The sequence below is a fragment of the Delftia sp. WSY_7 genome (assembly GCF_043104845.1).
GTDB classification, from domain to species: domain Bacteria; phylum Pseudomonadota; class Gammaproteobacteria; order Burkholderiales; family Burkholderiaceae_C; genus Comamonas; species Comamonas tsuruhatensis.
This window is the reverse complement of sequence record NZ_JBICLB010000014.1, coordinates 1-54,404: the sequence shown is the minus strand read 5'-3', so window position 1 is coordinate 54,404 and position 54,404 is coordinate 1. Positions and strand designations below refer to the sequence as shown.

Annotated in this window: 56 protein-coding genes and 4 tRNA genes (1 of these 60 running past the window's edge); 38 read left to right on the top strand and 22 right to left on the bottom strand. The window is 65.9% G+C overall.

What is annotated here, in order from left to right:
• Together ehuD and ACF8ME_RS06510 are read right to left on the bottom strand one after the other, a co-directional pair.
• Positions 1-99, bottom strand: partial view of an ectoine/hydroxyectoine ABC transporter permease subunit EhuD gene (gene ehuD, locus ACF8ME_RS06515; RefSeq protein ID WP_016451664.1) — the 5' end (the start) only. It extends 567 nt beyond the left edge of the window; 99 of the gene's 666 nt are visible here — the first part of the coding sequence; the start codon lies at positions 97-99; its stop codon lies off the left edge, out of view.
• A gap of 88 nt (positions 100-187) precedes the next feature.
• Positions 188-961: an ABC transporter substrate-binding protein gene (locus ACF8ME_RS06510; protein ID WP_016451665.1), complete on the bottom strand. Its 774-nt coding sequence runs from the start codon at positions 959-961 to the stop codon at positions 188-190.
• A 236-nt stretch (positions 962-1,197) separates the two neighbouring features.
• Here ACF8ME_RS06510 and ACF8ME_RS06505 point away from each other — a divergent pair, with 236 nt between their 5' ends.
• Complete coding sequence (locus tag ACF8ME_RS06505) at positions 1,198-1,977, top strand: IclR family transcriptional regulator (protein ID WP_016447164.1); 780 nt, start codon at positions 1,198-1,200, stop codon at positions 1,975-1,977.
• 99 nt (positions 1,978-2,076) lie between these two features.
• On the opposite strand, the gene ACF8ME_RS06500 is transcribed toward ACF8ME_RS06505, so the two are convergent.
• The 4 genes from ACF8ME_RS06500 to ACF8ME_RS06485 all read right to left on the bottom strand — a co-directional run bounded on the left by ACF8ME_RS06500 (position 2,077) and on the right by ACF8ME_RS06485 (position 6,332).
• Entirely contained in the window at positions 2,077-2,850 is a 774-nt protein-coding gene (locus ACF8ME_RS06500; RefSeq protein WP_047216997.1) for a sulfurtransferase, read from the bottom strand.
• 66 nt (positions 2,851-2,916) lie between these two features.
• On the bottom strand, positions 2,917-3,786 hold the full coding sequence (locus tag ACF8ME_RS06495; RefSeq protein WP_016447162.1) for a MinD/ParA family protein: 870 nt from the start codon (positions 3,784-3,786) through the stop codon (positions 2,917-2,919).
• Positions 3,773-4,555: a GGDEF domain-containing protein gene (locus tag ACF8ME_RS06490; protein ID WP_017403908.1), complete on the bottom strand. Its 783-nt coding sequence runs from the start codon at positions 4,553-4,555 to the stop codon at positions 3,773-3,775. The genes ACF8ME_RS06495 and ACF8ME_RS06490 overlap by 14 nt, the downstream gene beginning before the upstream one ends.
• A gap of 31 nt (positions 4,556-4,586) precedes the next feature.
• Entirely contained in the window at positions 4,587-6,332 is a 1,746-nt protein-coding gene (locus tag ACF8ME_RS06485) for a SulP family inorganic anion transporter (protein WP_392415754.1), read from the bottom strand.
• Between the two features lie 150 nt (positions 6,333-6,482).
• Between ACF8ME_RS06485 and ACF8ME_RS06480 the strand changes: the two genes are divergently transcribed.
• The 5 genes from ACF8ME_RS06480 (at position 6,483) to ACF8ME_RS06460 (ending at position 11,309) form a co-directional block, all read left to right on the top strand.
• The gene (locus tag ACF8ME_RS06480) at positions 6,483-6,953 is read left to right on the top strand and encodes a BON domain-containing protein (protein ID WP_016447159.1); all 471 of its coding nucleotides are present in this window, start codon (positions 6,483-6,485) and stop codon (positions 6,951-6,953) included.
• A gap of 100 nt (positions 6,954-7,053) precedes the next feature.
• The gene (locus ACF8ME_RS06475) at positions 7,054-8,283 is read left to right on the top strand and encodes a PLP-dependent transferase (protein WP_046239850.1); all 1,230 of its coding nucleotides are present in this window, start codon (positions 7,054-7,056) and stop codon (positions 8,281-8,283) included.
• Positions 8,284-8,381: 98 nt separating this feature from the next.
• Positions 8,382-10,133, top strand: a complete 1,752-nt coding sequence (locus ACF8ME_RS06470) for an alkaline phosphatase (protein ID WP_047327362.1) — start codon at positions 8,382-8,384, stop codon at positions 10,131-10,133.
• 116 nt (positions 10,134-10,249) lie between these two features.
• Positions 10,250-11,059, top strand: coding sequence for a DUF2189 domain-containing protein (locus tag ACF8ME_RS06465; protein WP_392415752.1), 810 nt, complete (start codon positions 10,250-10,252; stop codon positions 11,057-11,059).
• Positions 11,060-11,123: 64 nt separating this feature from the next.
• The gene (locus ACF8ME_RS06460; protein ID WP_016447155.1) at positions 11,124-11,309 is read left to right on the top strand and encodes a hypothetical protein; all 186 of its coding nucleotides are present in this window, start codon (positions 11,124-11,126) and stop codon (positions 11,307-11,309) included.
• Positions 11,310-11,328: 19 nt separating this feature from the next.
• Here ACF8ME_RS06460 and ACF8ME_RS06455 read toward each other — a convergent pair whose 3' ends face one another.
• The gene (locus ACF8ME_RS06455) at positions 11,329-11,994 is read right to left on the bottom strand and encodes an arylesterase (protein WP_349335684.1); all 666 of its coding nucleotides are present in this window, start codon (positions 11,992-11,994) and stop codon (positions 11,329-11,331) included.
• A gap of 16 nt (positions 11,995-12,010) precedes the next feature.
• Between ACF8ME_RS06455 and ACF8ME_RS06450 the strand changes: the two genes are divergently transcribed.
• Positions 12,011-12,721 (top strand): ABC transporter ATP-binding protein, encoded by a 711-nt coding sequence (locus tag ACF8ME_RS06450; protein ID WP_017403911.1) that lies wholly within the window; start codon positions 12,011-12,013, stop codon positions 12,719-12,721.
• Positions 12,722-12,723: 2 nt separating this feature from the next.
• On the opposite strand, the gene sstT is transcribed toward ACF8ME_RS06450, so the two are convergent.
• A complete protein-coding gene (gene sstT, locus ACF8ME_RS06445) occupies positions 12,724-13,947 on the bottom strand; it encodes a serine/threonine transporter SstT (protein WP_392407425.1) in 1,224 nt (407 codons plus the stop codon).
• Positions 13,948-14,162: 215 nt separating this feature from the next.
• Between sstT and rlmB the strand changes: the two genes are divergently transcribed.
• A complete protein-coding gene (rlmB, locus tag ACF8ME_RS06440) occupies positions 14,163-14,954 on the top strand; it encodes a 23S rRNA (guanosine(2251)-2'-O)-methyltransferase RlmB (protein WP_392412562.1) in 792 nt (263 codons plus the stop codon).
• On the opposite strand, the gene ACF8ME_RS06435 is transcribed toward rlmB, so the two are convergent.
• From ACF8ME_RS06435 to ACF8ME_RS06415, 5 genes are all read right to left on the bottom strand, one after another.
• A complete protein-coding gene (locus ACF8ME_RS06435; RefSeq protein WP_047217000.1) occupies positions 14,951-15,328 on the bottom strand; it encodes a DUF1428 domain-containing protein in 378 nt (125 codons plus the stop codon). The genes rlmB and ACF8ME_RS06435 overlap by 4 nt on opposite strands.
• Before the next feature lie 25 nt (positions 15,329-15,353).
• Positions 15,354-15,830, bottom strand: a complete 477-nt coding sequence (locus tag ACF8ME_RS06430) for an SRPBCC family protein (RefSeq protein WP_017403914.1) — start codon at positions 15,828-15,830, stop codon at positions 15,354-15,356.
• 8 nt (positions 15,831-15,838) lie between these two features.
• The gene (locus ACF8ME_RS06425; protein WP_047217001.1) at positions 15,839-16,222 is read right to left on the bottom strand and encodes a VOC family protein; all 384 of its coding nucleotides are present in this window, start codon (positions 16,220-16,222) and stop codon (positions 15,839-15,841) included.
• A gap of 47 nt (positions 16,223-16,269) precedes the next feature.
• Positions 16,270-16,692: a VOC family protein gene (locus tag ACF8ME_RS06420; protein ID WP_034365141.1), complete on the bottom strand. Its 423-nt coding sequence runs from the start codon at positions 16,690-16,692 to the stop codon at positions 16,270-16,272.
• 81 nt (positions 16,693-16,773) lie between these two features.
• Positions 16,774-17,277, bottom strand: coding sequence for a VOC family protein (locus tag ACF8ME_RS06415; protein WP_392415751.1), 504 nt, complete (start codon positions 17,275-17,277; stop codon positions 16,774-16,776).
• 222 nt (positions 17,278-17,499) lie between these two features.
• On the opposite strand from ACF8ME_RS06415, the gene ACF8ME_RS06410 reads away from it, so the two are divergent.
• Positions 17,500-18,138, top strand: coding sequence for a TetR/AcrR family transcriptional regulator (locus ACF8ME_RS06410; RefSeq protein WP_016447146.1), 639 nt, complete (start codon positions 17,500-17,502; stop codon positions 18,136-18,138).
• A 57-nt stretch (positions 18,139-18,195) separates the two neighbouring features.
• The gene (locus tag ACF8ME_RS06405) at positions 18,196-18,975 is read left to right on the top strand and encodes an NAD-dependent deacylase (RefSeq protein WP_026062008.1); all 780 of its coding nucleotides are present in this window, start codon (positions 18,196-18,198) and stop codon (positions 18,973-18,975) included.
• 112 nt (positions 18,976-19,087) lie between these two features.
• Here ACF8ME_RS06405 and ACF8ME_RS06400 read toward each other — a convergent pair whose 3' ends face one another.
• Positions 19,088-19,696 carry a chromate transporter gene (locus tag ACF8ME_RS06400; RefSeq protein ID WP_392415750.1) on the bottom strand — a complete coding sequence of 203 codons (609 nt, stop codon included), beginning with the start codon at positions 19,694-19,696 and terminating at the stop codon, positions 19,088-19,090.
• The gene (locus ACF8ME_RS06395; protein ID WP_017403921.1) at positions 19,693-20,304 is read right to left on the bottom strand and encodes a chromate transporter; all 612 of its coding nucleotides are present in this window, start codon (positions 20,302-20,304) and stop codon (positions 19,693-19,695) included. Before ACF8ME_RS06395 ends, ACF8ME_RS06400 begins: the two co-directional genes overlap by 4 nt.
• A 284-nt stretch (positions 20,305-20,588) precedes the next feature.
• On the opposite strand from ACF8ME_RS06395, the gene ACF8ME_RS06390 reads away from it, so the two are divergent.
• Positions 20,589-22,409: an ABC transporter ATP-binding protein/permease gene (locus ACF8ME_RS06390; protein WP_392415749.1), complete on the top strand. Its 1,821-nt coding sequence runs from the start codon at positions 20,589-20,591 to the stop codon at positions 22,407-22,409.
• Between the two features lie 28 nt (positions 22,410-22,437).
• Here ACF8ME_RS06390 and ACF8ME_RS06385 read toward each other — a convergent pair whose 3' ends face one another.
• Positions 22,438-23,862: a dihydrolipoyl dehydrogenase gene (locus ACF8ME_RS06385; protein ID WP_392415748.1), complete on the bottom strand. Its 1,425-nt coding sequence runs from the start codon at positions 23,860-23,862 to the stop codon at positions 22,438-22,440.
• Between the two features lie 216 nt (positions 23,863-24,078).
• Complete coding sequence (locus ACF8ME_RS06380) at positions 24,079-24,573, bottom strand: hypothetical protein (protein ID WP_392415747.1); 495 nt, start codon at positions 24,571-24,573, stop codon at positions 24,079-24,081.
• A 294-nt stretch (positions 24,574-24,867) separates the two neighbouring features.
• Between ACF8ME_RS06380 and ACF8ME_RS06375 the strand changes: the two genes are divergently transcribed.
• Complete coding sequence (locus ACF8ME_RS06375; RefSeq protein WP_392415746.1) at positions 24,868-26,082, top strand: HAF repeat-containing protein; 1,215 nt, start codon at positions 24,868-24,870, stop codon at positions 26,080-26,082.
• 38 nt (positions 26,083-26,120) lie between these two features.
• Positions 26,121-26,318, top strand: coding sequence for a hypothetical protein (locus tag ACF8ME_RS06370; protein ID WP_133073094.1), 198 nt, complete (start codon positions 26,121-26,123; stop codon positions 26,316-26,318).
• A 135-nt stretch (positions 26,319-26,453) separates the two neighbouring features.
• On the opposite strand, the gene ACF8ME_RS06365 is transcribed toward ACF8ME_RS06370, so the two are convergent.
• Complete coding sequence (locus tag ACF8ME_RS06365; RefSeq protein ID WP_392415745.1) at positions 26,454-27,356, bottom strand: LysR family transcriptional regulator; 903 nt, start codon at positions 27,354-27,356, stop codon at positions 26,454-26,456.
• A 134-nt stretch (positions 27,357-27,490) separates the two neighbouring features.
• On the opposite strand from ACF8ME_RS06365, the gene ACF8ME_RS06360 reads away from it, so the two are divergent.
• Both ACF8ME_RS06360 and ACF8ME_RS06355 read left to right on the top strand, forming a co-directional pair.
• A complete protein-coding gene (locus ACF8ME_RS06360) occupies positions 27,491-28,474 on the top strand; it encodes a tripartite tricarboxylate transporter substrate binding protein (protein WP_392415744.1) in 984 nt (327 codons plus the stop codon).
• Positions 28,475-28,484: 10 nt separating this feature from the next.
• Positions 28,485-29,663: a M20 aminoacylase family protein gene (locus ACF8ME_RS06355; protein WP_392415742.1), complete on the top strand. Its 1,179-nt coding sequence runs from the start codon at positions 28,485-28,487 to the stop codon at positions 29,661-29,663.
• A 21-nt stretch (positions 29,664-29,684) separates the two neighbouring features.
• On the opposite strand, the gene ACF8ME_RS06350 is transcribed toward ACF8ME_RS06355, so the two are convergent.
• Positions 29,685-30,284 (bottom strand): IMPACT family protein, encoded by a 600-nt coding sequence (locus ACF8ME_RS06350; RefSeq protein WP_392415740.1) that lies wholly within the window; start codon positions 30,282-30,284, stop codon positions 29,685-29,687.
• 196 nt (positions 30,285-30,480) lie between these two features.
• On the opposite strand from ACF8ME_RS06350, the gene ACF8ME_RS06345 reads away from it, so the two are divergent.
• The 6 genes from ACF8ME_RS06345 (at position 30,481) to ACF8ME_RS06320 (ending at position 37,407) form a co-directional block, all read left to right on the top strand.
• Entirely contained in the window at positions 30,481-30,651 is a 171-nt protein-coding gene (locus tag ACF8ME_RS06345; RefSeq protein ID WP_016447134.1) for a hypothetical protein, read from the top strand.
• A gap of 181 nt (positions 30,652-30,832) precedes the next feature.
• Positions 30,833-31,699, top strand: coding sequence for a helix-turn-helix transcriptional regulator (locus ACF8ME_RS06340; protein WP_047472808.1), 867 nt, complete (start codon positions 30,833-30,835; stop codon positions 31,697-31,699).
• Between the two features lie 108 nt (positions 31,700-31,807).
• Positions 31,808-33,544 (top strand): FAD-dependent monooxygenase, encoded by a 1,737-nt coding sequence (locus ACF8ME_RS06335; protein WP_392415739.1) that lies wholly within the window; start codon positions 31,808-31,810, stop codon positions 33,542-33,544.
• Positions 33,541-33,735, top strand: coding sequence for a DUF2783 domain-containing protein (locus ACF8ME_RS06330; RefSeq protein ID WP_392415738.1), 195 nt, complete (start codon positions 33,541-33,543; stop codon positions 33,733-33,735). The genes ACF8ME_RS06335 and ACF8ME_RS06330 overlap by 4 nt, the downstream gene beginning before the upstream one ends.
• 117 nt (positions 33,736-33,852) lie before the next feature.
• A complete protein-coding gene (locus tag ACF8ME_RS06325) occupies positions 33,853-34,845 on the top strand; it encodes an AraC family transcriptional regulator (RefSeq protein WP_392415736.1) in 993 nt (330 codons plus the stop codon).
• A 75-nt stretch (positions 34,846-34,920) separates the two neighbouring features.
• Positions 34,921-37,407 carry a YgiQ family radical SAM protein gene (locus ACF8ME_RS06320; RefSeq protein WP_016451686.1) on the top strand — a complete coding sequence of 829 codons (2,487 nt, stop codon included), beginning with the start codon at positions 34,921-34,923 and terminating at the stop codon, positions 37,405-37,407.
• 6 nt (positions 37,408-37,413) lie between these two features.
• Here ACF8ME_RS06320 and ACF8ME_RS06315 read toward each other — a convergent pair whose 3' ends face one another.
• The 3 genes from ACF8ME_RS06315 to ACF8ME_RS06305 form a co-directional block, all read right to left on the bottom strand.
• Entirely contained in the window at positions 37,414-39,876 is a 2,463-nt protein-coding gene (locus tag ACF8ME_RS06315) for an EAL domain-containing protein (protein ID WP_017403936.1), read from the bottom strand.
• A gap of 331 nt (positions 39,877-40,207) precedes the next feature.
• Positions 40,208-41,161 carry a CoA transferase gene (locus tag ACF8ME_RS06310; protein WP_392415734.1) on the bottom strand — a complete coding sequence of 318 codons (954 nt, stop codon included), beginning with the start codon at positions 41,159-41,161 and terminating at the stop codon, positions 40,208-40,210.
• Positions 41,162-41,353: 192 nt separating this feature from the next.
• Positions 41,354-42,550 (bottom strand): amino acid aminotransferase, encoded by a 1,197-nt coding sequence (locus tag ACF8ME_RS06305; RefSeq protein WP_016447126.1) that lies wholly within the window; start codon positions 42,548-42,550, stop codon positions 41,354-41,356.
• A 128-nt stretch (positions 42,551-42,678) separates the two neighbouring features.
• Between ACF8ME_RS06305 and uvrB the strand changes: the two genes are divergently transcribed.
• The 17 genes from uvrB to ACF8ME_RS06220 all read left to right on the top strand — a co-directional run bounded on the left by uvrB (position 42,679) and on the right by ACF8ME_RS06220 (position 54,364).
• Positions 42,679-44,766 (top strand): excinuclease ABC subunit UvrB, encoded by a 2,088-nt coding sequence (uvrB, locus tag ACF8ME_RS06300; protein ID WP_016447125.1) that lies wholly within the window; start codon positions 42,679-42,681, stop codon positions 44,764-44,766.
• Between the two features lie 225 nt (positions 44,767-44,991).
• A complete protein-coding gene (gene iscR, locus ACF8ME_RS06295) occupies positions 44,992-45,528 on the top strand; it encodes a Fe-S cluster assembly transcriptional regulator IscR (RefSeq protein WP_012205825.1) in 537 nt (178 codons plus the stop codon).
• 134 nt (positions 45,529-45,662) lie between these two features.
• Positions 45,663-46,883 carry an IscS subfamily cysteine desulfurase gene (locus ACF8ME_RS06290; protein ID WP_017403940.1) on the top strand — a complete coding sequence of 407 codons (1,221 nt, stop codon included), beginning with the start codon at positions 45,663-45,665 and terminating at the stop codon, positions 46,881-46,883.
• Positions 46,884-46,926: 43 nt separating this feature from the next.
• Positions 46,927-47,325, top strand: coding sequence for a Fe-S cluster assembly scaffold IscU (gene iscU, locus ACF8ME_RS06285; protein ID WP_016447123.1), 399 nt, complete (start codon positions 46,927-46,929; stop codon positions 47,323-47,325).
• Position 47,326: 1 nt separating this feature from the next.
• Positions 47,327-47,650, top strand: coding sequence for an iron-sulfur cluster assembly protein IscA (gene iscA / locus ACF8ME_RS06280; RefSeq protein WP_016447122.1), 324 nt, complete (start codon positions 47,327-47,329; stop codon positions 47,648-47,650).
• A 116-nt stretch (positions 47,651-47,766) separates the two neighbouring features.
• Positions 47,767-48,285 carry a Fe-S protein assembly co-chaperone HscB gene (gene hscB / locus ACF8ME_RS06275; protein WP_016447121.1) on the top strand — a complete coding sequence of 173 codons (519 nt, stop codon included), beginning with the start codon at positions 47,767-47,769 and terminating at the stop codon, positions 48,283-48,285.
• An 84-nt stretch (positions 48,286-48,369) separates the two neighbouring features.
• Positions 48,370-50,238, top strand: a complete 1,869-nt coding sequence (gene hscA, locus ACF8ME_RS06270) for a Fe-S protein assembly chaperone HscA (RefSeq protein WP_392415732.1) — start codon at positions 48,370-48,372, stop codon at positions 50,236-50,238.
• 25 nt (positions 50,239-50,263) lie between these two features.
• The gene (gene fdx, locus ACF8ME_RS06265; protein WP_013802212.1) at positions 50,264-50,602 is read left to right on the top strand and encodes an ISC system 2Fe-2S type ferredoxin; all 339 of its coding nucleotides are present in this window, start codon (positions 50,264-50,266) and stop codon (positions 50,600-50,602) included.
• Between the two features lie 11 nt (positions 50,603-50,613).
• On the top strand, positions 50,614-51,330 hold the full coding sequence (dnaQ, locus tag ACF8ME_RS06260) for a DNA polymerase III subunit epsilon (protein ID WP_016447119.1): 717 nt from the start codon (positions 50,614-50,616) through the stop codon (positions 51,328-51,330).
• Between the two features lie 42 nt (positions 51,331-51,372).
• A tRNA-Val gene (locus ACF8ME_RS06255) sits at positions 51,373-51,447 on the top strand.
• A 37-nt stretch (positions 51,448-51,484) separates the two neighbouring features.
• Positions 51,485-51,559 (top strand) — tRNA-Val (locus ACF8ME_RS06250).
• A gap of 40 nt (positions 51,560-51,599) precedes the next feature.
• Positions 51,600-51,674, top strand: a tRNA-Val gene (locus ACF8ME_RS06245).
• Positions 51,675-51,714: 40 nt separating this feature from the next.
• A tRNA-Val gene (locus ACF8ME_RS06240) sits at positions 51,715-51,789 on the top strand.
• A 159-nt stretch (positions 51,790-51,948) separates the two neighbouring features.
• Complete coding sequence (locus ACF8ME_RS06235; protein WP_392415730.1) at positions 51,949-53,049, top strand: NAD(P)/FAD-dependent oxidoreductase; 1,101 nt, start codon at positions 51,949-51,951, stop codon at positions 53,047-53,049.
• 201 nt (positions 53,050-53,250) lie between these two features.
• Positions 53,251-53,562: a DUF883 domain-containing protein gene (locus tag ACF8ME_RS06230; protein WP_016447117.1), complete on the top strand. Its 312-nt coding sequence runs from the start codon at positions 53,251-53,253 to the stop codon at positions 53,560-53,562.
• 8 nt (positions 53,563-53,570) lie between these two features.
• On the top strand, positions 53,571-53,990 hold the full coding sequence (locus ACF8ME_RS06225; protein ID WP_016447116.1) for a phage holin family protein: 420 nt from the start codon (positions 53,571-53,573) through the stop codon (positions 53,988-53,990).
• Between the two features lie 2 nt (positions 53,991-53,992).
• Positions 53,993-54,364, top strand: coding sequence for a hypothetical protein (locus ACF8ME_RS06220; RefSeq protein ID WP_016447115.1), 372 nt, complete (start codon positions 53,993-53,995; stop codon positions 54,362-54,364).
• The last annotated feature ends 40 nt before the right edge of the window (positions 54,365-54,404 follow it).

Below are 54,404 nucleotides of genomic sequence, written 5' to 3'. Positions count from 1 at the left end.
GGACAACAGGAACGACAGCGCGGTGACCTGCACCGTGACCACCGCTCCTTGCAGCAGGATGGGCAGGAACTCTCGCGCGTGCTGCACAAATGCTTGCATGGCGTACTTTCCTCGAAGGTGTCATTGCCGTGCATTGCGCGGCAAAGGGGGCTGATGCGCGAGGCGATCCGACGGGCGTCCGATGTCCTCAGATGCCCCACTTCTTGACGATCTGGGCCAGGGTGCCGTCTGCCTTGATGGTTGCGATGGCCTTGTTCAGGCGGGCCAGGGTTTCGGTGTCACCCTTGCGCACCACCAGGCACACATCCCCCACGTTGGAGGGCTTGTAGCTTTCGGCCAGCTTCACGCCCTGGAAGCTGTGCTGGCGTATCTGGTAGGCAATGATGGGCTGGTCACCCAGCCCTGCCTTGATGCGGCCAAGCGCCAGGTCGCGCGTCATGTCGGCTACCGAGTCGTAGCTGCGCACTTCCCTGAAGATGCCCTTTTTCTGCAGCAGGTCGTAGAACACCGTGCCCACCTGGGCACCGACGACCTCGCCCTTGAGATCGTCCAGTGACACATAAGCCTTGGCATCGTCGGCCTTGACGATCAGGCCCTCGCCGTAGGAGTAGACCGCATCGCTGAAATCGACCACCTGCTGGCGTGCGGCGGTCTTGAGCATGGCCGCCGAGATGATGTCGATCTTGCTGGATGTGAGCGAGGGGATCAGCGCCGCAAAGCTGGTCTGCTGCACATGGGCCTGGAAGCCTCCGGCCTTGGCCACGGCCTGCATGGTGTCGACCATCATGCCCTGGATGCTGTTGCTCTTGACGTCCAGAAAAGTGAACGGAATGCCTGTGGGCGTGGCGCCCACGTTGTAGCTGGCCGGGGCGCTGCCGCCTTGCGCCGCAGCCAGCGCGACGGCGCCGGCGGCACACAGGCCCAAGGCGAGGTGGAGGACGCGGTGGACAAAACCTGGCATTGCCTGACTCCTTGGCGTGAACGACGGAAGGAAAGAGCAGGGACAGGTCACCTTGGGGGCTGCCCCTCGCCTGCAGCGGAGAATTCTCGGAACCGTGCCAATGATCAATGTGGATGAATCTTCAAGAAATAAGAGAAAACCACTAAGTAATTCAAAGAAATCGATATGCGATTCTTTTGATGTGGATGCCTATACTTGCCGCCATGCAAGCACCGTCTCAACCCGCTTCGTCACCGATGGATGACGACACCAACCCCCTGTTCAACCAGTCGCTGGAGAAGGGCCTGGCCGTGCTCTGCGCCTTCAGCGCGCAGCACCGGAGCATGACGCTGGCCGATGTGGCCGCCGCTGCGGGCATCAACAAAAGCTCGGCGCAACGCATGGTGTTCACGCTGGAGCAACTGGGCTACGTCCGCAAGCATCCGCAAACCCGGCGCTACCAGCTCGCGCCGCGCGTCATGCGCGTGGGCTACAACTACCTGGCGGCCAACCCGGTGATCGACCTGGCCAATCCGTATCTTTCGGAACTGACCAAGATCACGACCGAGACCACCTGCCTGACCGAGCCCGACGGGCTGGAGATGGTCTACGTGGCACGCTTCATCAGCGCCCAGTTTGTGCCGGTGCACATGCCCATTGGAAGCCGCATCCCCATGTACTGCACTGCCTCGGGGCGTGCCTGGCTGAGCGCACTGCCCGATGAAGAAGCCCTGGCCCTGCTGCGCCAGAGCGAGCGAACCGCGCACACACGTTTCACCATCACGGACGAGGCCGCCATCCTCGATGAGCTGGCCCAGGCGCGTCAGCGCGGCTATGCCGTCAACCGGGAGGAACTCTTTCTGGGCGACATGACGCTGGGCGCGCCCGTCATCGGCAGCCATGGCCGTCCCGTGGCCGCCGTGCACATCGTCGCGCCGACCAGCCGATGGACGGTGGAGGAGGCGCAGGCCCGCCTGGGCCCAGGGCTGCTGGCCTGCGCCCGCTCGCTCAGCAACTCGGTGCGTGCTCTGGGTTGAACGGCAGCCGATGCTGCAGCCGGTACGGCCGCATTGGTGGTGCACGCCGCAAGCGTGGCGTGCATGCCCCTGGCTTCAGGTCAGGGCTGGGGGATCGGCCTATGCAGACGGAGTCTCCTGGGCCTGCGGATGCTCCAGCTGGGGTGCGGCCGACAGGTCCGCACCCACGGCGCGGCGCTCGTCGAAGACGAAGCAGCCGCCGTCATAGAAGGCGCCGTCGGTCTCCTCGAAGTACTTGAGGATGCCGCCCTCGAGCTGATAGACATGGTCCAGGCCTTCGTCCTGCATCAGGATGGCGGCCTTCTCGCAGCGTATGCCGCCCGTGCAGTAGCTGACCACGGTCTTGCCGGCCAGTTCGGCCTTGTGGGCGCGCAGCGCGGGCGGGAATTCGGTGAACTTGGTGATGCGCCAGTCGATGGTGCCCTTGAAGGCGCCGGCATCGACCTCGAAGTCGTTGCGCGTATCCAGCGTCACCACCTCGCGGCCCTCGTCATCGTGGCCCTGCTGCAGCCAGCGGCGCAGCGTGGCGGGGCTGACAGAAGGCGCGCGGCCCTCTGCCGGGCGGATGGTGGGGTGGTCCATGCGGATGATCTCGCGCTTGACCTTGACCAGCATCTTGCGGAAAGGCACGGTGTCGGACCAGCTTTCCTTGGGGGCCAGGTCGGCAAAGCGCTCATCGCTGCGCAACTGATCGACGAAGCTGTGCACCGCCTGGGCGGGGCCTGCCAGGAAGAAGTTGATGCCTTCCTCGGCCAGCAGGATGGTGCCCTTGAGCGCAAGGGCCTGGGCGCGTTCGGCCAGGGTGTCGCGCAGCGCCGCTGCGTCGGGCAGCGGCGTGAACTTGTAGCAGGAAATATTGAGGATATCGGGCACAGGCAGGCAGGCGGGGGGCGGCAAGGGCCGCAGGTTGGATCGGGTCGCCGGCGAGGGGCGGCCCGATCAGCCGCCCGACACCAGCAGGGCCTTGATTTTATTGGCCAGCTGGGCCACGGCCAGCGAAGCCGGTGCACCGGGCATGGATTGCAGCAGCAACTGGCGTCGCATCACGGCCTCGCGCACGGCCGGGTCGGAGGGAATGTCGCCCAGGTGCGTGAGCCGCAATGGCTCGCCGGAGGCCGTGCTGACAAAGCGGTTGAGCACCTGCTGGAGCTGACCCGTGATGGCGCGGCCATCGCCGGGACGCGCGGCCTGGTTGATGGCCAGGCGGATCTGCTGGCGCTTTTGCTGGATGGCCAGCACCTTGATGGCCGCATAGGCATCGGTCAGCGAGGTGGGCTCGGGCGTGGCGATGACCAGCACTTCGGTGGCCATGGACACCGAGAACAGCACCACGTCGGAGATGCCCGCGCCCGTGTCCAGCAGCACGATGTCGTAGCGAGGAGCCAGCGTCTCGATGGTGTGCGTGAACTGCTGGCGGATCTCGGGCGTGAGCCGCGAGTACTCGATCATCCCCGAGCCGGCCAGCAGCACCGAGTAGCCGCCGGGGGCGGGCAGGATGGCTTCCTCCAGCGTGGAACGGCCGGTGAACACATCGTGCAGCGTGACCTTGGGGTAGAGGTTGAGCACCACGTCCAGGTTGGCCAGGCCCAGGTCGGCATCGAGCACCAGGACCTTGAGGCCATGGCGTGTCAGCGCTGCGGCCAGGTTGGCCGAAACGAAGGTCTTGCCCACGCCGCCCTTGCCGCTGGTCACGGCGATGATGTGTCCGCGCGGCTTGGCGCGCACGGCATCGCTCATCGAAACGGCAGCGGGCAGGGAGGGGTGGGGAATGGCGTTGTCGCTTACCACCGGGCTATCAGCGGAGTCCATCTTCGGGGTCCACATCGGTTGCAATATCTGGATTCAGCCCATTGTCAAACGGGGAGGGGGCATACAAAGGTCCGAAAAGCAGGCTTTTTTCCTCCGCGCTTACCGTACTGTCTGGTTGTTCTTCAATGTGCACGCGGTTGCGGCCGGCAGACTTGGCCAGGTACAACTGTTTGTCGGCACGCTCGGTCCACAAGGTCGTGGTGCTGCGTATCCACTGCAGCGCATAGGCGCCGCCGATGCTGATGGTGATCTGCAGTGTCAACGTGGGTGAGATGACCACCGGCATGCGCTCGATGGCGCTGCGTATGCGCTCGGCCACGGACAGGCCGAACGTCGCAGGGCAGGCCGGCAGCACGATGGCGAACTCCTCGCCTCCGTAGCGGGCCAGCGTGTCCATGGGGCGCACGCAACTGGTCAGGGTTCGGGCCACCGACTGCAGAACCCGGTCGCCGACGATATGGCCGTGCTGGTCGTTGATCTGCTTGAAATGGTCGATGTCCAGCATCAGCATCAGCGCCGCTTCGCCCGAGCGCGCCACGCGGTCGATCTCGCGCTCGGCAATGGTGCGGAAATGGCGGCGGTTGGCCAGTCCCGTGAGCGGGTCGCGCAGCGACAGCGAACACAGTTCGTCGATCAGCGCCTGCAGGTATCGCGTCGGCGAATCCGTGGGCAAATGGACCGCCCCGCCAGCGTGGGTAACCAGCGCGTGGGCTGTGGCCAGGCGCAGGTCGCGCAGGTATACGGATTGGTGGGAGGCGGGGGCAGTCACAGAGGGCTGAATCAAAAGCCGGTGAAGTGTATCAGTGTGTAGGCTCAATTGTCGCCGCGCCGGCGTCGACTTTTGCACCATCGCTGGTAACAGATGTTGATCCCGGCCGAGATATGAAGGGCGGCAGGGCCAGCGCGGCGAGGAATTCCGCATCGGTGCGGTACAGCCGCAGGTGCGGCCCGCGGTGCAGGGCGCCGGCGCGCAGCAGCACCTGCTCGGCCGGCAACTTCAGGCCCACCACGTGCAGCACGCCGCTGCGCTTGGCCACCAGCAGTTGCAGGCGCACGAAGGTCTCCACGCCCGTCACGTCGATGCGGTTGATGGGCTGGGCCAGCAGGCACAGGTGGTGCGTCTCGGGGCGCAGCGCCCATTCGTCGCCGATGCGTCGCTCCAGGGCCGAGGCCGAGCCGAAGTCCAGCTCGGCATCCATGCGCAGGGCCAGCAGGCCTGGCGCCAGCGGAGGCAACTGCCAGAGGTTGCGGTCGCGCAGGCTGCCATCAGGATGCTGGCCCACCTCGATGATGCGCGGGTGCAGGCGCTGGTAGAGGAAGTAGCCCAGGCTCAGCACGATGCCCGCGAACACGCCCCAGTACATGCGCGGCGCCGTGACGATGGTCAGCAGCAGCGTGGCCAGGGCAATGCTGCCCTCCACGCGCGACACCTTGAACAGCTGCAGCAGCACACGCGGCTTGACGAGGTTGACCACGGCCGTGATCACGATGGCCGCCAGCGCCGCCTTGGGCACGTGGTACAGCGCCGGGATGAACCACATCACCACGATGACCACCAGCAGGATGGAGAACACGTTGGACCATCCCGTCTTGGCGCCGGCCAGCAGGTTCACGGCCGAGCGCGAGAACGAGGCGCTGGTGGCAAAGCTGCCGAACAGGCCCGCACTGATCTTGGACAGGCCCTGGGCGACCAGGTCCTGGTTCTCGTTCCAGCGCGTGCCGGCCTGCTGGTGCTCCACCTGGGCGCTGGAGGCCGTCTCCAGAAAGCTCACCAGCGAGATCACCAGCACCGGCATCACCAGGGCGCCGAACTCGTCCCAGCTCAGCAGCTCCGGCAGCTGGAAGCTGGGCAGGCCCGCGGGCAGATGGCCGACCACGGCGCCGCCGTCGTCGGCAAAGTCCGTGGCCCAACTGATCACGCCGGTCAGCGCGATGATGAAGATGGCCGAGGGAAAGGCCGCACGCCAGCGCTTGGCGAGCACGAGCAAGGCAATGCTGGCCATGCCGTAGACGATGGACTGCCAGTCGAAAAGCTGCAGCGACGGCGTGTTCCAGACGGCACCCCAGGTCGAGCGCAGGCCCAGCAGCGTGGGCAGCTGCGAGGCCAGGATCAGCAGCGCCGCAGCCTGCGTGAAGCCGGTGAGCACGGGCGAGGTCACCAGGTTGAGCAGCCAGCCGGCGCGCATCAGCCCCAGCGACCACTGCACCAGGCCCGACAGAATCGCCATCCATGCGGCCAGCGCCACCCAGTGCGCGGAGCCGGGCTCGGCCAGGCCCGTGAGCGAGGCGCCGATCAGCAGCGCGCTCAGGGCGGTGGGTCCCACGCCCAGACGGGGCGAGCCGCTGAACAGCACGGCCACCAGGGCCGGAACGATGGATGCGTAAATGCCCGTGATCAGCGGCATGCCCGCAAGGGCGGCATAGGCCACGCCCTGGGGCAGAAGCATCAGACCAACGGTGAGACCTGCCCAGAACTCCCCGCGCAGCACGGCTGCCGAAGGTTTGGGCCATGCCAGGAAGGGAAACCAGCGCGCCAGGGAATGCATGGCCGCTATTGTCATGCTAACTGGATGGTGCCGGGATGTTCGGGCTTGTCCTACAGGCGCTTGCGTCGGCGTCGTATGGGTTTGTCCCAGGGCCCTCAATAAAGTCGAGGCCTGTGTTGACCGCCTCACAACTATTCAAGGAGTAACCGCATGACTTTCATCACCCAACGCTGCTGCCAGATCCTCGCCGTGTCTGCCCTGGCCTTCGGCCTTGCCGCCTGCGGCAAGACCGAAGACACTGCGGGCCAGAAGCTCGACTCTGCGGTTCAGCAGTCCCAGCAGGCCGCGCAGAGCGCCGGCCAGAAGATCGACAACGCCATGAGCAGCGCCGGCACCAAGATCGAGGAAGGTGCTGCCAAGGCCGAAGCGGCCACCAACAACGCCATGAGCCAGGCAGGCGCCGCACTCGACGACGCCGGCATCACCGCCCAGATCAAGGCCGACCTGATCAAGGAGCCCGATATCTCCGCCCTCAAGATCGACGTGGACACCAAGGCAGGCGCCGTGACGCTGACCGGCTCGGTCCCCAGCGAAGCACTCAAGATGCGCGCAGGCGACATTGCCAAGTCCGTCAAGGGCGTGAACAACGTCAGCAACATGCTGGAGATCAAGGCCAGCTGATCGCAGCCACCGGCTTTGCTCCCCCAATGAAAACCAGGCGCTTCGTCCGCCTGGTTTTTTTATGCCTGAACGCCGTGGCCCAGCGCATAAGATGCGCTGCATGAGCACACCCGACCTGCAGATCAGCACCCATCTCATCCACCATCCCTACCAGCCGCCCGAAGGCTTTGTTGCGCCGCAGCCGCCCGTGCACAAGGCCTCGACGGTGATCTTCGAGAACGTGGCGGCCATGCGCCGGCGCCAGTGGCTGGACAAGAGCAGCTATACCTACGGCCTGCACGGCACGCCCACCACCTTCTTGCTGGAAGAGCGCCTGAGCGCGCTGGAAGGCGGCCTGCAGTGCCTGCTGGTACCCAGCGGCCTGGCTGCGATTGCGACCACCTCCCTGGCCCTGCTGCGCACCGGCGACGAGATGCTGCTGCCCGACAACGCCTACGGTCCCAACAAGACCCTGAGCGAGGGCGAGCTGGCCCATTTCGGCGTGCGCCACCAGTGCTATGACGCCATGGATGTTGCCGACCTCGAAGCCAAAATCACGCCCAAGACGCGTTTGGTCTGGCTGGAGGCGCCGGGCTCGGTGACCATGGAGTTCCCTGACCTCATCGCCATGGTGCGCCTGTGCCGCGAGCGGGGCATCACCACCGTGCTGGACAACACCTGGGGCGCGGGCCTGGCCTTCAACCCCTTCGATCTGCTGGCCGATGGAACGCACAGCCTGGGCGTGGATGCCACCGTGCATGCGCTGACCAAGTACCCCAGCGGCGGTGGCGACGTGCTCATGGGCAGCATCATCACGCGCGACCAGGCGCTGCACATGCGCATCAAGCTGGCGCACATGCGCCTGGGCCTGGGCGTGGGCGGCAACGACACCGAGGCCGTGCTGCGCTCCCTGCCCAGCATCGCGCTGCGCTACCACGCCCAGGACCGCGCCGCGCGCGAGCTGGCGCGCTGGCTGCAGCAGCAGCCGGCCGTGGCCCAGGTGCTGCACCCGGCGCTGGAAGGCGCTCCGGGCCACGAGAACTGGAAGGCGCTGTGTGGCGCAGCCGCAGGCGGCGAGGGCGTGGCCGCCGGCCTGTTCAGCGTGGTCATCGATCCGCGCCACGGCCAGCAGGCCGTGGACCGCTTCTGCGACAGCCTGCGCCTGTTCAAGATCGGCTACAGCTGGGGCGGTCCCATCAGCCTGGTCGTGCCCTATGAGCTGTCGTCCATGCGCAGCTGCCCCACGCCCCAGCTGCGCAGCGGCACCGTGGTGCGCTTTGCCATCGGCCTGGAGGCGGTGCAGGACCTGCGTGCCGACCTGGAGCAGGCCCTGGCCGCCGCGTTTGCATAGTTGAGCGCCAGGCGCCGGTGACATCTGCCTGTCACCTGCGCCGCCGATGCTCGCTGGCTTCATACCACCCCACGGAGGCCTTCGGGCCCCGGTCCAGCATGAAGCACAAAGAGAGCATCACCAACATCCTGCAGCAGGCGAAAGCCGGCTCCCGCGAATCCGGCCTCGTGGCCAGCCGCCGCCATTTCGTGCGCGGCATGGGCGCCTCGGCCCTGGCGCTGCCACTGGCTGGCTGCGGCGGGTCGGATGGCGACAGCCGCATTCCCGTCGAGTTCCGCCACGGCGTGGCCAGCGGCGACCCGTTGAGTGACCGCGTCATCCTCTGGACCCGCGTGACGCCGCCGCAGGGCCATTCCAGCGACATCGAGGTGGAGTGGGAAGTGGCATCGGACGCCGACTTCAAGACCCTCGTGACTTCGGGCAAGGCCATGGCGCGCGCCACCCAGGACTTCACCTTCAAGGCCGATGCCACGGGCCTCAGGCCCGCCACGCGCTACCACTACCGCTTTCGCTGCCAGGGCATGACCAGCGCCACGGGCCGCACGCGAACCCTGCCCGTGGGCGCCGTGCAGCAGGTCAAGCTGGCCGTGTTTTCCTGCGCCAACTACCCGGCCGGCTACTTCAATGTCTACGCGCATGCGGCGCGCCAGGGCGACCTGGACGCCACCGTGCATCTGGGCGACTACATCTACGAATATGCGCGCGGCGGCTATGCCAACGGCAAGGCCGAAGCCATGCAGCGCCAGAGCCTGCCGGCCAACGAAATCGTCAGCCTGGCCGACTACCGCCAGCGCCATGCCCAGTACAAGAGCGATGCCGACCTGCAGGCCCTGCATGCGGCAGCGCCCATGATTGCGGTCTGGGACGACCACGAAGTCTCCAATGACACCTGGATGCACGGCGCCGAGAACCACCAGCCGGCCACCGAAGGCGACTTCGAGCTGCGCAAGGTGGCCGCGCTCAAGGCCTATCACGAGTGGATGCCCACGCGCAACGCACAGCCCGAGATCATCTACCGCAGCTTCGCCTTCGGCGACCTGCTGGCGCTGCACATGCTGGACACGCGCGTCATCGGCCGTGACGAACAGCTCGACTACGCCGACTATTTCACGGCACAGGGGCTGGACGCGGCGCGCTTTTCCTCCGACATGGCCAATCCCGCACGCCAGCTCATGGGCGCCACGCAGACCCAGTGGCTTGGCCAGCAGATGGCGGCCTCGCAGGCCACCTGGCAGGTGCTGGGCCAGCAGGTGCTGATGGGGCGCATGGAGCTGCCGGCGCCCTTGCTGATGGACATCCTCAGCCCCGGCAGCGGTGTCTCGCTGCCGGCCTACGCGGCGCTGCTGGCCAAGGCCCAGGCCAACCCGGCCAGCCTGACGGCGGCGGAAAAGGCCATCCTGGCCCAGCCCAGCATTCCCTACAACCTCGATGCCTGGGACGGCTACGCCGTGGCTCGCGAGACCGTGCTGGCCACGGCGCGCAGCCTGGGCAAGAACCTGGTCGTGCTGGCCGGTGACACCCACAACGCCTGGGCCAGCGAGCTGCGCGACCGCAGCGGGCAGGGCGTGGGCGTGGAGTTCGCCACCTCGTCCGTCAGCTCGCCCGGCTTCGAGGACTACCTGCCCGGCCAGGATCCGGCCCAGTTGCGTGGCGCGCTGCTGCAGTTCATCAACACGCTCAAGTACTGCGATACCTCCCGCCGCGGCTACATGATCGTCACGGCAACCCCCCAGGCCTGCCAGGCCGAATGGATCTATGTGGATACGGTGTTCAGCCGCCAGTACCAGACCGTGCGGGACGCGGCCTGGAAGGTGCTGCCCGGCCAGCCGGGCAAGCTGGTGCAGGCCTGAGGGCGGACCGGGGTGCGGGCCTGCGCGGTCTGGGCGGGGGCCCTCGGTAGTTTCCGCCATGGCAGCGCGGCCATGGCTGCGCTAACTTGGGGCTCGCTGATCCAGGAGGTCCAGGCATGCAGGCATCCCCCGCTCCCGAGAAAGCTTCCGACCACCCGGCTGGCGCGCTGCAGGTGCAACCGCTGCGCATGGCCGATCCCTGGCGCTGGCTGGCGCTGGGCTGGCGCGATCTGCGGCGGGCGCCGGGCGTTGCGCTGTTCTATGGCCTTTGCTTCTGGGCCATGGCCCTGCTCATCGGCTGGGTGTTCCGTGCCAGCCCTGAATACAGCATGGCCATGGCCAGCGGCTGTCTGCTCATCGGCCCCTTCCTGGCCATGGGCCTGTACGACACCAGCCGCAGGCTGGAGCGGGGCTTGCCGACCCAACTGAGCAGCTCGCTGACCTGCTGGGACACGCAGATGGGCAGCATGGGCATGCTGGTCATGGTGCTGCTGGTGCTGGAGATGCTCTGGGCGCGCGCCTCCATGGTGGTGTTTGCCGTGTTCTTCGATACCGGCATGCCCACCACGGCCGGCATGCTGCAGGCCGTGACACGGCCGGAGAATTGGGAGTTCCTGGCGATCTACGTGCTGGTCGGCGGCGCCTTCGCGGCCCTGGTGTTCGCCAGCATGGTGGTGGCGCTGCCGGCCATGCTGGACCGGGGCAGCGATGCGCTGACGGCCTGCATCACCAGCATGCGCGTGGTCGGCCTCAACCTGGCCGTCATGCTGCAATGGGCCGCGATCATCACCGTGCTGGTGGCTGCTGCGCTGTGGTGGCACGGCGTGGGCCTGCTGCTGGTGGGGCCTTTGCTGGGCTGCGCCAGTTGGCATGCTTACCGCTGCAGCGTGGGTGAATCTGCCGACCCTGCGTCCCCCCTATCCTGAGGTTTTACGGCCGGGCCCCGTCTTGCGGCTACAGTGGGGCTTGCAACAACAGAGGAGTCCACCTGTGGCGACACCCAACTACGCCTATGAAAAACGCCAGCGCGAACTGGCCAAGAAGCAGAAGAAGCTTGAAAAGGAGAAGGCCAAGGCCGAAAGAAAACCCGACGACCATGAGGGCGGCGGTATGGCGGGTGAAGACCAGGCATCCCCCGCAGCGGCGCATTCCGGCGAGGAAGGCCGCAGCAGCTGACAGCCTGGCTGCCCTGTGCTCAGGGCAGCAGTTTGCTGAGCTGTGGCCAGACGTTGTCCAGCATGCGCGGCTGGGCCTTGGCCGTGGGGTGGATGCGGTCAGCCTGGAACCACTGGGCCGAGTCGGCCGCATCGCCTATACCGGCCAGCAGGAAGGGCACGAGCGGTACCTTCTGCTCCTGCGCCACCTTGGAGAACAATTGCTCGAACTGTCGCGTATAGCCGCTGCCGTAGTTGGGAGGCACCTGCATGCCCACCAGCAGCACCTTGGCCCCGGCATCACGGGCCGCGCGTACCATGGCGTCCAGATTGCCCTGCGTGCTTTGCAGCGGCAGGCCGCGCAGCGCATCGTTGCCTCCCAATTCGATCACCACCACCGACGGCTTGTGCTGCTTGAGCAGGGCCGGCAGGCGCGAGCGGCCGCCCGAGGTGGTCTCGCCGCTCACGCTGGCGTTGACCAGCGGCACATTTTTCTGGCTCTCCTGCAGGCGCTTTTGCAGCAGCGCCACCCAGCCCGTTCCGCGGGCCAGACCGTACTCGGCACTCAGCGAATCGCCCAGTACCAGCAACGGGCCGGCGTCTGCAGCCTGGGCGGGCATGGCCGTCCAAGTACCCAGCAGACCGAAGGCCAAGCCGGCCGAGATAAAGTGGCGGCGTCGGCGCATTGCGCGCAGCTTGTCTTGCATCGTCTTCCCATCCTCCATGTCACAAAGCACTGCCCAGCCCCTGATCGAAGTCGAGCATGTCTTCAAGTCGGTCAGCGATTCGACCGGAACACTGGATATTCTGAGGGATATCGATCTGCGCTTCGCGGCAAGGGAAACCGTGGCCATCGTCGGTGCCTCGGGCTCGGGCAAGAGCACGCTGCTGTCCATACTCGCAGGCCTGGATACGCCCACGCGCGGCACGGTGCGGCTGCAGGGCCAGGACATGTTTGCGCTGGACGAGGATGCGCGCGCTGCCGTGCGTGCGCAGAAGCTGGGCTTTGTCTTCCAGAGCTTCCAGCTGCTGGGCAATCTGACGGCGCTGGAGAACGTGATGCTGCCGCTGGAGCTGGCCGGCAGCCGCGACGCCCGCCGCCGCGCCACCGAAATGCTGGAGCGCGTGGGGCTGGGCCAGCGCCTGGGCCACTATCCCAAGCTGCTGTCGGGCGGTGAGCAGCAGCGTGTGGCGCTGGCCCGCGCCTTCGTGGTCGAGCCCGCCGTGCTGCTGGCCGACGAGCCCACGGGCAGCCTGGACTTTGCGACCGGCGAAACCATCATGGAGCTGATGTTCGCGCTCAACCGTGAGCGCGGCACCACGTTGGTCATGGTCACGCATGACCGAGCCATCGCCGCGCGCTGCGAGCGGCGCGTGACCATCGAGGCCGGCCGCGTCGCCAGCATCGAAGAGGGGCAGGCGCTGGCGGCTTGATCTCAGGCGGCGACAGCTTCGCGCCGCCCGGCCGCCTCGCAGGCCGCGGCCGTGAAGATCACGTCCGTGGAGGAGTTGAGTGCGGTTTCGGCCGAGTCCTGGATCACGCCGATCACAAAGCCCACGCCCACCACCTGCATGGCCAGATCGTTGGAGATGCCGAACAGGCTGCAGGCCAGCGGAATCAGCAGCAGCGAGCCACCGGCCACGCCCGAGGCGCCGCAGGCGCACACCGCGGACACCACGCACAGCAAGATGGCGGTCAGCAGATCGGCCTGGATGCCCAGGGTATGGGCCGCAGCCAGCGAGAGCACGCTGATGGTGACGGCGGCGCCGGCCATGTTGATGGTGGCGCCCAGCGGGATGGAGACGCTGTAGGTGTCCTCATCCAGGCCCAGGCGCTTGGCCAGCGCCAGGTTCACCGGGATGTTGGCGGCCGAGCTGCGCGTGAAGAAGGCCGTGACCGCGCTCTCGCGCAGGCAGGTCAGCACCAGGGGATAGGGATTGCGGCGCGTCTGCGTCCAGACGATGAACGGATTGACCACCAGGGCCACGAAGAGCATGCAGCCCAGCAGCACGGCCAGCAGGTGGGCATAGTCCAGCAGCTTTTCCAGGCCCGACTGGGCAAAGGTGCCCGCCACCAGGCCGAAGATGCCCAGCGGCGCCAGGCGGATCACGCCCTGGATCACGCGGGTGATGGCCTGGCCCAGGTCATGCATCACGGCGCGCGTGGTCTCAGAGGCGTGGCGCAGGGCCAGGCCCATGGCCACTGCCCAGGCAAGGATGCCGATGTAGTTGGCATTCATCAGCGCGCGTACCGGGTTGTCGAAGGCGCTTTGCACCAGGGCCATCAGCACTTCGCCAATGCGCCCAGGCGCGCCCTGGGCGGGGGCGGCGTCCTTGAACTGGATGGTGGACGGGAAGGCCATGCTGGCCACCACGGCCACCACGGCCGCGGCAAAGGTGCCCAGCACATACAGCCACAGGATGGGCCGTATCTGCGTGGCGTGGCCGGGCCGGTGGTTGCTGGTGGCCGAGACCACCAGCAGCAGCACCAGGACAGGGGCAACGGCCTTGAGGGCGGAGATGAACAGCGTCCCCAGCAGGGATACGGACTGGGCGGCCTCGGGCCAGAGCCAGGCCAACAGGCCGCCGGCGACCAGACTGATGGCGATCTGGCCCACCAGGCTGGTGCGGGCAAGCCAGGCAAGAAAGGCTTTGAGCATGATGGTTGAGAAAGAAATGGAAAAACAGGGCGATGAAAAATGCAAAGCGGCATGCCCGTGGCTTCGGTGCATGCCGCAATGAGAGGGGCCCGCTGGAAAGCGGCCAACCCGCGCAGTGTAGCGGCTACGTAAAAACCACAGGAGCCGTTGCGTGCAGACGGGCTTCGTCCGGCGGGTGCCGGGGCTGCGCCCAATTGGCGGGATAATCGCGCCCCATGTCGTCCCCCAAAGTTCTCTTCGGCTTCCACGCCGTCGGCGTGCGCATGAAGACCGCGCCCCAATCCATCATCGAGGTCTACTACGAGGCCACGCGCCGTGATGCGCGCATGCGCCAGTTCCTCGACCGCGCCAAGTCGGCCGGCGTCCGGCTGATCGAGGCAGACGGCGAACGCCTGGCCAAGCTCGCCGGAAGCCACGGCCACCAGGGCGTGGCCGCGCGCGTGGAGGCGGTGGCCCAGGTGCATTCGCTGGATGAACTGCTGGAGCAGCTGGAGGCCGATGGCGTCAGCAACCCGCTGCTGCTGGTGCTGGACGGCGTGACCGATCCGCACAACCTGGGGGCCTGCCTGCGCGTGGCCGATGGCGCAGGCGCCCATGCGGTGATTGCGCCCAAGGACCATGCGGTGGGCGTGAACGCCACCGTGGCCAAGGTGGCCAGCGGCGCGGCCGAGACCGTGCCCTATTTCATGGTCACCAACCTGGCGCGCACGCTCAACGAGCTCAAGGAGCGCGACATCTGGATCATCGGCACCAGCGACGATGCGCCCAAGACCCTGTACGAGGTGGACCTCAAGGGCCCCACGGCCCTGGTGCTGGGCGCAGAAGGCGACGGCATGCGCCAGCTCACGCGCAAGACCTGCGACGAGCTGATCGGCATTCCCATGATGGGCGCCGTCTCCAGCCTCAATGTGTCCGTGGCCAGCGGCGTGTGCCTGTACGAGGCGCTGCGCCAGCGCGGACTGGGCACCACGCCTGCCGTATCCGCCGTCCCGGCCGACCAGATCTAGGCTGGCGCGCCGCCGGCGCCCAGCTCCACCACGCTCTCGAAGCCGCCCCAGAACATGCGCTTGGCGTCGAAGGGCATGGTGGCCGGGTCCATGGAGGCAATGCGCGGATCCTTCATGACGGCGGCATTGATGCGGTCGCGCTCCGCGCGCGAGGCATAGACGATCCATGAAAAGAACACGATCTCGCCTTCCTTGAGCTGCACGGCCTGGGGAAACGAGGTCAGCTTGCCCATGGGCACGTCGTCGCCCGCGCATTCCCAGTACTGCAGCGCGCCGTATTCCATCCAGACCTTGCCTGCGGCCTCGGCCACCTCGCGGTAGGCCTGCAGGTTGGCCCGGGGAACGGGCAGTACGAATCCGTCGATGTAGTGCATGGTGCTCTCCTGGTGAAAACCGGCGTCAGAGCCGGGCTGCGAGTTCCGCCAACTGGTCTGCGCACTGGCCCCAGCCGCTGTGAAAGCCCATGGCCTCGTGCTGGGCGCGGTCGGCGGCATTCCAATGGCGCACCCGGGCGGTATAGCGGGTCTGGCTGCCTTCGGGGTCGAAGGTGACGATGCCCGTCATGAAGGGCTTGTCGGCTGGCACCCAGCCTTGGGTGAAGGCGTCGGTGAAGACCAGGCGCCGGTTGGGAATGACTTCCAGGTAGACACCGCTGCCGGGCATCTCCTGGCCTTCGGGGCTGCGCATGACGATGAGGCTGTGGCCGCCGGGCCGCACGTCGTTGTCCACCCGGGCCACGCTCCAGGGGCTGGGTGCAAACCATTGCTGGATCAGCGCCGGCTCGGTCCAGCAGCGGTAGAGCCTGTCGGCGGGGATGTCGAACAGGCGCGTGAGCACCAGGTCGTTGGCGTGTTCGGGAAGGTCTTGTGCTGTCATGGTGCTCCTCATTGCATGGAGTGCAGGCCGATGCGGTTGCCCTCGGTGTCCACCACGACGGCGCAGTGGCCGTGGGGGCCGATGGAGAATTTGGCCTGCTCGATGCGCCCGCCTGCGGCCTCGACGCGGCCCTGTTCTATGGCGCAGTCCTCGCAGCCGAAATAGACCAGCGTGCCGCCGCCGCCGGAAGGTGCGTCGTCCATCCGCACCAGCATTCCGCCCGCGCCGGGGCCTGTCATGTCCATCGGAAAGGACAGCATCTCCTGGCTGTCGGAGCCATCGGGCGCGGGCAGGTGCTCCAGCTTGCCCTGGAAGACGGTTTCATAGAACCGGCGCGCACGCGCCATGTCCTGCACATGGATCTCGAACCAGACGACGGGATTGGCGTTCATGAGGACTCCTTCGTGGGTGACAGAGGCAATGTGTCGGCCGGCCTTGTTCAGGCCTCGCCCTTGACGTTGACCATCCAGGGTGTGTTGAAGCGGTCCGTCACCATGCCAAAGCCCGGCGACCAGAACGTGGCCTGGAAGGGCATGGTCACCTTGCCGCCTTCGGCCAGCGCGTTGAAGATGCGGCCGCCTTCGGTGGCGTCGTCCACGCCGATCGAGATCCACATGCCCTGGGCCTGCTGGTAGCCGCCGCCACCGCAGTTGTCGGTGGCGTCCGAGGCCATCAGCGCCTGGTCCTTGATCTGCAGGTGGGCATGCATGATCAGGCGCTTGTCGGCCTCGGGCATCTGCTCCATGCCCGGCGTCTCGCCAAAGGTGCTCTGGTGCACGATGGTGCCGCCGAACAGCCTGGCGTAGAAGGCGAAGGCCTCGGCGCAGTTGCCGTTGAAGTTCAGATAGGGGATGAATTGCATGGAACGCTCCTGGGAGGGACGGTGGCGAGGGGAGTGGAGGAACGGGAGGACGGGACGACGGGAGGAGGGGGCCAGGAGGTTTCAGCCGCCGTCATGCGCGCGCTCAAGAGCGGCAATCTCCAGCTTTTGCATGCCCAGCAGGGCCTGCATCACGCGCTGGGCGGCGGCCATGTCGGGGCCTCCCATCCAGCTCGCCATCTGGGACGGAACGATTTGCCACGACAGGCCATGGCGGTCCTTGAGCCAGCCGCATTGACGCGCCGCCGGGTCGCCGCCCTCGGACAGGGCGCCCCAGTAGTGGTCTATCTCGTCCTGTGTATCGCAACTGACCATCAGCGAGACGGCCTCGTTGAAGCGGAACATGGGGCCGCCGTTGAGCGCCAGAAAGGGCTGGCCTTCCAGCTCGAATTGCACCGTCATCACGCTGCCCGCCGGCCTGCCGTGGATGTCGTGGCCTGCTTCGCCGTAGCGCGCAATGGCCGTGATGCGGGAATCGGGAAAGACTTCGGTATAGAAGCGCGCCGCCTGCTCGCCCTGGTTGTCGAACCAGAGGCAGGGCTGTATGCGGCCGGTGTGCAAAGCCATGCTTGTCTCCTTGGTGACGGTGATAACCGTTTCATGCCGTTCGATGCCGGCTTTTTATCGATTTCTGCCCGGCGTGTGTACGCCGTTCACATATGCTAGGGACTAAAATGGACGCTGTCCACATCAAGCGCTGTCAGCTTCGGTGTCAAGCTGTAAATCGGCGGGGCAGGGCTGCCTTCCCTCTCGGGTGATGTGGCCACGCAGAAAAAAGGAAGCAAAACAGTGACGCAGCGACGTGTCAGGCGTGAGTCATATCACCACGGCGACCTGCGCCAGGCCCTGGTCGAGGCTGGCCTGGCGCTGGCGCGTGAAGGCGGTCCCCAGGCGATCGTGCTGCGCGAGGCCACGCGCCGGGCGGGCGTGGCGCCCAATGCAGCCTATCGTCACTTTGCCAACCGCCAGGCGCTGTTTGATGCCGTGCGCGCCGCGGCCCTGGGCGCACTGGCCGCAGCCATCGAGGCCGAAATGGCCCAGGCGCGCACCCTGCCCGATGTGCTGCAGCGCTCACGCGCGCTGCTGGCTGCCGTGGGGCGCGGCTATCTGGGCTTTGCCCAGACGGAGACCGGCTGGTTTCGCACGGCCTTTGCTTCGGTCGAGTACGACGTGGACCTGCCGCCCGACACCACGCGTGCAGCGGCCATGGGACTGAACCCGTTCGAGCTGCTGGGCTATGCGCTGGACAGCATGGCCGAGGCCGGCGTGCTGCCTGCCGAGCGCCGGCCCCAGGCCGAGTTCCTGGCCTGGTCCGCGGTGCACGGCATGGCCTTGCTGGTGATAGACGGGCCGCTGCGCCACGCCACCGCCGAGCAGCGGCGCGCGCTGGCGCTGCGCCTGCTGGAGATGGTGGAAAAAGGCATTTGATGCGTGGCGGGGCGACACTGCCTCACAATGGCCTGCCTTTTTTCCATCGCCGCCCCGATGCCCGACGAACATTCCCTTTCCTCGCCTTCCCCCGCCGAGCCTGAACTGGCCGGCCAGGGCGAGCTGCGCGACCGCATCGCGCGTGCAGCCCATATCGCGGTGCTCACGGGCGCAGGCGTCAGCGCCGAATCCGGCGTACCCACCTTTCGCGACGACAAGAACAGCTACTGGGCACAGTTCAACCCGCAGGACATGGCCAGCGAGGCAGGCTTTCGCGCGCATCCGCAGCGCGTCTGGCAGTGGTATGCGCACCGGCGCGAAGCCGTGGCTGCGGTGCAGCCCAACGCCGGCCACCATGCGCTGGCGCAATGGGCCTTGCGCCACCCGGGCCGCATGACGCTGGTCACGCAGAACGTCGATGGCCTGCACCAGCGCGCAGGCAGCCCCGGCGTGCTGTGCCTGCATGGTGAGCTGATGCGGGACCGATGGCTGGAAAGGCCGCGCGCATGCTGCGATCTGGCCCAGGTGAAGCCGGGCGAGCCGCCGCAGTGCGCCGTCTGCGGCAACCTGGTGCGCCCGGGCGTGGTCTGGTTCGGCGAGTCCCTGCCCATGGGCGTGTGGCAGGCCGCGGAGGCGGCGGTGCAGCACTGCGATGTGCTGCTGGTGGTGGGCACATCGGGCGCCGTGTACCCGGCTGCAGGGCTGGCGCGAATCGCACGCAGGGCGGGCGCACATGTGGCCGTGATCAATCCCGCACCGTCCGAGCTGGATGACGCGGCCCACCAATGCCTGCGCGGCCCGTCGGCACAGGTGCTGCCGCTGCTGCTGGGCGACTGAAGGCGGGGGGCAGGCCGCCCGACGCGGCCCAGGAGGGGAGGGAAGGGGCTTGCGCCATGGCGGCTCCTTTTGATGCACAACCGGGGCAGTCCCCTCCCTCTCGCGCATCCGCTCAGATCCAGCCCAGCGCTCCCAGCGCCGCGCCGGCGCCCAGCAGCCACAGCAGGCGGATGCGCGTGCGCCAGACCAGCAGGGCGCAGACCAGGGTCAGCAGCCACAGGCGCCAATCCTGGGCGGGGCGGCCGCTGCCCGTGCCCAGCAGCCAGCCCGTGGCCAGCAGCAGGCCGATGACCAGAGGGCCCATGCCCTGCTTGAAGGCCCGCACGCCGCGCCGGTTCCTGTTGCGCTGGCCCCAGCGCGATGCCTGCCAGGCCAGCAGCGAACTGGGCAAGAGGATGCCGATCATGCAGATGGTCACCCCCAGTGCTCCAAAGGCCCAGGCCAGCAGGCCCGTGCCTCCGCCTGCGTTCAGGCCCAGGTTCCATCCCAGCAGGGCGATGAACAGCACATTGGGCCCGGGCGCCGCCTGGGCAATGGCGATGGAGGAGCTGAATTGCGCCTCGCTGAGCCAGCCATGGCCATCGACCAGAAAACGGTGCATGTCGGGCGCCGTGGCAATGGCCCCGCCCACGGCCATCAGCGACAGCGTCAGGAAATACAGCAGCAACTGCAACCAGTCGGCGGGCTGCAGGCTCAGTGCAATCTGGTGGGCAGCATTCATGGCGTGAGCTTTCTCCAGGTCAGCACGCAGCCCGCGCCGCCGACCACCAGCAGCACCCAGGCCAGCGGAATGCGCATCACCGCCATGGCAATGAACGAGGCCAGCGCCAGCCCCGCGCTGCACCAGCGCCCCAGCGGGTGGCGGCTCAGCGTGCTGGCCAGCTTCAGGCCCATGCCCGCCACCAGGCCGGCTGCGACGGCGCCCATGCCGCGCAGCGCGCCGGCCACGGCGGGGTGGTCGGCCAGCTGGGAATAGATCACGGTCAGCGTCAGCACCAGCAGCATGGGAAAGCACAGCATGCCGCACACGGCCACCACGGCACCGCGCCAGCCGAAGTAGCGCTCGCCAATGGTGATGGACAGGTTGACCACATTGGGGCCGGGCATGATCTGGGCCACGGCCCAGTCCTCCACAAACTCTTCATTGGTCAGCCAGCGCTTTTTCTCGACCAGCTCGCGCTGTACCACGGCCAGCACACCGCCAAAGCCCTGCAGGGCCAGCCAGGTGAAGGACCAGAACAGATCGCGCAGATTGGCGGGGGCGGGGCGCCGGGCCGGCACATCGGCGGGGTCGTGTGGCGGGTGGGCCTGGGGCGGCGATGCGGGCATGTTCTGGCTTGTGTCTGAGCCGCCCGGGCAGGGCCCCGGGAGGGCATCGCTGTTGTCGTGGGGGAACCGCGCGGGCCGGTCCTGTCTTCGTGCGTGCCGCCGGGGCGGCACGCACGGAATGTTAATCCTGCGCAGCGGCCTTGTCGGCAGCGGCCCCATCGGCAACGGCGATGGGGGCATTGCAAGCGCAGATGGCTTGCTGCCGGCATGCGCCCAGGCCTGCCCGCCGGCCTGTCTGAACAGGAGTAGATTCTCTCCACCCACACAACCCGAGGATCTCCGACATGGACATGGATTGGAGCAAGGCGCTGCAGGAAAGCCTGGTCTGGCTGGCGGCGGCCTCAGTGATCACCGTCGTGGCTTTCGCGGCCGTGGCGCTGCTGGTGGTTCGATTCACCCGCTGGGGTCGGCAGTTCTGGCAGCTGGCCGGCCCGTTCCTGCACCCCAGAAACAGCTGGTGGCCGCTGCTGGTGTTCACGCTGCTGCTGGTGCTGGCCCTGGTCTCGGTGCGCATGAACGTGCTGTTTTCCTACTGGTACAACGGCTTCTACAGCGCGCTGCAGGAACTGGACCAGAAGGGCTTTTGGCGCTTCCTGGGTATCTTTGCGGTGCTGGCCACGGTCCACATCCTGCGCGAGCTGTTCAATTTCTATGTGAACCAGGCGTTTCGCATCCGCTGGCGGGTGTGGCTCAACGAGCGCGTGACCACCGACTGGATGCGCGGCGATGCCTACTATCGCAGCCACTTCCTGGACGAGCCGGTGGACAACCCCGACCAGCGCATCGAGCTGGATGTGAACACCTTTGTCTCGAACTCGCTGACCCTGGCGCTGGGTGCCGTCAGCGCCGTGGTCTCGCTGGTGGCGTTCACGGGCATTCTCTGGGGGCTGTCTGCCCCGATTGCCGTGGCGGGCGTGGAGGTTCCGCGGGCCATGGTGTTCGCGGTCTACCTCTATGTGATCGTCGCCACGCTGATCGCCTTTCGCCTGGGCCAGCCGCTGATCCGGCTGAACTTCCTGAACGAGAGGCTGACCGCCAACTTCCGCTACGCCCTGGTGCGCGTGCGCGAATATGCGGAGAACATCGCCTTCTACCAGGGCGCGGCCATCGAGCGCAACACGCTTTTGACGCGCTTTTCGGCGTTGATCGCCAATGTCTGGGCGCTGGTATACCGCAGCCTGAAGTTCGACGGCTTCAACCTCACCGTCAACCAAGTGGCCGTGGTCTTTCCCTTTCTGCTGCAGGCGCCGCGCTTTTTCAGCGGTGCCATCAAGCTCGGTGATGTGATGCAGACCTCGCAGGCCTTCGGGCAGGTGCAGGATGCGCTGTCCTTCTTCCGAACCTCCTACGACACTTTCGCCCAGTACCGCGCTGCGCTTGATCGCCTGTGCGGCTTTCTGGATGCCAATGCGCAGACCCGCGAACTGCCCCAGGTCGTCCACAGAGAGCAGCCCGGCGCCCTGGACATCGAGGACCTGCAGGTCAGCCGCCCGGACGGCCACCACCTGCTCAGCGGCCTGCAACTCAAGCTCATTCCCTGCCAGGCGCTGCTGATCAAGGGACCTTCGGGCAGCGGCAAGACCACCTTGCTGCGGTCCATTGCCGGCCTGTGGCCGCATGCCCAGGGCACGGTGGGCCGCCCGGGCGGCCACCAGGCGCTGTTCCTGTCTCAGCGTCCGTATCTGCCACTGGGTGACCTGCGCACGGCCATTGCCTATCCCGCCGATGCCTCGCCGCAGGACGACGAGCGGCTGCAGCAGGCGCTGCGCCAGGTCAGCCTGGCCCATCTGGCCGACAAGCTGGATGTCAACCAGGATTGGTCCCGCATCCTGTCGATTGGCGAGCAGCAGCGCCTGGCCTTTGCGCGCGTGCTGTTCAACCGGCCCGCCATCGTCTTTCTCGATGAATCAACCTCGGCCATGGACGAGGGCCTGGAGCATGCGCTGTACACGCTGCTGCGCGAGCAGATGCGCTCGACCATGCTGGTGAGCGTGGGCCACCGCAGCACGCTGGCGGGTTTCCATACCCACGCGCTGGCGGTCGATGGCAATGGCGGGTGGACGCTGTCGGAAGTAAGCGCACCGCAGAGCGCGCCCCAGGATTGATCCGCGTGCGGCCCTGGGCCGCGCGCGATCAATCGTCCATGGGCAAAGAATCGCAGTTGCTCAGGTCGGAGGGCGGCTGCTGGGGCAGCTGGCGCACCGCATCGCGCAAGGCGGTGCGCAGGCCCTCTTCCAGCACGGGGTGATAGATGGGCGCACGCAGCAACTCGTGCACGGTCAGTTGCTGCTGCACGGCCAGGGCCAGCAGATGGGCCAGATGCTCGCCGCCCGGTGCGCACATTTCCGCGCCCAGCAGCCGGCCGCTGGCCGTGTCCGCATAGACATGAAGCAGGCCCGCGTTGCGCTGCGCAGCGCGTGCACGCCCCTGGTGCGCGAAATCCACGCGGCCCACCACGAAGTCCTGGCCCAGCAGCGCCTTCATGGGCTGGCCCACGACGGCCGCGTTGGGCGAGCTGAAGACAATGGACAGCGGCGTGCGCCGCTCGAAGCAGGCCACGTTCTCTGCCATGGCGTTGGTGCCCGCGATATGGCCTTCGTCCACGGCCTCATGCAACAAGGGGCGGTCGCCATTGGCATCGCCCGCGAGGAACAGCGGCAGCTCGCCGACCTGCAGTGTCTCGCGGCTCACGGGCGGCTGCCCATGCTCGTCCAGCTCAAGTCCCAGCGTCTCCAGGCCCAGGCCTTCGAGCTGCGGGCGCCGACCCATGGCGGCCACCACATGGTCCACGACGATGCGGGTGTCGCCTGCACGCACGACGATGCTGCTGTCCGGGCCCTTGCTCAACTGCACTTCATGGTCGGTGATCACCACCATCTCTTTCTCAAGCAGATGCCGCAATGCGTCGGTGACATTCGGGTCGGACAGGCCCGCCAGCTTCGGGCCGCGTCCCAGTGCGGTGACCTCCAGTCCCAGCCGCGCCAGCGCCTGTGCAATCTCCACGCCCAGCGGACCCAGGCCGACGACGGCCACGCGCGGGCCCAGCGTCTTGCGTTCGAACAAGGTGTCGGTGGTCAGGATGCGCTTGCCAAAGCGCTTCCATTCCTCCGGCACCACGGGGCTGGAGCCCGGAGCGAGGATGAGCTTGCGCGCAGCCAGCACCTTGCCATTGACCTCGATCCGATTGGCTGCCAGCAGCCTGGCACGCCCGTCGATGGCCCGCCAGCCCAGGCCCTCCGTGGCCTTGATCGTGCTTGCCACGAACTCGTCGCGCAGCTTGCGCACACGGCGCAAAACGGCGGGCAGGTCCAGCTGCAGCCCGCTCGCGCCGCGTATGCCGAAGGTATCGAGGTGATGGCGTGCATGGAAGGCGTTGGCCGCCTCGATCAGCAACTTGGACGGCATGCATCCCACCCGCGCACAGGTCGTTCCCCAGGGCCCGTCGTTGACGATGGCGAAATGCTCCGTGTGCTTGCGCACCTCGCGCAGTGCCGACAGTCCGGCCGAGCCGGCACCGACGATGATCACGTCGAGGGCGGTGGTGGGTGGGTTTTTCATGCTGTCTGATTCCTTGGACTGTGGCACCAGGTCCCGTGGAGGTCTCCGCTGCCGATGGATGTGCTGAAAGGTGTGCCGACTGAAGTACCGACTGAAGTACCGACAGATGGTCGAGATGACTGCCTCGCCTGCCATGGGACATGCGTGCCAGTCTGCATGCTGGCGCTCGCGGCAGTCGTAGGCGAAGGGCCGAAACCGCTGCTGGACATTCAGGGCCTAGCCGGATGCCCAGTGTTGCCATGCCGCGTCCGTGCGGCTGCCTGATGCGCCGAAATCCGCTTCCCGCGCAAAGCGCCTGAGAGATGTCTCGGTAACCCTCAAATGGCTGACACGGCACAAGCGGCTTTGCGCCGTCTGCAGCCAGCGGCGCAGGGACCAATGAAGCTGCGCCATAACCCCACCATGCACCTGTGCGCTGTGCAGGCGCAGGCGGCCATCGAGGATGAAGGCCCTCACCGACCGTGCAGAAAGCTGCAGATCCTCGCAGACCTGCCTCAGCCCGACGCCTTCGCGGACCCGGGTGCTCAGGCCGCGCCTGTGCATCTGGCAGCGAACGGAGCGTTCGCTGCGGTCCAGCCGGCGGCAGATCACCTGCACGGGCAGGACGCCGGCCCAGCGTTCGAGTGCCAGCAGTTCTGCCGGACTCCAGCGGCGGCGAATTGCGCCATTCGGCCATGCGCTGTCGGATGTCAGGCAGTGTGTGATTGCCATGGAAAGCCCCCATTCATATGGCGCTGCGCTATGGCATGGCCTGAATCCCGGATGCCGATGAGACAATTATTGATGGGGGATTCTTTTGCAAGCTTTTGATTTTGTTGATTGTTTTTGTTGTTTTGATTGCTGCTCGGATGGACGGCTCCATACCGCGATGCCTATCGTGGGGCCGGGATGCGGATCACGGAAATAGCGTCTGCACCGGCGCGCATATGCCAAGCCCCATGCGGATTTCCTGTTCGGCGCCCGATTTCCATGAACGACTTCTTTGCTTTTTCAGGAGAACCCTTCATGCGCCTTCAGCCAAAGCATTTGAATTTTTCCGTTGCGTGCCTAGCGTTGCTGGCACTGCCGGCCGCGCAGGCCCTGCCCATGCAGGACGTGGGCACATCGGCAGGCCCGCAATGCGTGGGCCTGGACATCAACAACAGCGGCCATGTCGTGGGCGCCTGTGCAGAGAGCGACGGCTCGTCCGCAGGCTTCGTGTCGCTGGCGCCGGGCAGTGCGGCAGACCTTGTGCGCCTGTCGCCGGGGCGCAACTGCAACGCGGCGGCCATCACCAACAGCGGCCAGGTGGTGGGCACCTGCCTGGACGGCAATTCGGTGTCCGTCGGCGTGTTCTGGAATGCGGCCACGCCGGCCACGGTGCAGACACTGCAGCCGCTGACGCTCGATGTGCGCAGCATGCCCACGGCATTCAACCAGGGCGGCTATGTGGCAGGCGTCAGCCTGAGCGGCAGCAACACGGCCCGCCCTGTCATGTGGCGCAACAATGAAACCACGGCACGCGCGCTGCCGGCGGGCCTGCTGGGCCTGAACAGCACCAACTGCGTGCCGTCCGATGTGGACAATTTCGTGGTGGGCGGCAACATGCCGGGCATCGTGGGCAACTGTCCCGACAACAGCGGGCATCCGCGTCCTGTCTATTGGTCTGCCGCAGTCCTGGGCGGCTATATGGCCACGGCCCTGAACCTGCCTCTCAATGCCGTCTTCTGCCGCGCAAAGACCGTCGTCAATACCCGCATCATGGGCTACTGCGATTTCGGTGCCCAGGGTGGACGCACCGTCGTCTGGCTCAACTCGTCCTCCAGTCCGCAGGTGCTGTCCATATCGTCCCCGCCCGCGCGAAACAGCGGCGTCGATCTCAACATCCTCGGCGAGGTGATTGGGCACTACCAGATGGCAGACGGCCGCAGCATGCCCTATTACTGGAACAGCCAGACCGGTGTCATCCGCGATATTCCTCCGCTGCCTGGCGGCGTGAATGCACGTGTGGTGGATATCGGTGACAACGGAACGGTGGCGGGCCACAGCGAACTGGCCGACGGAAGTTCGCACGCCATCACCTGGACCCCCTTGGGCGGCACCGTGGACCAGGGAACCCTCGCAGGCGGCGAGAACAGTGCGGCCTCGGCACTGAGCCAGGATGGCTGCTATATGACAGGCAAAAGCGAAGTCACGCAGCTTGCGACGCACGCTTTCATACAGAACCTGTGTGCGCCATGAAAGCCTGAAATCATTTCAAATCCAAGAAAGGTGATTTTATGAAAAAGCGATATGCAAGATTTACAGCGGCAGTGTCAGTTGCCATTGCGGCTTTTTGGTCATGTGGAGTCCAAGCAAATAGTATAGGGATGTGGTCATTGGAAAATCCAATTTACTCTTTTGGTGGATATTCTTCATTGGTTGGAATGGGTAAAGATGTCCAGCAAAAACTGATCGATGATCATTTTCTGTTTTGAGCACAACTGCCTTCGTTTCAAGCCGATTTCGCATATCCCTGGTGGCCGACCCAAGACTGCCGCTGAAGCGCTACCTGTGGTCCTTGTCGGCCCTTGCAGAGGCCTCAGCCTGGCCGGGCAGGGCAGAGGCCTTGCCTATGCGACGGCTGGAGGGCCATCGCACATCAAATCGACCATCAGCCCTCGCAGGATTGCCAGCGTCGGCGCCTCGCTGCGCTGACGCAGCGTGACCAGCCCGAAGCGGGCGGTGCTGCGCATGGGCGGGTCCATGGGCAATTCGGCCAGGTTCGGGGCGACGGCGCGCACGGCCAGCAGCACGGTGTCGCTGTTGCGCGCAACGTCCACAAGGCTGGGCAACTCCTCGCACTGCAGTGTGACGAACCGCGCCGGGTGGGCCGTGGCGCCATAGGTCTCCACCAGCAGCCAGGCCACCTGGTCGCTCAATGGTGTGGAGGCGACGGGGTAGCGCTGCACATCCTCGAAGCGCAGATCCCGCTGCAGGCGGGCCAGTGGATGGTCGGTGCGGCACATGAAGGCGGCGCGCATTTCGTGCACGACGTCCAGCGCAAGGTCGGGTGCGGGCCGCAGCGCGCGCAGGTCCACGACCAGGGCGTCGAGCAGGCGCTCGCGTAGCGAGTGCACCAGCAGATCGGTGCTGCCGCGCGCCACCTCGGTTCGCACGCCGGGATGGTGCACGGTCATGTGCTGCAGGAACGGCGTCATCAATATTGCGCCGGGGCCCGATCCCAGGCCCACACGCACGGTGCCGGCCGCACCCTCGCGCAATTGGCGCCCCCTGTCACGCAGCTCGTCGGCTTCAGCCACCAGGGCGCGTGCCCGTCCCAGCATCTCGCGGCCGAAGGCTGTGAGTTCGCTGTGGCGGCCGATGCGGTCGAACAAGGGTATGCCCAGCTCCTGCTCCAGCGCGCGCACGCTGCGGCTGAGGGCCGGCTGTGTCAGATGCATGGCCTCGGCCGAGCGGCTGAAGGAGCCGGTCTGCGCCACCGATATGAGATGCCTGAGCTGCACCAGCGTCATGATTTTTCGCGCCCTGAAGTCTGCATGAAACTCATGCTAATGCAGCCAACAATGCATTGGACGTTCGATGACCCGGCTCCTAGGATGCCGCGTATCCGGCCGACCGAGCCGGAGCCATCCACCAAGGAGACATGATGAGATTTTTGTTCCAGCGCGTTTGGCTGACGGGCGCCGGCCTGTTGCTGAGCGCGGGCCTGGCCTGTGCGCAGAGCCCGTCCTCCAGGCCCGTGAGCCTGATGGTTCCCTATCCGGCCGGCGGCCCTTCGGATGCCATTGCCCGCATCTTCAGCGTGCCGCTGTCCAAGGCACTGGGCCAGCAGGTCATCGTGGAGAACCTGGGCGGCGTGAGCGGCGCCATGGCCGCGCAGAAAGTGCTGGCCGCTCCGCCTGACGGGCACTACGTCTTCCAGGGCTCGCCCAACGAGGTGATCCTGTCGCCGCTGGCCAATGCCGCCGTGCGGCTCAAGGCCGAGGATTTCCGCCTGGTCCATCCCGTGGCCGAGGCCGTGATGGTCTTCGTCGCTCGCAAGGACCTGGAGGCCGGCAGTGTGGATGAGCTGATCGCGCTGGCCCGCAAAAGCGCCAGCCGGCCGCTGTCGTACGGCAGTGTCGGCATTGGCTCGCTCTACCACCTGATCCTGGAGAAGGTGCAGCAGGACGCCGGCATACAACTCATGCATGCGCCCTACAAGGGCAATGCGCCGCTGCTGCAGGACATAGGCAGCGGGCAGGTCGATTTCGCTGTGCTCGTCTACAGCGCTGCCATGGGCGCGCTGGCCGAGCAGGGCCGGCTCAAGATCCTGGGCCAGCTGGGGGAGCAGCGATCGGAGCTGCTCAAGAATGTGCCCACGGTGCGTGAGGGCCGGGAGCTGAAAAACTTCGCCTACAAGACTTGGACCAGCTTCCTGGTGCGCAAGGACACGCCGCAGGAGGTGGTGAAAAGGCTGCACCAGGCGATAGGCGCCATGCTCAAGGACCCGGGCGTGCGCGAGCAACTGGCCCTGCAGACCCAACTGGCCGCGGCGCCCATGTCGCTGGCCGAAGCGGCGCAGTTCTATGAGGCCGAGACGGCCCGCTACCGCAGCATTGCCCGCTCCATCCGCCTGCAACCCCAGTGAGACGCCGCACATGAACACCCTTCTGGACACTTTGCGCGGCTCGGCCGCAGCCTTCGTCGAGCTGCGCCGCGACATCCACAGGCACCCCGAGCTCGGCTTCGAGGAACATCGCACCAGCGCCCTGGTCGCGCAGCAACTGGAGCAATGGGGATACGAGGTGGAACGCGGCCTGGGCGGCACGGGCGTGGTGGGGCGGCTGGTGCGCGGCAGCGGCAGCCGGCGTCTGGGTCTGCGCGCCGACATGGATGCGCTGCCCATCGCCGAGGCCAATGCCTTCGCCCACGCCAGCACGCATGACGGCGTGATGCATGCCTGCGGGCATGACGGCCATACCGCCATGCTGCTGGCGGCGGCCCGGCATCTGGCCGAGCACGGCGGCTTCGACGGAACGCTCACGCTGATCTTCCAGCCTGCGGAGGAGGGCGGCGGCGGGGCCTTGCGCATGATGGAAGACGGGCTGTTCGAGCGCCACCCCTGCGACGCCATCTTTGCCATGCACAACATGCCGGGCATGCCCCAAGGGAGGCTGGCGCTGCGCGAGGGCGCAGCCATGGCGTCTTCCGACTACGCCACGCTCACGCTCACCGGGGTGGGCGGGCATGGTGCCATGCCGCACCGCGCGGCCGACCCCATCGTTGCGGCCGCCAGCATCGTCATGGCCTTGCAGACCATCGTCTCGCGCAACATCGATCCGCTGCAGATGGCGGTGGTGACCGTGGGCGCCATCCATGCGGGCAAGGCCAACAACGTGATCGCCCACAGCGCGGTGCTGGAGTTGAGCGTGCGTGCGCTGGATGCCGATGTGCGCAGGCTGCTGGAGCAGCGCATTCGCGACCTGGTGAGTGCGCAGGCCGAGAGCTTCGGCGTGCAGGCGCAACTCGACTGGCGACCCGGCTATGCCGTGCTGGTCAACACGCCCAAGGAGACGGACTTCGCGCGCCAGATCGCGCTGGAGCTGCTGGGCCCGGAACATGTCACGCTGCAGGCGCCACCCTTGCCGGGCAGCGAAGACTTTGCCTTCATGCTGCAGCGCGTGCCAGGCAGCTATCTGCTGATTGGCAATGGCGAGGGAAGCGAGCAAGGCGCCTGCATGGTGCACAACCCGGGCTATGACTTCAACGACGACAACATCGCCGTGGGAGCCGCCTATTGGGTGCTGCTGGCGCAGCGGTTTCTGGTGGCCGGTTGAACTGCTTGAGCCCGGCGCATCTCATTCGCTGGGGTGGACTTCCAGCCAGCCCACGCGTCCTTGACCGCTCTCGTTGAGGCGGCTCACAAAGCCTTCAGCCTGCGACTGCGGCAGGCGCAGATCGAACTGCACCAGCGATCCATGCTCGACCTGGAGCAATTCGGCGCCTGCCGCCTCGATCTCGCGCCGCACCAGGCCTTCGAGCGCATAAGGGACACTGCAGCGCAGCAATTGCATGCGCTGCAGTGTCACCTTCTCGGCGGTCAGCAAGGCCTGGGCCACGGCATCGGTGTAGGCACGGACCAGGCCGCCGGCGCCCAGCTTGACGCCGCCGAAGTAGCGCACCACGGTGGCCAGCACGCCTTCCAGGTCCTGGTGGCGCAGCACATCCAGCATGGGGCGGCCTGCCGTGCCGCCGGGCTCGCCATCATCGACCGCAGCCGACTGGCCGCCTGCCAGCAGCGCCCAGCAGACATGGGCGGCGCCGGGGTGCTCGCGCCATAGCGCATCGACCACCGCCTGGGCGCTGGCGCGGTCGGCCATGGGCTGCACGCAGCCGATGAAACGGCTTTTCTTGATGAGGAGTTCGCTGTGCGCAGGCGCGCGGAGTGTCTGTGGCATGGAGGGCGGCAAGCTTACCCGATTGCCCCTGGCTCGGTGTTTGGCGCATGGATTCATTACGCCTTTATTACGAAGCGCTACACATTTGTGAGCATGCGTACCTTGTGTCATTTCAGCTTCAGAGGGTTGCATCCAGGTTTGTCCTACAGAAATCGTGAAAGATTCGCAGTAAGCTTTCTGTCAAGGAGGCGCAACCATGAACACCCCACCTTCCCGCGATCCCGTTCTCACCGAACACACCTTTGGCCGCGATCATTTCAGTCCTCCGCCCATGGCGTTGGAGCAGGCAGGCCAGGACCATGAAGCCGCCGGTGGCGGCCTTCCTCTGGACCTGGACCAGCGCATTCGCAACGTAGGCGAATGGTGATGGCTGCAGCCGTGCAGCCAAGGGCCATCCGGCCAGGTTGAGCGGCTCCAACGACCGTCGACAGGAACGCAGCAGGCAATGGCCTCGCTGCGCTGGATTTATCATTCCAACATCTTCACCCAGGCCGGCTGCGCAATGCACCGGCCTTTTTGCATTCCTGCCACAGCCTGTTCCCGCACCCATGAGCAATGACACCGTCCGCAGCCATTGGCTGCTGGCACCTGCCTGCGCCAGCGATGCCAGCCTGCCTGTGCCGCTGGGCGATGTGACGGCGCTGCTGGAGCAGGTGGGCCGCTCCAGCGCCAGCAGCGACGAGGTGGCCGGGCAACTGCTGCACCTGCTGGGCCGGCATGTGCCGTTGGCGCAGTGCACGATCTTTTCGTTCCAGGGGCGATCTCGGCCGCGCATCGTGGGGTTCGGGGACCGGGCACGCACAGGCGCACTGCCTTTGATTTCCCAGGATTACAGCGAGCGCTTCTATCCACTGGACGGCGCGCAGCGCGTGATGCAGGCCGAGCTGGCGCGGCAGCAGCGCAATCCCCAGGCGCCAGCGCGCGTCTGGCTCCATCGCCAGAAGCCTTCGGACGTGAGCCATCCCGAGTACCGCCGTGTCTGCTATGACCTGCCCCGCCTGGTGGAGCGGCTTTCGCTGCTGACCCTGCAGACCGGCGCACGCTGGCTGGCGGTGAATCTGTACCGGGGTGAGGAGCACGGCGGCTTTGACCCGCAGTCCATTGCACGCATCGAGGCCTTTGCTCCGCTGGTCATGCAGGCCATGCGCCTGCATTACGCGGGCCAGGCCCTGCAGGACGATCTGGCGGGCCTCGTGCTGGCGCGCCTGGCGCGGCGCTTTGCGCATCTCACGCAACGCGATATGGATGTGGTGCGCTGCGTGGTCGAGGGGCTGGACACCGAGCGGCTGGCGCAGCGCCTGGGCATCACGGTGGCCAGTGCCCGGACCTATCTCAAGCGCGTCTGCGGCAAGCTGGGCGTGCAGGGGCAGCGCGAGCTGTTTGCCTTGCTGATGGAGCCCGAGGCGCTGTCCTGAGCCTGGGGGCTGGAGGGTCCTGTCTGTCCCCATCCGGGGACATTACCGGAGCGGGGGCTGCCTACACTGCGGCCTCACAAAGACGCAAGACGCAAGACGGAGACATCCATGCACCAGCCCCATGCCCAGCCGCGGCATTCCATCTACTACCGGTACCGGGTGCACCAGCCCTGGCTGCCTTCGCAGCATCCAGGGGTGCAGCGCCATCCTGTCGTCATCGTCGGCACGGGCCCTGTGGGGCTGACCACGGCGCTGGAGCTGGCGCGCCACGGCCAGCGCTGCGTGCTGCTGGAGTCCGAACTGCAGGTGTCCGAAGGCAGCCGCGCCATCGTCTTCACGCGCCGCTCCATGGAGATCCTGCAGCAGGTGGGCGTGGCCGAGCGGGTCATGGCGAACGCCTTGCCCTGGCGCTGTGGCAACTCGTTCTACCGGGGGCGGCGCGTATTCCGCATGGAGGCGCCGCACAGCGAGGACGATCGCTTCCATCCCATGACCAATCTGCAGCAGCAGTACCTGGAGGAATACCTGGTCGATGCGGTGCTGGCCCATCCGCTGATCGAGCTGCGCTGGGGCAACCGCGTGGACCGGGTGGAGCAGGTCGGCAACGGCGCCGCCGCAAAGGCGCGGCTGCAAGTGGACACGCCGCAAGGCCCGTATGCGATGGAGGCCGACTGGCTGGTCGCCGCCGATGGCGCCCGCTCCGGCATACGCACGGCCATGGGCCTGGTGATGGAGGGGGCGTCGTACGAGGGCCGCTTCGTGATCGCCGACATCCGCATCGACCTGCCACTGCCCACGGAGCGCCTGGCCTTCTTCGACCCGGTCTGGAACCCCGGCAACACCATCCTGATGCACCGCGAGCCGCATGGCATCTGGCGCGTGGACTACCAACTGCCTGCGGGCGAGGACGCGCAGCAGGCGCTGCAGCCCGAATCGCTCAAGGCGCGCATCGACGCGCAGCTGGAGATGATCGGCTTCGTCGGCACGCCCTGGGAAATGGACTGGAGTTCGGTCTACTCCGCCCGCGCGCTGACCTTGCCGGACTATGTGCACGGCCGCGTGATCTTCGCGGGCGATGCGGCCCACATGCTGCCCATCTTCGGCGTGCGCGGTGCCAACACGGGTTTTCAGGATGCCCAGGCCCTGGCCTGGCGGCTGGCCCTGGTGGCGCGCGGCGTGGCGCCGGTGAGGCTGCTGGACAGCTACAGCGGCGAGCGCGTGGGCGCGGCGCGCGAGATTGTCGAAGAGGCCGGCAAGAGCACGCGCTTCATGGCGCCGCCCTCGCGCGGCTTCCGGCTGCTGCGCGATGCCGTGCTGTCGCTGTCGCTCACCCAGGAATTCGTGCGGCCGCTGTACCACTGGCGCACCTCCCGGCCGCACGAATACGCGCACTCGCCGCTCAACAGCGCGGATGACGACAACCACCTGTTTGAAGCCGGCCCTGGCCATGGCGCACCGCCGCTGAACCTGCGCCTGGGGCCCGATGACTATCTGCTGGACCACCTGGGCGGTGGATTCGACCTGCTGTATTTCACCGATGGCACGCCCGTGCCTGCCCAGTGGTGCGAAGTTGCCAGGATGGCGCGCGGCCGTGGCGTGGGCCTGCGCATCGTGGCCATCTCCAGCCAGGCGGCCGCGCAGCCGGTCCAGGGTGCCGATCTGACCCTGGCCGATGCAGATGGCCGCTGCCGTGCACGCCATGGCGTGCCGGCAGGGCACCCGCCTGGTGCCGCCTATCTGCTGCGGCCCGATCAGCATGTCTGCGCGCGCTGGCTGGCGCTGGATGCCCGGCGCCTGCAATCGGCCATCGACAACGCCACCTGCACGCAAGGAGTTCCGGCATGAGCCAAGAACAGACATCACCCCACACCCTCGATATCGCCGGCCTGGAAACTGTCTACGACCAGCTGGCCACAGCCATCGACACGGCGGGCCCGCAGCGGTCCGAGCTGTTCCTGGTCAAGCTGGCGCTGCTGGCGGCCGAACGGCTGGGCAGCGCGTCCGTGTTCTCGGAGCTGGTGCAGGCGGCGCAGTAGGATCTCTAGTGCGTAGTCGCGCTCCAGGGAAAACCGCTATCCCTGTCGGGGTGCCGCCGGGCCGTGGCATGGCCGGCACTGGCTAACATCGGCCCGAAAACAAGGGTCCCGCGAGCCATGGATGTACTCAGTGAAGTTCTCGATATTTGCCGCTCGGAGCGCGCCGTCACGGCGCGCTTTGCGCTGACGGCGCCGTGGAGCCTGAAGTCCACGGGCGTCACCGGCGCCATGATCCGCATGGCGCGCGGCGCGCCTTACTGGATCCAGGTGGAGGGCATGCCGGCGCTGCGGGTCGACCCCGGCGATTTGGTCATGCTGCCCATGGGCGCCGCGCATGTGGTGGCGTCCGACATGGACGTTGCCAGCGAGCTGTTCTCGCGCATGATCGCCCGCCACGCCGAAGGACCGCGGGACGAGAATCCCCTGGTCTTCAGCCATGGCGGCGGCGGCGAGGCCACGGACATGTTTTCGGCCCTGTTGTGGTTTTCCGCCTACTGCCGTCATTCGGTATTCCGCATCCTGCCGCCGCTGATCCACATCCGGGCAAGCGACCTGCCGCTGGCCGACTGCCTGGCCACCACCATGGAGTCGCTCACGCTGGAGACGCTGGCGCGGCGCCCGGGCTGGCGCCTGTCGGCCGCGCGCATGGGCGAGCTGCTGCTGGTCAACATCCTGCGCGAGCACCTGGCGCGCGAGACCGCCATTGGCGAAGGCTGGCTGCGGGGCCTGGGCGATCCCTGTGTTGCGCGTGCCCTGGTGTGCATGCACCGCGAACCGCAGCGGGCCTGGAGCGTGGAGACGCTGGCCATCGAGGCCGGCATGTCGCGCACCCGCTTCAGCATGCGTTTCAAGGAGCTAGTGGGTGCCACGCCCATCGGCTATCTGACGGCGCACCGCATGGCGCTGGCCGCCCAGCAGATGGAGGCCGGCGGGCTGTCATCGGCCCGCATCGCCGAGAACGCGGGCTACGACTCGCCGAAGGTGTTTGCGCGGGCATTTCGCCGCTGGTCCGGGCACACGCCCAAGGCCTGGCTGGCGCAGGAGGTCGCAAAGAGGTCGGGCTGGCAGCAGCAGGAAGGCCGTATCAGGGGGCTGGAGCAAGACCCTTGACCAGCAGGGTTGAGTGCCGAAACGTACACTGGCCGGTTCCTTCCGCACAGGCTCCCAGAAGCCGAACCGCCCATCATGAACGCCCCCGTTGACGTTTCCTTCTTCCATCGCGCCGCCAAGCCGCTGACCAGCTATCGTCCTTACTGGGCCAAGCGCTTTGGCACGGCCCCGTTCCTGCCGATGAGCCGGGCCGAGATGGAACAGCTTGGCTGGGACAGCTGCGACGTGATCCTGGTGACGGGCGACGCCTATGTGGATCACCCCAGCTTCGGCATGTCGGTGATCGGCCGGGTGCTGGAGGCACAGGGCTTTCGCGTGGGCATCATTGCCCAGCCTGACTGGCAAAGCGCCGAGGCCTTCAAGGCCCTGGGCCGGCCCAACCTGTTCTGGGGCGTGACGGCGGGCAACATGGATTCCATGATCAACCGCTACACGGCCGATCGCAAGATCCGCTCCGACGATGCCTATACGCCGGGCGACGTGGGCGGCAAGCGCCCGGACCGCGCGGCCATCGTCTACAGCCAGCGCTGCCGCGAGGCCTACAAGGACGTGCCCATCGTGCTGGGCGGCATCGAGGGCAGCCTGCGCCGCATCGCCCATTACGACTACTGGAGTGACAAGGTGCGCCGCTCCATCGTCGTGGACAGCAAGTGCGACATCCTGCTGTACGGCAACGCCGAACGCGCCCTGGTCGAGGTGGCCCACCGCCTGGCTGCGCGTGAGCCCGTGGAAAGCATTACCGACGTGCGCGGCACGGCCTTCTTCCGCCGTGAGTCGGAGGCGGGCTGGTTCGAGCTGGATTCCTCCGTGGTGGACGAGCCCGGCGTGGTCGAGCCCCACATCAACCCCTACATGACCACCAGCGAGCAGGCCGAGGCCCAGGGCCAGACCTGCTCCAAGGAAGAGGGTGATGCCGACGCGAAGCCGGACGGCGCCTCGGTCGCCGCCGTTCAGACCATCCAGTTCGTGCCCAACCCGTCGCTGCGCGGCAAGGGCAAGCAGCCGCCGCGCGACAAGACCGTGCTGCGCCTGCCCAGCTACGAGCAGGTCAAGGCCGATCCCATCCTCTACGCCCACGCCAACCGCGTGCTGCACCTGGAGACCAATCCCGGCAACGCCCGCGCCCTGGTCCAGGCCCACGGCGAAGGCGTGACCGCGCGCGATGTGTGGCTGAACCCGCCCCCCATCCCGCTGACCACGGCCGAGATGGACTGGGTCTTTGGCCTGCCGTATGCGCGAAGCCCCCATCCCAGCTATGCCGACGCCAACGGCAGCCATGAGGGCGAGACCAAGATCCCGGCCTGGGAGATGATCCGCACCTCGGTCAACATCATGCGCGGCTGCTTCGGCGGCTGCACCTTCTGCTCCATCACCGAGCATGAAGGCCGCATCATCCAGAGCCGCTCCGAGGAGTCCATCATCCAGGAGGTCGAGGACATCCGCGACAAGGTCAAGGGCTTCACCGGCACCATCTCCGACCTGGGCGGCCCCACGGCCAACATGTACCGCCTGGGCTGCAAGAGCCCCGAGATCGAGGCCGCCTGCCGCAAGCCCAGCTGCGTGTTCCCCGGCATCTGCCAGAACCTGCACACCGACCATGCCCCGCTGGTCAAGATCTACCGCCGCGCGCGCAATCTGCCGGGCATCAAGAAGATCCTGATCGGCTCGGGCCTGCGCTACGACCTGGCCGTGAAGTCGCCCGAGTACGTCAAGGAACTGGTGCAGCACCATGTGGGCGGCTACCTGAAGATCGCGCCCGAGCACACCGAATCCGGGCCGCTGACCAAGATGATGAAGCCGGGCATAGGCAGCTATGACCGCTTCAAGCAGATGTTCGAGCAGTTCAGCGAGGAAGCGGGCAAGAAGCAGTACCTGATTCCCTACTTCATCGCCGCCCACCCGGGCACCAGCGACGAGGACATGATGAACCTCGCCATCTGGCTGAAGAAGAACGGATTTCGCGCCGACCAGGTGCAGACCTTCTACCCCAGCCCCATGGCCACGGCCACGGCCATGTACCACTCGGGTCGCAACACCCTCACCAAGGTGCGTCGCCAGATGCGCGACGTGAACGAGGAGTCGGTGGACATCGTGCGCGGTGAAAAGCGCCGCCGCCTGCACAAGGCCTTCCTGCGCTACCACGACCCCAACAACTGGCCGCTGCTGCGCGAGGCCTTGAAGGCCATGGGCCGTGCCGACCTCATCGGCAACGGCAAGCAGCACCTGATCCCCACCTTCCAGCCCCTGGTCGATGGCGGCTACCAGAGCGCGCGCCGCAAGAACAGCACCCAGGGAACGGGCGTGGCCGCGCGTGCCGTGGTCTCCCAGCAGGGCAAGGCCTATGCCCTCAACAAGGCCGGTGGCAAGAGTGCGGGGCCGGGCAAGGCGCAGGCACAGGCCCGGGACCCCGGAGGCGACGTGCGCTTGCGCTCCAGCCAGCCCAAGCCCGGCCGCATGCTGACCCAGCACACGGGCCTGCCACCGCGCCCTGGCGTGGGCGGCTCCGCAGGCGCTGCCGGGGCCGGCCGCAAGGCCGCGCCGGGCGGACGCAAGCCGCGCTGACGCGCCTCAGCCGACTGCCGGCGCCAGCGTGCCCTGCCATTCGCGGCGGGCGGCCTGGGCACCGCTTTCGAAGTACTGCGTGTCCAGCGGCACGGGCCGCGCCAGGGCAAAGCCCTGTGCGTAGTCCACGCCCACGGCCTGCAGGGCCTGGGCGATCTCCCGGCTTTCCACATACTCGGCCACCGTGCGCTTGCCCAGGATATGGCCTATGCGGTTGATCATCTCCACCATGGCGTGGTTGCTGGGGTCCTGCAGCATGTCGCGCACGAAGCCGCCGTCGATCTTCAGATAGTCCACGGGCAACTGCTTCAGATAGGTCAGCGAGGACATGCCCACGCCGAAGTCGTCCAGCGCAAAACGGCAGCCCAGCGTGCGCAGGGCCTGGATCAGCCGGGTGGCGCTGGACAGACTGGCGATGGCGCTGGTCTCGGTGATCTCGAAGCACAGCAGCTGCGGCGCTATGCCGTGCGTGCTCAGCTGCGCTTGCACAAAGTCCAGCAGCCCGTCGTCGTCGAGGCTGGGGCCTGACAGATTGATGGCGCAGGTGTCGATATGGCGCAGCGCGGCCGGATGCTCGGCCAGCGTGGCCAGCGTTCTGGCGATCACCCAGCGGTCGACGGTGGGCATGATGCCGTAGCGCTCTGCCGCGGGTATGAACGCGGCTGGCGAGATGATCTGGCCCTGCTCGTCGCGCAACCGCAGCAGCACCTCGAAATGCAGGCCGCGCTGGCCATCGGGCTGCAGTGGTGCAATGCTTTGTGCGTACAGGCAAAAGCGCTCCTGCTCCAGCGCCGTGCGTATGCGCGTGACCCATTCCATCTCGCTGACGTGGCGGGTGTATTCGCCGTCGTCGCTGCGGTAGACATAGATGCGGTTGCGGCCGCGCTCCTTGGCGCGGTAGCAGGCCATGTCGGCCATGCGCAGCAGGTCCTGGGCCGACTGGACCTCGCCGCCGATGTGGACCAGTCCAATGCTCAGTCCTGTGCGCAGCACCTGCTTGCCCCAGTGCACGTGCAGGGCTTCGGCAGCCTGGCGCAGCTTTTCGGCAATGCGCAGCGCGGGCTCGGGCGGACAGTTCTCCAGAAGAACGCCGAATTCGTCGCCGCCCAGGCGTGCCAGGGTGTCTGTCTCGCGCAGGTTGTGCAGCAGCAGACGGCTGACCTCGCACAGCATTTCATCGCCCGCCGGATGGCCGCAGGTCTCGTTGATGAGCTTGAACTGGTCCAGATCCATGTACAGCAGGGCTGCGGGCCGCAGCCTGTGCTGGCCCTGGTTGAGCAGGCGCTGCAGGCGGCGCTCGAATTCCACGCGGTTCTCCAGCCCGGTCAGGCCGTCATGGCTGGCATGCCAGGAAAGCTGGTCCAGATACTGCTGCTCACGCGAGACATCCCTGAGCACGATCACCGCACCTGCCGGGCGCTCCCCGCCGCCGCTGATGGCCGAGCCCATGAGCTTGACCGGCACGATGCTGCGGTCATGGCGCCGCAGCCACCGCGTGTGCTCTTCGCGCAATTGCCGACCCGACAGCAGATGGGTCAGCAGGCTTTCCGCCGTCTGGGTGGTGTCGATGCTGTTGAAATGCAGGCCCTTGGCCAGGTGCCGTCCCTTGAGTTGCTGCTCGCTGCTGCCCAGCAGGCCCAGCGCGGCAGGGTTGGCATAGTCCACCACGCCCTGGGCGTCCGTGGTGATCACGGCATCGCCCAGCGATGCCAGCGTGGTCTGGGCCCTTTCCTTTTCGGTCAGCAGGTCGTTTTGCACCTGCTGGCGCTGCTGCAGCATGCGCCGCGTATGCCAGAGCGCCACCAGGATCAGCGCCACGCCCAGCATCAGGTGAATGCACTGCAGCCACATCACCATCTGCCGGGAGCTGCGGCCCAGCGAGGCGCTGAACTGCTGGGTGGCGGGTGTGACGCCGGCGTTGATCTGCTCGATCTCGCGCTTCCAGGTGATGACGTCCTCGGCGCTCACGCTTCCCACGGTGTGGCGCTGCTCTATCTCCTGCGCCAGCCGGTCGAGCTGCTGCAGGTACTGGTCGCCCTGCTTCCAGTAACGATAGGGCTCCTCCAGCAGTTCGACATGGCGAAAAGTCTGCATCAGCCAGATCAGCGCGTCGGCATCGTCCGGGTGGTTGCCTCCCAGCAGAATGCCGGCGCGCGCGTCCTTGACCCTGGCCGGCACATCGTCCAGCGCCATGCGGGCCTGCCAGTCGCCTGCAGGAACGATCATGGCCTGCTCGAAGCGCGCCAGGTCGCGCGCCGAGCCGCTGTCCACATAGCGGCTCAGGGCGTAGATGGCATCCTTCTGTGCCTTGGACCACAGGCTTTCTCCGGCCACGAAGGCGCGCACCGCAGACACAAGGTAGAGGCTGCCGCTGGCCATGACCACCAGCACCACGACCACCAGCACCAGGGGCCAGATGCGCTGCACCAGCTGCAGTACCGGCACATGGGCTGGGGGCTGGCTTTGCATAGGCGGTGGACGGAAGGGGGACCCAGCGGCGGCCTTAGGCGCTGGCGCCGATGCGCTGCAGGCCAGGCGCTGAGTGGCTAGGTGGCTGACGCATCCCGGATAGCGGGGCGGTCGATGGATGTTCTCGAACCATGGGGCTGCCTCCAGATGAGCCGATTATGGGTGTTTCCAGATGTGTTCGGGTTGTCTGGTTGTATGCGCAGCTCTGATTTAAGAGGAGCAGGCTATCGCGGTAAAGAGGGTCGTCGGCAGCAGCATGTTCATACTCGGCGGGCAGCCGCGACCCAGGCGGCTTGTAGGCCGTGCGCAGATGCTGCCTTTCGGCATTCGCCTACAAGCGGCGCGAGACCGCTGGCTGAGCGGCAAGCGGATGCAGGGGCAGGTCGTGGCGCTCGGCCAAGTCTGCCAGTTCGGCGCAGGACAGGGCAGCCAGGAAGGCTTCCAGGGCCGCATGCGTGGCCGGGTTGCGCATGCAGGCGATGCTGCCATCGCCCGGCACCGATGCTGCTGCGCACAGGCGTGCCGCGAAATGCGGCTCCAGTGCCGCCACGGCCACCGAACCGTCGGCGCAGGCATAGACGCGATAGCCTGCGTGTGCTCCGCCCACATCTCCGTCGGGCCGGGTCAGGCCCCAGTGCCAGGGCAGGGCCAGCCATTGCGCGGCCTGTGCCAGTCCTGTTTCCTGCAGGTTGCCGTGGCCGCTGCGCTGGCGCAGCAGCCAGGCCTTGAGCACGGCCTCGCTGGCCATCAGCGCGCCAGCCATGTCGGCAAACAGGCTGGGTGGCATGGCGCCGCCCTGTACCAGCCCCGCCTCGGCCTGATAGGTCAGGTCATGGCCCGGCACATCGGCCAGGGCTCCCGCGCTGCCGACGATGCGCACCAGCGACAGCTGCGGATGGCGCTGCTGCAGCGACGCCCAGTCCAGCCCCAGCTTGGCCAGCGCGGCGGGGCGGAACGAGGTCAGCAGGATGTCGGCGCTGTCCAGCGCCTTGTGCAGCGCGGCCTGTCCGTCCTCGGTCTTGAGCTGTGCCTGCCAGACTGCGATGCCCTGGTGCATGTCGGAATAGGCCTGCGGGCTGTAGAGCGCCATCGGGTCCGCGCCGGCAGGCCCTGGCTGCGCAGAGGGCGGCTCCAGCTTGCTGCACTGCGCGCCCATGGCCGCGCAGCGCATCAGGGCGGCGGGACCCGGCAGGTTCAGTGCCAGGCTCAGAATGCGTACGCCGGACAGGGGCAGCCCGTCTGCAGGCGAGGAGGTGAAGGGAGTGAGGCAGGCGTGATCTGGCATGGGAATGGAGCGTCTCGTTCTTCATTCGATGTTTCGGCTGCCCGCATGATCGCACCGGTACCCGCGCAGCCCTGGCGCATACCGGACTGCCAGGATGCAAAAATCGCCCGCACAAAGAAAATGCCGCCAGGGCAGGGAGCGCTGGCGGCATGCCTTCTCACCCGGCGCAGGGCCAGGTGGCTGGAGTGGCGGTCAGACCACCTTGGCGATCGACTGGCAGACGTAGTCGATATTCTTGCTGTTGAGCGCGGCCACGCACATGCGGCCCGTGTCCGTGCCGTAGACGCCGAACTCGGTGCGCAGGCGCACCATCTGGTCCTTGCTCAGGCCGGAGTAGCTGAACATGCCGATCTGCGTGGTGATGAAGCTCATGTCCTGCTGGACGCCGGCAGCCTTCAGGCCATCCACCAGCTTCTGGCGCATGGCCTTGATGCGCACGCGCATCTCGCCCAGTTCCTTTTCCCACAGGGCGCGCAGCTCGGGGTTGTTCAGCACGGCCGCCACCACGGCGCCACCATGGGTGGGCGGGTTGGAATAGTTGGTGCGGATCACGATCTTGAGCTGGCTCAGCACGCGGGCCGCCTCTTCCTTGTCGTTGGCGACCACCGACAGTGCGCCCACGCGCTCGCCGTACAGGCTGAAGCTCTTGGAGAACGAGGTCGAGACGAAGATGTTCAGGCCGGCGGCCACGAACTTGCCGATCACGGCGCCGTCTTCGGCAATGCCGTGGCCAAAGCCCTGGTAGGCCATGTCAAGGAAGGCCACCAGGCCCTTGGCCTTGACGGCGGCAATCACCTGGTCCCACTGCTCGGCCGTGATGTCGTAGCCGGTCGGGTTATGGCAGCAGGCGTGCAGCACCACGATGGTGCCAGGGGCCGCTGCGTTCAGGTCGGCCAGCATGCCTTCGAAGTTCACCTTGCGGTTGACGGCGTCGTAGTAGGCATAGGTGCCCACCTCGAAACCGGCGTTCGTGAAGATGGCCTTGTGGTTTTCCCAGCTCGGGTCGGAGATCAGCACCTTGGCAGCGGGGCTGATCTTCTTGAGGAAGTCGGCGCCGATCTTCAGGCCGCCGGTGCCGCCGATGGCCTGCACCGTGGACACGCGGCCGGACTTGACGACGTCGGACTCGGCGCCGAACACCAGGCCCTTGACTGCGGCATCATAGGCAGCGATGCCGTCGATGGGCAGGTAGCCGCGGGCCGTGGGCTTGTCCATCATCGCCTTCTCGGCGGCCTGCACGCACTCGAGCAGGGGCAACTTGCCGTTGTCGTCGAAGTACACGCCCACGCCCAGATTCACCTTGCTGGGGTTGGTGTCGGCAGCGAACTGCTCGTTCAGACCCAGGATGGGGTCGCGGGGGGCCATTTCGACGGCGGTAAACAGAGACATGAAGCGTCCTTGGGATGTCTTGGGAGGTGGAAAAAACGCGGCTAGCCCCAAGCTGCGGTAGGCTTTCGGGTTAACCCATGAATTCTAGCGATCTCGCCGGCCGATACCCACTTTTGCGAACCCACGTCATGCACGAAGTCTCTGATTCCTCTCCAGCACCTGCGGCCTCGGGCCAGTTCGTGCATTTCGCGGACTCCCCCTTCGAGCTGTTCCAGCCCTATCCGCCGGCCGGCGATCAGCCCGCCGCCATTGAAAAGCTGGTCGAAGGCATCCAGGACGGCGAATCCTTCCAGACCCTGCTGGGCGTGACGGGCTCGGGCAAGACCTTCACCATGGCCAACGTGATCGCCCGCCTGGGTCGTCCGGCCATCGTCTTCGCACCCAACAAGACACTGGCCGCACAGCTGTACAGCGAGTTCCGCGAGTTCTTTCCCAAGAACTCCGTCGAGTACTTCGTCAGCTACTACGACTACTACCAGCCCGAGGCCTACGTGCCCCAGCGCGACCTTTTCATCGAAAAGGACAGCGCCATCAACGAGCACATCGAGCAGATGCGGCTTTCGTGCACCAAAAGTCTCATGGAGCGGCGCGACGTGGTCATCGTGGCCACGGTCTCGGCCATCTACGGCATCGGCGAACCCGAAAGCTACCACCGCATGATCATGACGCTGCGTACCGGCGACCGCATCAACCAGCGCGACGTCATCGCGCAGTTGATCCGCATGCAGTACCAGCGCAACGACCAGGACTTCAGCCGCGGCAAGTTCCGCGTGCGCGGCGACACCATCGATGTCTTCCCCGCCGAGCATTCCGAGCTGGCCATCCGCATCGAACTCTTCGACGACGAGGTTGAAAGCCTGCAACTGTTCGACCCGCTCACGGGCCGCGTACGCCAGAGCATTCCGCGCTTCACTGTCTACCCCAGCAGCCACTACGTCACGCCGCGCGACAAGGTGCTGGCCGCCGTGGAAACCATCAAGCTGGAACTGGCCGAGCGGCTCAAGCAACTGGTGGGTGACGGCAAGCTGGTCGAGGCCCAGCGCCTGGAGCAGCGCACGCGCTTCGACCTTGAAATGCTCACCGAGGTCGGCCACTGCAAGGGCATCGAGAACTACACGCGCCACCTCTCCGGCGCAGCCCCGGGCGAGCCCCCCAGCACATTGACCGACTACCTGCCCAGCGACGCGCTCATGTTCCTGGACGAGAGCCACCAGATGATCGGTCAGCTCAACGCCATGTACAGCGGCGATCGCTCGCGCAAGACCACGCTCGTGGAGTACGGCTTTCGGCTGCCGTCGGCGCTGGACAACCGGCCGCTGAAATTCGAGGAATTCGAGCGGCGCATGCGCCAGGTCATCTTTGTCTCGGCCACGCCGGCAGACTACGAAAAAACCCACTCAGGTCAGATCGTGGACCAGGTTGTGCGCCCGACGGGGCTGATCGACCCCGAAATCGAAGTGCGCCCAGCCACCAACCAGGTGGATGACGTGCTGCAGGAAATCCGCCTGCGCGTCGAGCGCGGGGAGCGTGTTCTCATCACCACGCTCACCAAGCGCATGGCCGAGCAGCTCACCGACTACCTGAGCGAAAACGGGGTCAAGGTGCGCTATCTGCACTCCGACGTGGAGACGGTGGAGCGCGTGGAGATCATTCGTGACCTGCGTCTGGGCGTCTTCGACGTTCTCGTGGGCATCAACCTGCTGCGAGAGGGCTTGGACATCCCTGAAGTCTCGCTGGTCGCCATCCTCGATGCCGACAAGGAAGGCTTTCTTCGCGCCGAGCGAAGTCTCATCCAGACCATCGGCCGCGCAGCACGCAACCTGCACGGCAAGGCCATCCTCTACGCGGACAGGATCACGGAGTCGATGAAGAAGGCCATCGGCGAGACCGAGCGCCGCCGCGCCAGGCAAATGGCGTTCAACGAGGAAAACGGCATTGAACCCAAGCAGATTGTCAAGCGGGTGAAAGACCTGATTGATGGTGTCTACAGCGAAAAAAGCGGCAAGGAAGCGGAACGTCTGGAGGCCAATCAGCTCGAAAGAGCGCGTGTCGAGGACATGTCCGAAAAAGATGTGGCCAAAGAAATCAAGCGTCTGGAGAAGCAGATGCTTGAACATGCGCGCAGCCTGGAGTTCGAACAGGCGGCGCGGGTGCGCGATCAGCTGGCACTGCTCAAGGAGCAACTGTTCGGAGGCTCTTCCGCGCAGGTTTCCTGAGGCGGTGCCTTGTCTGAAGCCTGTTGGCTCTTGTTACCCGACAAAATTGATGGGGAATGTGGTACACTCAGGGTCAACACTCAACAACAACAAAAACTTCGATGAAAAGAAGGGCTCTGAACCTTTTGAACAGGACGGAGTAAGGGCGGAGACTGTGCCCAACTCCAGTCAAATCGCTGGAGCGGGTGTTTCTGTAACGTACAAGCCTGACTGAAGGAGCTCGTAATGCGTCTCACCACCAAAGGCCGTTTTGCGGTCACTGCCATGATCGATCTGGCCCTGCGCCAGAACAATGGCCCTGTTACGCTGGCTGCCATCAGCCAGCGACAGCAGATTTCCCTGTCGTATCTCGAACAGCTGTTCGGCAAGCTGCGCCGCCATGAACTCGTCGAGTCCACCCGTGGACCCGGCGGCGGCTACACGCTGGCCCGCAAGGCTGGCGACATCACCGTGGCCGACATCATCGTCTCCGTGGACGAGCCCATTGACGCCACCCAATGCGGCGGCAAGGAAAATTGTCTGGGCGAAGCAGGCCGCTGCATGACGCATGAACTGTGGGCGGCATTGAATCAGCGCATGGTCGAGTTCCTCGATTCCGTGACGCTGCAAAAGCTCGTCGACGAACAATTGGCCAAGGGCATCCAGATCGAGGACAAGCCCGTAGTGCGTCGTGCAATTTCCACGGCTCCCGTGGTCAAGCCCATCCGCGTGAATGCACCGAACTCGGTATTCGCGCTGGGCAACGCCTTCGCCAAGTCCTGATCGACTTTTGACACCCTGAGGGCAGGGCGCCGCTGCGCATGGCTGTGTGGCGCGGTGCTGCCCGCCCGGATGGATTCACCGGAGTTCATCGCCTTCCCGATTTTTGCCAGCCGGAACTTTGATAAGAGCCAGTCATGGACATGACCCCGCATTTCCCCATCTATCTCGACTATGGCGCGACCACTCCCGTGGACCCTCGCGTGGTGGACGCCATGATCCCATGGTTGCGTGAGCACTTCGGCAACGCAGCATCGCGCAGCCATGCCTGGGGTTGGGAGGCCGAAGAGGCCATCGAGAAGGCCCGCGGCCAGGTGGCGGATCTGATTGGCGCGGATCCCCGTGAAATTGTGTGGACCAGTGGCGCGACCGAGTCCATCAATCTTGCCATCAAGGGTGCTGCGCACTTCTATCAAGGCAAGGGCAAGCATCTGATCACGCTCAAGACCGAGCACAAGGCCGTGCTCGACACCATGCGTGAACTCGAGCGCCAGGGCTTTGAGGTGACCTACATGGACGTGCAGCCTGATGGTCTGCTCGATATCGAGGCATTCAAGGCCGCGCTGCGTCCCGATACCATCTTGGTGAGCGTGCTCTTCGTGAACAACGAAATCGGCGTCATCCAGGACATTCCCACGATTGGCGCGCTGTGCCGCGAGAAGGGCATCCTGTTCCATGTGGATGCTGCGCAGGCTACGGGCCGCGTGGAGATCGACATGTCCAAGTTGCCGATCGACCTGATGAGCATGACCGCGCACAAGACCTACGGTCCCAAGGGCGTGGGTGCCCTGTACGTGCGCCGCAAGCCGCGTGTGCGCCTGGAGGCGCAGATCCACGGCGGTGGTCATGAGCGTGGCATGCGTTCGGGTACGCTGCCCACGCACCAGATCGTCGGCATGGGCGAGGCTTTCCGCATCGCCAAGGAAGAGATGGTCGAGAGCAATGCCAAGGCCTATGCGCTGCAACAGCGCCTGCTCAACGGTTTGAAGGATCTGGAACAGGTCTTCATCAACGGCAGCATGGAGCACCGTGTGCCTCAGAACCTGAACATGAGCTTCAACTTCGTCGAAGGCGAGTCGCTCATCATGGGCATCAAGGGGCTGGCAGTGTCGTCGGGCTCTGCTTGCACCTCGGCAAGCCTGGAGCCCAGCTATGTGCTGCGTGCCCTCGGCCGCAGTGACGAGCTGGCGCACAGCAGCCTGCGCATGACCATCGGCCGTTTCACGACCGAGGAAGAAATCGACTACGCGATCAGCACCATCCGCACCAATGTGGTCAAGCTGCGCGAACTCAGCCCGCTGTGGGAGATGTACAAGGACGGCATCGACCTCAGCACCATCCAGTGGGCGGCGCACTGAGCGTCGGCCGGCACGCGAATCAAGTATTGAAGAGGTAGACATCATGGCTTATTCCGACAAAGTGGTAGACCACTACGAAAACCCCCGCAACGTGGGTTCGTTCGACAAGAGCGACGAATCGGTGGGCACCGGCATGGTCGGCGCGCCTGCCTGTGGCGACGTGATGAAGCTGCAGATCAAGGTCAACCCCGAAACCGGCGTCATTGAAGATGCCCGTTTCAAGACCTATGGCTGTGGTTCGGCAATCGCCTCGTCTTCGCTGGTGACCGAGTGGGTCAAGGGAAAGACGCTGGATGAAGCGGCTGCGCTGAAGAACAGCCAGATCGCCGAAGAACTGGCCCTACCTCCCGTCAAGGTGCACTGCTCCATCCTGGCCGAAGACGCCATCAAGGCCGCAGTGGACGACTACCGTGCCAAGCGCACTGCGGTGGTGGCCGCCTGATATGGCGATCTCGCTGACCGAGTCCGCGGCCCGCCATGTGAGCCGCTACCTGTCGCGCCGCGGCAAGGGCATCGGCGTGCGCCTTGGGGTCAAGACCACGGGCTGCTCCGGGCTGGCCTACAAGCTGGAGTATGTGGACGAACAGTTGCCCGAGGATGTGATCTTCGAGGACCACGGCATCAAGGTGCTGGTCGACCCCAAGAGCCTGGCCTATATCGATGGCACGGAACTGGACTTTGTGCGTGAAGGCTTGAACGAAGGCTTCAAGTTCCACAACCCCAACGAGCGCGATCGCTGCGGCTGCGGCGAGAGCTTTCGCATCTGACCGGCATTTGCCGGGGGGCCAGGCTCTGGTGGCCTGGCGGCATGCCCGGCAGGCCCTGACTTTTCTACTCCCTCAAGAGGCCGCCATCGCTTCGGTGCTGGCGGCTTTTTATCGACATGAACCTGCAATCGGACGATTTCGAGCTGTTTGCGCTGCCGCGCCAATTTGCGCAGGAGCGCAGCACCATTGACGCGCGCTGGAAGGAGTTGCAGCGCGAGGCCCATCCTGACCGCTTTGCCTCGCAGGGCGCAGCTGCGCAGCGTGTGGCCATGCAATGGTCGGTACGCATCAACGAGGCCTATCAACGGCTGAAAGAGCCGCTCAGGCGAGCAGCTTATCTTTGCGAATTGCTGGGTGCACCCGTGCGTGCCGAGGACAACACCTCCATGCCAACCGCCTTTTTGATGCAGCAGATGGAATGGCGCGAGGCGCTGGACGATGCGCAGGACGAGGCCGCCTTGGACGCGCTGGACGGCGAAGTGTCGCAGGCCAGAAAGAGCATGCTGGCCGAATGCGGCCGCCAGCTCGATGAACTGCACGATGCCCAGGCGGCCGTGCAGCAGGTCAGAGCCCTCATGTTTGTTGCGCGATTTGCGCAGGACATAGAGCGTCGCCGCGATCAACTGGGACAATAGTCCGCGACCCGAACCTCCCACGAGAGTCCCTCATTCACAAGGCAGGCCGGCCGGCCCGGACCTGCAATTTCCCCGAGTATTTCCATGGCGCTTTTGCAGATTTCCGAACCCGGTCAGTCCCCCGATCCCCACCAGCGACGCATTGCCGTGGGTATCGACCTGGGCACCACCCATTCGCTGGTCGCCGCAGTCCGCAGTGGCGTGGCCGAATGCCTGCCGGATGATCAGGGCCAGGTACTGCTGCCTTCCGTCGTGCGCTATCTGCCCCAGGGACGCCGCGAGATCGGCTACGCCGCGCAGGCGGCGCTGTCCACCGATGCGGGCAACACCATCGCCTCGGCCAAGCGCTTCATGGGCCGTACGCTGGCGGACATCGACGCGCCGGAGAAGCTGCCTTACCGCTTTGCTGAGCAAGAAGCCGGTCGTGGCGTGATCGGGATCGAGACCATCGATGGCACGAAGACCCCCGTGGAAGTCAGCGCCGAGATCCTGGCCACGCTGCGCTTTCGCGCCGAGGACACCTTCAACGACGACATCCATGGCGCGGTCATCACCGTGCCAGCCTACTTTGACGACGCGCAGCGCCAGGCCACCAAGGATGCGGCCAAGCTCGCCGGCATCAACCTGCTGCGCCTGATCAACGAGCCCACGGCTGCCGCCATTGCCTATGGCCTGGACAACGGCTCCGAAGGCGTTTACGCCGTCTACGATCTGGGTGGCGGCACTTTCGATATTTCGGTCCTGCGCCTGTCCCAGGGTGTGTTCGAGGTCGTCTCCACGGGGGGGGACTCGGCCTTGGGTGGCGATGACTACGATGCGGCACTGGCTGAGTGGGTGGCCCAGCAGACCGGCGTGGTTCCGCAGACCGCCGAGGACAAGGCCCGCTGGCGTATGGCGGCACGCCTTTGCAAGCAGGCATTGACGGATGCTCAGGCCGCCACGTTCACGGCAGAGCTGTCCACCGGCACTGTGCATTTCGATGTCAAGCGTGGCGACTTCGATGCGAGCACGGCCCATCTGACGGCGCGCTCGCTGGCGGCGGTGCGCCGCGCACTCAAGGACGCTGGCCTGACGCGCGACGAGGTGCAGGGCGTGGTCCTGGTCGGTGGTTCCACCCGCATGCCCCAGGTGCGCGAGGCAGTGGCCCAGTTCTTTGGCCGCGATCCTCTCGTCAACCTCAATCCCGATGAAGTCGTGGCGTTGGGCGCTGCCATTCAGGCCAATCAACTCGCGGGCAACAGTTCCAGCGGCGACATGCTGCTGCTGGATGTGATTCCCCTGTCGCTGGGTGTGGAGACCATGGGCGGTCTGGTGGAGCGCATCATCACGCGCAACGAGACCATTCCCACGGCCCGCGCCCAGGACTTCACCACCTACAAGGACGGGCAGACGGCCCTGGCCATTCATGTGGTGCAGGGTGAGCGCGATCTTGTGGCGGACTGCCGCAGCCTGGCGCGTTTCGAACTGCGCGGCATCCCGCCCATGGCAGCCGGCGCGGCGCGCATCCGCGTGACCTTCACCGTGGATGCCGACGGCCTGCTGTCGGTGGGTGCCAAGGAGCAGATCAGCGGCGTCGAGGCGCATATCCATGTCAAGCCCTCGTACGGCCTCTCGGACGACGAGGTTGCCCGCATGCTGCAGGACGGCTTTGCCACGGCCCAGCAGGACATTCAGGCGCGCGCGCTGGTGGAGGCGCGTGTCGATGCCGACCGCATGCTCATGGCCACGGAGAGCGCGCTGCAGGCCGATGGCGATGTGCTGGCTGCAGACCAGCGTGCAGCCATCGACGCTCTGGTCGACGCCCTGCGCGCCAGCATGAGCTCCGAGGATGCCGCCGTCATCGAGGCCGCAACACAGGCGCTGGCCAAGGGCACGGAGTCCTTTGCCGCCGAGCGCATGAACCGCAGCATCCAGCAGGCCCTGGCCGGCAAGAGCGTGCAATCCCTTTCCTGATTTCTGATCCGAACGCAGATCCGCCATGCCCGTTATCAAAATACTTCCCCACGCCGAATACTGTCCCCAGGGTGCCGAAATCGAGGCGCCTGCCGGCACCTCCATCTGCGAGGCACTGCTGGACAACAACATCAAGATCGAGCACGCCTGCGACATGAGCTGTGCATGCACCACCTGCCACGTGGTGGTCAAGGCAGGCTACAACTCGTTGAACGAGGCGGAGGAAGAGGAAGAAGACCTGCTGGACCGCGCATGGGGCCTGCAGCCGCAGTCCCGCCTGTCCTGCCAGGCCATCCTGGCGCGCGAGGACGTGACCATCGAGATTCCCAAGTACTCGCTCAACCACGCCAAGGAAAACCACTGAGGACCCAGCACATGTCGCGTCAAATCATTCTCGACACGGAAACCACGGGCCTGTCCGCCGACAACGGCGACCGGCTCATCGAGCTGGGGTGCGTGGAGATGGTCAACCGCAAGCTCACCGGCAACAACCTGCATCTGTACTTCAATGCGGGGCGCGACAGCCATCCGGACGCGCTGCGCGTGCACGGCATCACCACCGAGTTCCTCAAGGACAAGCCTCGCTTCGAGCAAAAGGTCGATGAGATCTGGGAGTATCTGCAAGGCGCTGAGCTCATCATTCACAACGCGCCTTTCGATCTGGGATTCCTGAACAAGGAGCTGGAGCTTGCCAACCGCCCGCCGATCAGGCAGTGCGTGAGCGGTGTCATCGACACCCTGGTCATGGCCAAGGAAATGTTCCCAGGCAAGCGCAACTCGCTGGACTCGCTGTGCGACCGCCTGGAAGTGGACAACTCCGGGCGCACGCTGCACGGCGCCTTGCTGGATGCGGAACTGCTGGCCGATGTTTACATCAACCTCACGCGAGGCCAGGAGGCCCTGCTGATGGTGGAGGAGCCGGCCCAGTCCGAGGGCGGCCTGGTGGTCGCGCAGGTCGATCTGCGCAGCTTCAGGCTGCGCGTGGTGAGCGCCAATGATCAGGAGCTGGCCGCGCACGAGGACGTGATGGTGCAGATGGATAAATCGAGCGGCGGCAAGACAATTTGGCGCAGCTTCGAAAATCAGTCCTAGAAGTTATGACATAATCTAAGTCTTGTCGCAGTAACGACATATGGGTGATTAGCTCAGCGGTAGAGCACTGCCTTCACACGGCAGGGGTCACATGTTCGATCCATGTATCACCCACCAGTTTTTCCAGGGAAGCGGGCCTCACAGCCGGCTTCATGGGTGATTAGCTCAGCGGTAGAGCACTGCCTTCACACGGCAGGGGTCACATGTTCGATCCATGTATCACCCACCAGTTTTTTCCAAGGAAGCATGGCCTCGCAGCCATGCTTCACGGGTGATTAGCTCAGCGGTAGAGCACTGCCTTCACACGGCAGGGGTCACATGTTCGATCCATGTATCACCCACCAATTTTTTCCAAGGAAGCACGGCCTCGCAGCTGTGCTTCACGGGTGATTAGCTCAGCGGTAGAGCACTGCCTTCACACGGCAGGGGTCACATGTTCGATCCATGTATCACCCACCATTCAAGCCCTCCTGAAACTTGTTCAGGAGGGCTTTTCCGTTTTGGTTGCTCCCATTTGTTCCAGGTCCTGGATATTCCAGTGCAGCCCGGTGATCTGCGGCGTATTCGTATCTGGCGCGGTCTGATAATCAGTGGCTGAACGACGAAAGGGCAGGCAGGATGAGCGAGCAGGTCGATTGCGTGGTGGTGGGGGCGGGCGTCGTGGGGTTGGCCGTGGCCAGGGCCCTGGCGTTGCAGGGCAGGGAAGTCATGGTGCTGGAGGCAGCTGAAGCCATTGGTACGGGTACCAGTTCGCGCAACAGCGAGGTCATCCATGCCGGCATCTACTATCCCCAGGGTTCGCTGAAGGCCCGGTTTTGCGTCGAAGGCCGCCAGCGTCTCTATGCCTATTGCGAGGAACGCGGCGTTGCCCACCAGCGCTGCGGCAAGCTCATCGTGGCAACGGATGAGGCGCAGCGCGGCCAGCTCCAGGCCATTGCGCGCAAGGCCGAGGCCAATGGCGTCAATGACCTGCGCTGGCTGGATGGCCCCGAAGCACGGGCCTTGGAGCCTGCGCTGCAGTGTGTGGCGGCACTGCATTCGCCCAGCACCGGCATCATCGACAGCCACGGCCTGATGCTGGCTCTGCAGGGCGATCTCGAAAACGCAGGCGGCATGGTGGTCTGCCATGCCGAGGTGCAGGAGGCCGCCGCCACGTCTGGCGGCGTGTGGCTGCGCACCGCCGACGGCACGCAGCTGCAGGCGCGTAGCCTGGTCAATGCGGCAGGCCTGAATGCCCCGTTGCTGGCGGTGCGCCTGCAAAGCTTTCCGCAGCAGTTGGTTCCATGCGCCTTCTATGCCAAGGGCAACTATTTCACACTGTCCGGGCGCGCGCCGTTCTCGCGCCTCATCTATCCCGTGCCCGAGGCTGCAGGTCTGGGCGTTCATCTCACGCTGGACATGGGTGGACAGGCCAAGTTCGGCCCCGATGTGCAGTGGGTGGAAAGCGCAAGCGATCTGCAGGTCGATCCAGCGCGCGCCGACGCCTTCTATGCAGAGATCCGCCGGTACTGGCCGGCCCTGGCCGATGGCGCGCTGGTGCCCGGCTACGCTGGCATCCGTCCCAAGATCAGCGGTCCTGGCGAGGCGGCGGCAGACTTCACGATCCAGGGACCGCAGGTCCATGGCGTTGCGGGCGTGGTGCAGTTGCTGGGCATCGAATCGCCGGGTCTGACCAGCTGCCTGGCCATCGGCGCACATGTGGCGAAGCTGCTGGCCTGATGGTCTGCCGGTCCACGACACACGGCCGCGGCAGGCCTTGTCTGACAAGGCTCAGGCCCCCTCGCTTCCCGGAAGCCAGGGAACAATTGGATAAGATGCTTGCATGTAACAAGGGCCTGCCCATGTTGCGTGACAGGTATCGGGCGACATGATTGCCTGCTCCCCGCTGTATTTGTTTTCACCTCAATAGAAAGGCTCATCATGACGAAGTCGATCACTGAAACCGTCTCCACCGCGCAAGCCGATCTTGAAAAACTGGTCAGCGACCTGCGTGGCCTGCTGTCTGCCAAGGAGCTGGATGCCGTGCCGGAAATCCACATGCTGCGCCAGCGCATCGATGACGGCATGTCCAATGTGCGTGACTCGGCTGTGCGCGCCGCGCAGGAAGCGGCCCGCCAAGCCAAGGATGCCGCCTATGCGGCGGATCGCTATGCCCACGACGAGCCGTGGCGTGTGGCTGGCGCGGCCCTGGCTGTGGGCGCCTTGCTGGGCTTCATGCTGGGCCGTCGCTGATCAACGGCATGCCTGACCAGAAAAGGATGCCTGTGAACTGGATTTCCCTTCTGGGTTTGGATGCCTGGGTGGCGCGCTGGCGTGCTGCCGTGATCGAGCTGGCCATTGCCGCCGAGGACCGTACCGACCTGGCTCGGCTTGAATGGGTCCAGCACAAGCGCAGCATGCAGACCGTGGTCGTGCTGCTGATTGCGCTGGCCGGACTCAGCGTCGTGGTCATGCTCATGCTGTCCGTGGCGGTGCTGGTGCAGTTCTGGGACACCGAGCACCGCGTGATGGTGGCCTGGCTGCTGTTTGGCGGCTGGCTGGCTATCCTTGCAATTGCCTTGTGGCAGTTGCTTGCGGCCGTACGACGCCTGGCACGCCCTTTCATCCTCACCCGCAACGAGCTGAGCCAGGACTGGCAGGCGCTGAAGAAGAGGCTGTAACCATGGTCAATGCTTCCAATGCTTCCCAGTCCCGCGACGAGGTTGCGCCGCCCAGGCCCACGGGCCCCAATGCGGCGCTGTGGCCCACTTCCACCGTGGAGCAGCAGCAGGTGATGCAGCGCATTGCCCAGCAGCGCGAGCGCCTCAGGGCGCGCTCGGCGGCCGTGGCCCAGGCCCGGGCGCTGAGCCGTGCCGCCACACACGTGCGCCCGGATGCACCGCTGATCGAGCGCGTCGCAACGTTTGCGCGTCTGCACCCCGTGGCCGTGGGCGTGGCGGCTGCCGCTGCCTTGGTCATGGGGCCGCGCAAACTGATCCGCATCGGCACCACACTCATGCCTTTGCTGGCACGCCTTCAGCAGCGCAGGGGCTGAGATAAGGCCTTGCAAGGCTTCTTGCACAAAAAACGCCCGG

Excerpts from the sequence above, each read along its gene's own strand:
- ACF8ME_RS06455 (WP_349335684.1), bottom strand. The coding sequence starts at position 11,994 with ATGCAAGACAAGCTGCGCGCAATGCGCCGACGCCGCCACTTTATCTCG.
- ACF8ME_RS06480 (WP_016447159.1), top strand. The coding sequence starts at position 6,483 with ATGACTTTCATCACCCAACGCTGCTGCCAGATCCTCGCCGTGTCTGCC.
- ACF8ME_RS06360 (WP_392415744.1), top strand. The coding sequence starts at position 27,491 with ATGAGATTTTTGTTCCAGCGCGTTTGGCTGACGGGCGCCGGCCTGTTG.
- ACF8ME_RS06400 (WP_392415750.1), bottom strand. The coding sequence starts at position 19,696 with ATGAATGCTGCCCACCAGATTGCACTGAGCCTGCAGCCCGCCGACTGG.
- uvrB (WP_016447125.1), top strand. The coding sequence starts at position 42,679 with ATGCACGAAGTCTCTGATTCCTCTCCAGCACCTGCGGCCTCGGGCCAG.
- hscB (WP_016447121.1), top strand. The coding sequence starts at position 47,767 with ATGAACCTGCAATCGGACGATTTCGAGCTGTTTGCGCTGCCGCGCCAA.
- ACF8ME_RS06225 (WP_016447116.1), top strand. The coding sequence starts at position 53,571 with ATGCCTGACCAGAAAAGGATGCCTGTGAACTGGATTTCCCTTCTGGGT.
- ACF8ME_RS06235 (WP_392415730.1), top strand. The coding sequence starts at position 51,949 with ATGAGCGAGCAGGTCGATTGCGTGGTGGTGGGGGCGGGCGTCGTGGGG.
- ACF8ME_RS06350 (WP_392415740.1), bottom strand. The coding sequence starts at position 30,284 with ATGCCACAGACACTCCGCGCGCCTGCGCACAGCGAACTCCTCATCAAG.
- sstT (WP_392407425.1), bottom strand. The coding sequence starts at position 13,947 with ATGCTCAAAGCCTTTCTTGCCTGGCTTGCCCGCACCAGCCTGGTGGGC.
- ACF8ME_RS06385 (WP_392415748.1), bottom strand. The coding sequence starts at position 23,862 with ATGAAAAACCCACCCACCACCGCCCTCGACGTGATCATCGTCGGTGCC.
- ACF8ME_RS06470 (WP_047327362.1), top strand. The coding sequence starts at position 8,382 with ATGAAGCACAAAGAGAGCATCACCAACATCCTGCAGCAGGCGAAAGCC.
- ACF8ME_RS06220 (WP_016447115.1), top strand. The coding sequence starts at position 53,993 with ATGGTCAATGCTTCCAATGCTTCCCAGTCCCGCGACGAGGTTGCGCCG.
- ACF8ME_RS06435 (WP_047217000.1), bottom strand. The coding sequence starts at position 15,328 with ATGCACTACATCGACGGATTCGTACTGCCCGTTCCCCGGGCCAACCTG.
- ACF8ME_RS06310 (WP_392415734.1), bottom strand. The coding sequence starts at position 41,161 with ATGCCAGATCACGCCTGCCTCACTCCCTTCACCTCCTCGCCTGCAGAC.
- ACF8ME_RS06335 (WP_392415739.1), top strand. The coding sequence starts at position 31,808 with ATGCACCAGCCCCATGCCCAGCCGCGGCATTCCATCTACTACCGGTAC.
- ACF8ME_RS06395 (WP_017403921.1), bottom strand. The coding sequence starts at position 20,304 with ATGCCCGCATCGCCGCCCCAGGCCCACCCGCCACACGACCCCGCCGAT.
- hscA (WP_392415732.1), top strand. The coding sequence starts at position 48,370 with ATGGCGCTTTTGCAGATTTCCGAACCCGGTCAGTCCCCCGATCCCCAC.
- ACF8ME_RS06340 (WP_047472808.1), top strand. The coding sequence starts at position 30,833 with ATGAGCAATGACACCGTCCGCAGCCATTGGCTGCTGGCACCTGCCTGC.
- fdx (WP_013802212.1), top strand. The coding sequence starts at position 50,264 with ATGCCCGTTATCAAAATACTTCCCCACGCCGAATACTGTCCCCAGGGT.
- dnaQ (WP_016447119.1), top strand. The coding sequence starts at position 50,614 with ATGTCGCGTCAAATCATTCTCGACACGGAAACCACGGGCCTGTCCGCC.
- ACF8ME_RS06495 (WP_016447162.1), bottom strand. The coding sequence starts at position 3,786 with ATGGACTCCGCTGATAGCCCGGTGGTAAGCGACAACGCCATTCCCCAC.
- ACF8ME_RS06345 (WP_016447134.1), top strand. The coding sequence starts at position 30,481 with ATGAACACCCCACCTTCCCGCGATCCCGTTCTCACCGAACACACCTTT.
- ACF8ME_RS06380 (WP_392415747.1), bottom strand. The coding sequence starts at position 24,573 with ATGGCAATCACACACTGCCTGACATCCGACAGCGCATGGCCGAATGGC.
- ACF8ME_RS06425 (WP_047217001.1), bottom strand. The coding sequence starts at position 16,222 with ATGAACGCCAATCCCGTCGTCTGGTTCGAGATCCATGTGCAGGACATG.
- ACF8ME_RS06290 (WP_017403940.1), top strand. The coding sequence starts at position 45,663 with ATGGACATGACCCCGCATTTCCCCATCTATCTCGACTATGGCGCGACC.
- iscA (WP_016447122.1), top strand. The coding sequence starts at position 47,327 with ATGGCGATCTCGCTGACCGAGTCCGCGGCCCGCCATGTGAGCCGCTAC.
- ACF8ME_RS06330 (WP_392415738.1), top strand. The coding sequence starts at position 33,541 with ATGAGCCAAGAACAGACATCACCCCACACCCTCGATATCGCCGGCCTG.
- ACF8ME_RS06375 (WP_392415746.1), top strand. The coding sequence starts at position 24,868 with ATGCGCCTTCAGCCAAAGCATTTGAATTTTTCCGTTGCGTGCCTAGCG.
- ACF8ME_RS06415 (WP_392415751.1), bottom strand. The coding sequence starts at position 17,277 with ATGGCTTTGCACACCGGCCGCATACAGCCCTGCCTCTGGTTCGACAAC.
- rlmB (WP_392412562.1), top strand. The coding sequence starts at position 14,163 with ATGTCGTCCCCCAAAGTTCTCTTCGGCTTCCACGCCGTCGGCGTGCGC.
- ACF8ME_RS06475 (WP_046239850.1), top strand. The coding sequence starts at position 7,054 with ATGAGCACACCCGACCTGCAGATCAGCACCCATCTCATCCACCATCCC.
- ACF8ME_RS06485 (WP_392415754.1), bottom strand. The coding sequence starts at position 6,332 with ATGCATTCCCTGGCGCGCTGGTTTCCCTTCCTGGCATGGCCCAAACCT.
- ACF8ME_RS06505 (WP_016447164.1), top strand. The coding sequence starts at position 1,198 with ATGGATGACGACACCAACCCCCTGTTCAACCAGTCGCTGGAGAAGGGC.
- ACF8ME_RS06320 (WP_016451686.1), top strand. The coding sequence starts at position 34,921 with ATGAACGCCCCCGTTGACGTTTCCTTCTTCCATCGCGCCGCCAAGCCG.
- ACF8ME_RS06305 (WP_016447126.1), bottom strand. The coding sequence starts at position 42,550 with ATGTCTCTGTTTACCGCCGTCGAAATGGCCCCCCGCGACCCCATCCTG.
- ACF8ME_RS06405 (WP_026062008.1), top strand. The coding sequence starts at position 18,196 with ATGCCCGACGAACATTCCCTTTCCTCGCCTTCCCCCGCCGAGCCTGAA.
- iscR (WP_012205825.1), top strand. The coding sequence starts at position 44,992 with ATGCGTCTCACCACCAAAGGCCGTTTTGCGGTCACTGCCATGATCGAT.
- ACF8ME_RS06390 (WP_392415749.1), top strand. The coding sequence starts at position 20,589 with ATGGACATGGATTGGAGCAAGGCGCTGCAGGAAAGCCTGGTCTGGCTG.
- ACF8ME_RS06365 (WP_392415745.1), bottom strand. The coding sequence starts at position 27,356 with ATGACGCTGGTGCAGCTCAGGCATCTCATATCGGTGGCGCAGACCGGC.
- ACF8ME_RS06465 (WP_392415752.1), top strand. The coding sequence starts at position 10,250 with ATGCAGGCATCCCCCGCTCCCGAGAAAGCTTCCGACCACCCGGCTGGC.
- ACF8ME_RS06315 (WP_017403936.1), bottom strand. The coding sequence starts at position 39,876 with ATGCAAAGCCAGCCCCCAGCCCATGTGCCGGTACTGCAGCTGGTGCAG.
- ACF8ME_RS06510 (WP_016451665.1), bottom strand. The coding sequence starts at position 961 with ATGCCAGGTTTTGTCCACCGCGTCCTCCACCTCGCCTTGGGCCTGTGT.
- ACF8ME_RS06450 (WP_017403911.1), top strand. The coding sequence starts at position 12,011 with ATGTCACAAAGCACTGCCCAGCCCCTGATCGAAGTCGAGCATGTCTTC.
- ACF8ME_RS06355 (WP_392415742.1), top strand. The coding sequence starts at position 28,485 with ATGAACACCCTTCTGGACACTTTGCGCGGCTCGGCCGCAGCCTTCGTC.
- ACF8ME_RS06325 (WP_392415736.1), top strand. The coding sequence starts at position 33,853 with ATGGATGTACTCAGTGAAGTTCTCGATATTTGCCGCTCGGAGCGCGCC.
- ACF8ME_RS06230 (WP_016447117.1), top strand. The coding sequence starts at position 53,251 with ATGACGAAGTCGATCACTGAAACCGTCTCCACCGCGCAAGCCGATCTT.
- ACF8ME_RS06370 (WP_133073094.1), top strand. The coding sequence starts at position 26,121 with ATGAAAAAGCGATATGCAAGATTTACAGCGGCAGTGTCAGTTGCCATT.
- ACF8ME_RS06420 (WP_034365141.1), bottom strand. The coding sequence starts at position 16,692 with ATGCAATTCATCCCCTATCTGAACTTCAACGGCAACTGCGCCGAGGCC.
- iscU (WP_016447123.1), top strand. The coding sequence starts at position 46,927 with ATGGCTTATTCCGACAAAGTGGTAGACCACTACGAAAACCCCCGCAAC.
- ACF8ME_RS06430 (WP_017403914.1), bottom strand. The coding sequence starts at position 15,830 with ATGACAGCACAAGACCTTCCCGAACACGCCAACGACCTGGTGCTCACG.